Annotated in this window: 57 protein-coding genes, 1 tRNA gene and 1 other RNA gene (2 of these 59 only partly in view); 41 read left to right on the top strand and 18 right to left on the bottom strand. The window is 44.1% G+C overall.

The features are described 5' to 3' along the window. From nhaC to ribB, 10 genes are all read left to right on the top strand, one after another. On the top strand, positions 1–1196 hold the 3' portion of the coding sequence (gene nhaC, locus VC82_RS14585) for a Na+/H+ antiporter NhaC (RefSeq protein WP_045803017.1). Its footprint begins 286 nt before the window's first position; 1196 of the gene's 1482 nt are visible here — the last part of the coding sequence; its start codon lies beyond the left edge, outside the window; its stop codon occupies positions 1194–1196. A gap of 148 nt (positions 1197–1344) precedes the next feature. Next, on the top strand, positions 1345–1989 hold the full coding sequence (locus VC82_RS14590; protein WP_045803018.1) for a peroxiredoxin: 645 nt from the start codon (positions 1345–1347) through the stop codon (positions 1987–1989). Positions 1990–2000: 11 nt separating this feature from the next. Then, positions 2001–2315, top strand: coding sequence for a thioredoxin family protein (locus VC82_RS14595; protein WP_045803019.1), 315 nt, complete (start codon positions 2001–2003; stop codon positions 2313–2315). Further along, a complete protein-coding gene (locus tag VC82_RS14600; RefSeq protein WP_045803020.1) occupies positions 2296–2553 on the top strand; it encodes a DUF6952 family protein in 258 nt (85 codons plus the stop codon). Before VC82_RS14595 ends, VC82_RS14600 begins: the two co-directional genes overlap by 20 nt. 98 nt (positions 2554–2651) lie before the next feature. Continuing rightward, complete coding sequence (gene tpx / locus VC82_RS14605) at positions 2652–3158, top strand: thiol peroxidase (RefSeq protein ID WP_045803021.1); 507 nt, start codon at positions 2652–2654, stop codon at positions 3156–3158. Then, positions 3151–3516: a diacylglycerol kinase gene (locus tag VC82_RS14610; RefSeq protein ID WP_045803022.1), complete on the top strand. Its 366-nt coding sequence runs from the start codon at positions 3151–3153 to the stop codon at positions 3514–3516. Before tpx ends, VC82_RS14610 begins: the two co-directional genes overlap by 8 nt. A gap of 63 nt (positions 3517–3579) precedes the next feature. Beyond that, positions 3580–5952 carry an FtsK/SpoIIIE family DNA translocase gene (locus VC82_RS14615; protein ID WP_045803023.1) on the top strand — a complete coding sequence of 791 codons (2373 nt, stop codon included), beginning with the start codon at positions 3580–3582 and terminating at the stop codon, positions 5950–5952. 2 nt (positions 5953–5954) lie between these two features. Next, entirely contained in the window at positions 5955–6602 is a 648-nt protein-coding gene (lolA1, locus tag VC82_RS14620) for an outer membrane lipoprotein periplasmic chaperone LolA1 (RefSeq protein ID WP_045803024.1), read from the top strand. Between the two features lie 31 nt (positions 6603–6633). Then, positions 6634–8103, top strand: coding sequence for an LptF/LptG family permease (locus VC82_RS14625; RefSeq protein ID WP_262491920.1), 1470 nt, complete (start codon positions 6634–6636; stop codon positions 8101–8103). Next, positions 8100–9242, top strand: a complete 1143-nt coding sequence (ribB, locus tag VC82_RS14630) for a 3,4-dihydroxy-2-butanone-4-phosphate synthase (protein WP_045803026.1) — start codon at positions 8100–8102, stop codon at positions 9240–9242. The genes VC82_RS14625 and ribB overlap by 4 nt, the downstream gene beginning before the upstream one ends. Before the next feature lie 356 nt (positions 9243–9598). Here ribB and VC82_RS14635 read toward each other — a convergent pair whose 3' ends face one another. Further along, entirely contained in the window at positions 9599–10789 is a 1191-nt protein-coding gene (locus VC82_RS14635) for a DegT/DnrJ/EryC1/StrS family aminotransferase (RefSeq protein WP_045803027.1), read from the bottom strand. A gap of 43 nt (positions 10790–10832) precedes the next feature. Next, the gene (locus VC82_RS14640) at positions 10833–11585 is read right to left on the bottom strand and encodes a sulfite exporter TauE/SafE family protein (RefSeq protein WP_045803028.1); all 753 of its coding nucleotides are present in this window, start codon (positions 11583–11585) and stop codon (positions 10833–10835) included. 171 nt (positions 11586–11756) lie between these two features. Between VC82_RS14640 and VC82_RS14645 the strand changes: the two genes are divergently transcribed. After that, positions 11757–11841, top strand: a tRNA-Ser gene (locus tag VC82_RS14645). A 112-nt stretch (positions 11842–11953) separates the two neighbouring features. On the opposite strand, the gene VC82_RS14650 is transcribed toward VC82_RS14645, so the two are convergent. After that, positions 11954–12937 carry a carbohydrate kinase family protein gene (locus tag VC82_RS14650; protein WP_045803029.1) on the bottom strand — a complete coding sequence of 328 codons (984 nt, stop codon included), beginning with the start codon at positions 12935–12937 and terminating at the stop codon, positions 11954–11956. A gap of 67 nt (positions 12938–13004) precedes the next feature. Then, the gene (locus tag VC82_RS14655; protein WP_045803494.1) at positions 13005–14114 is read right to left on the bottom strand and encodes a LytR/AlgR family response regulator transcription factor; all 1110 of its coding nucleotides are present in this window, start codon (positions 14112–14114) and stop codon (positions 13005–13007) included. A 280-nt stretch (positions 14115–14394) separates the two neighbouring features. Here VC82_RS14655 and VC82_RS14660 point away from each other — a divergent pair, with 280 nt between their 5' ends. The 11 genes from VC82_RS14660 (at position 14395) to VC82_RS14710 (ending at position 23147) form a co-directional block, all read left to right on the top strand. Continuing rightward, the gene (locus VC82_RS14660) at positions 14395–14760 is read left to right on the top strand and encodes a hypothetical protein (protein WP_045803030.1); all 366 of its coding nucleotides are present in this window, start codon (positions 14395–14397) and stop codon (positions 14758–14760) included. Positions 14761–14786: 26 nt separating this feature from the next. Further along, entirely contained in the window at positions 14787–15359 is a 573-nt protein-coding gene (locus VC82_RS14665) for a YceI family protein (protein ID WP_245615920.1), read from the top strand. Then, on the top strand, positions 15356–15748 hold the full coding sequence (locus VC82_RS14670; RefSeq protein ID WP_045803031.1) for a hypothetical protein: 393 nt from the start codon (positions 15356–15358) through the stop codon (positions 15746–15748). The genes VC82_RS14665 and VC82_RS14670 overlap by 4 nt, the downstream gene beginning before the upstream one ends. Before the next feature lie 22 nt (positions 15749–15770). After that, positions 15771–16619, top strand: a complete 849-nt coding sequence (locus tag VC82_RS14675; protein WP_045803032.1) for a DUF5777 family beta-barrel protein — start codon at positions 15771–15773, stop codon at positions 16617–16619. Between the two features lie 12 nt (positions 16620–16631). After that, a complete protein-coding gene (locus VC82_RS14680) occupies positions 16632–16985 on the top strand; it encodes a hypothetical protein (RefSeq protein ID WP_045803033.1) in 354 nt (117 codons plus the stop codon). A 142-nt stretch (positions 16986–17127) separates the two neighbouring features. After that, a complete protein-coding gene (locus VC82_RS14685) occupies positions 17128–18324 on the top strand; it encodes a hypothetical protein (protein WP_179944599.1) in 1197 nt (398 codons plus the stop codon). A 156-nt stretch (positions 18325–18480) separates the two neighbouring features. Next, positions 18481–18864, top strand: a complete 384-nt coding sequence (locus VC82_RS14690) for an OB-fold protein (RefSeq protein WP_045803034.1) — start codon at positions 18481–18483, stop codon at positions 18862–18864. Positions 18865–18955: 91 nt separating this feature from the next. Continuing rightward, positions 18956–19414 carry a YceI family protein gene (locus VC82_RS14695; RefSeq protein WP_245615922.1) on the top strand — a complete coding sequence of 153 codons (459 nt, stop codon included), beginning with the start codon at positions 18956–18958 and terminating at the stop codon, positions 19412–19414. After that, positions 19404–20318, top strand: coding sequence for a DUF5777 family beta-barrel protein (locus VC82_RS14700; protein WP_045803035.1), 915 nt, complete (start codon positions 19404–19406; stop codon positions 20316–20318). The genes VC82_RS14695 and VC82_RS14700 overlap by 11 nt, the downstream gene beginning before the upstream one ends. Before the next feature lie 270 nt (positions 20319–20588). After that, positions 20589–21788, top strand: a complete 1200-nt coding sequence (locus tag VC82_RS14705; protein ID WP_045803036.1) for a TolB-like translocation protein — start codon at positions 20589–20591, stop codon at positions 21786–21788. A gap of 714 nt (positions 21789–22502) precedes the next feature. Further along, on the top strand, positions 22503–23147 hold the full coding sequence (locus VC82_RS14710) for a response regulator transcription factor (RefSeq protein ID WP_045803037.1): 645 nt from the start codon (positions 22503–22505) through the stop codon (positions 23145–23147). Positions 23148–23218: 71 nt separating this feature from the next. On the opposite strand, the gene dnaK is transcribed toward VC82_RS14710, so the two are convergent. After that, positions 23219–25138 (bottom strand): molecular chaperone DnaK, encoded by a 1920-nt coding sequence (gene dnaK, locus VC82_RS14715; RefSeq protein ID WP_045803038.1) that lies wholly within the window; start codon positions 25136–25138, stop codon positions 23219–23221. A 223-nt stretch (positions 25139–25361) separates the two neighbouring features. Here dnaK and VC82_RS14720 point away from each other — a divergent pair, with 223 nt between their 5' ends. The 5 genes from VC82_RS14720 (at position 25362) to VC82_RS14740 (ending at position 30503) form a co-directional block, all read left to right on the top strand. After that, the gene (locus tag VC82_RS14720) at positions 25362–26786 is read left to right on the top strand and encodes an L-serine ammonia-lyase (RefSeq protein ID WP_045803039.1); all 1425 of its coding nucleotides are present in this window, start codon (positions 25362–25364) and stop codon (positions 26784–26786) included. A gap of 51 nt (positions 26787–26837) precedes the next feature. Then, the gene (locus VC82_RS14725; protein ID WP_045803040.1) at positions 26838–27398 is read left to right on the top strand and encodes a TlpA family protein disulfide reductase; all 561 of its coding nucleotides are present in this window, start codon (positions 26838–26840) and stop codon (positions 27396–27398) included. A gap of 412 nt (positions 27399–27810) precedes the next feature. Beyond that, complete coding sequence (locus tag VC82_RS14730) at positions 27811–28515, top strand: hypothetical protein (protein WP_045803041.1); 705 nt, start codon at positions 27811–27813, stop codon at positions 28513–28515. A gap of 235 nt (positions 28516–28750) precedes the next feature. Next, a complete protein-coding gene (locus VC82_RS14735; protein WP_157518154.1) occupies positions 28751–29737 on the top strand; it encodes a hypothetical protein in 987 nt (328 codons plus the stop codon). Between the two features lie 148 nt (positions 29738–29885). Continuing rightward, positions 29886–30503, top strand: coding sequence for a TlpA family protein disulfide reductase (locus tag VC82_RS14740; RefSeq protein WP_052699070.1), 618 nt, complete (start codon positions 29886–29888; stop codon positions 30501–30503). Between the two features lie 17 nt (positions 30504–30520). On the opposite strand, the gene VC82_RS14745 is transcribed toward VC82_RS14740, so the two are convergent. Next, entirely contained in the window at positions 30521–31717 is a 1197-nt protein-coding gene (locus VC82_RS14745) for an IS256 family transposase (RefSeq protein WP_045803043.1), read from the bottom strand. Positions 31718–32028: 311 nt separating this feature from the next. Between VC82_RS14745 and VC82_RS14750 the strand changes: the two genes are divergently transcribed. Beyond that, positions 32029–32529 carry a hypothetical protein gene (locus tag VC82_RS14750; RefSeq protein WP_245615924.1) on the top strand — a complete coding sequence of 167 codons (501 nt, stop codon included), beginning with the start codon at positions 32029–32031 and terminating at the stop codon, positions 32527–32529. A gap of 74 nt (positions 32530–32603) precedes the next feature. Here VC82_RS14750 and VC82_RS14755 read toward each other — a convergent pair whose 3' ends face one another. After that, positions 32604–33083 (bottom strand): nuclear transport factor 2 family protein, encoded by a 480-nt coding sequence (locus VC82_RS14755; protein ID WP_157518157.1) that lies wholly within the window; start codon positions 33081–33083, stop codon positions 32604–32606. Positions 33084–33186: 103 nt separating this feature from the next. Between VC82_RS14755 and panB the strand changes: the two genes are divergently transcribed. From panB to VC82_RS14770, 3 genes are all read left to right on the top strand, one after another. Next, a complete protein-coding gene (panB, locus tag VC82_RS14760; protein ID WP_045803500.1) occupies positions 33187–34005 on the top strand; it encodes a 3-methyl-2-oxobutanoate hydroxymethyltransferase in 819 nt (272 codons plus the stop codon). Positions 34006–34097: 92 nt separating this feature from the next. Further along, on the top strand, positions 34098–34790 hold the full coding sequence (locus VC82_RS14765; RefSeq protein WP_045803044.1) for an RluA family pseudouridine synthase: 693 nt from the start codon (positions 34098–34100) through the stop codon (positions 34788–34790). Positions 34791–34821: 31 nt separating this feature from the next. Further along, positions 34822–35349 (top strand): DUF4252 domain-containing protein, encoded by a 528-nt coding sequence (locus tag VC82_RS14770; protein WP_045803045.1) that lies wholly within the window; start codon positions 34822–34824, stop codon positions 35347–35349. Positions 35350–35424: 75 nt separating this feature from the next. Here VC82_RS14770 and VC82_RS14775 read toward each other — a convergent pair whose 3' ends face one another. Next, entirely contained in the window at positions 35425–36969 is a 1545-nt protein-coding gene (locus VC82_RS14775; RefSeq protein ID WP_045803046.1) for a hypothetical protein, read from the bottom strand. Between the two features lie 146 nt (positions 36970–37115). Between VC82_RS14775 and VC82_RS14780 the strand changes: the two genes are divergently transcribed. Then, positions 37116–38288, top strand: a complete 1173-nt coding sequence (locus VC82_RS14780) for a 2-isopropylmalate synthase (RefSeq protein WP_084598282.1) — start codon at positions 37116–37118, stop codon at positions 38286–38288. Between the two features lie 16 nt (positions 38289–38304). Here VC82_RS14780 and VC82_RS14785 read toward each other — a convergent pair whose 3' ends face one another. After that, positions 38305–39537: a peroxiredoxin family protein gene (locus tag VC82_RS14785; RefSeq protein WP_045803047.1), complete on the bottom strand. Its 1233-nt coding sequence runs from the start codon at positions 39535–39537 to the stop codon at positions 38305–38307. A 124-nt stretch (positions 39538–39661) separates the two neighbouring features. On the opposite strand from VC82_RS14785, the gene pheT reads away from it, so the two are divergent. Then, positions 39662–42079, top strand: coding sequence for a phenylalanine--tRNA ligase subunit beta (gene pheT, locus VC82_RS14790; protein ID WP_045803048.1), 2418 nt, complete (start codon positions 39662–39664; stop codon positions 42077–42079). On the opposite strand, the gene VC82_RS14795 is transcribed toward pheT, so the two are convergent. Next, positions 42076–42642 carry a fasciclin domain-containing protein gene (locus VC82_RS14795; RefSeq protein WP_052699072.1) on the bottom strand — a complete coding sequence of 189 codons (567 nt, stop codon included), beginning with the start codon at positions 42640–42642 and terminating at the stop codon, positions 42076–42078. The two genes, pheT and VC82_RS14795, sit on opposite strands and share 4 nt — an antisense overlap. A gap of 239 nt (positions 42643–42881) precedes the next feature. On the opposite strand from VC82_RS14795, the gene VC82_RS14800 reads away from it, so the two are divergent. Then, positions 42882–43601, top strand: coding sequence for a hypothetical protein (locus VC82_RS14800; protein WP_045803049.1), 720 nt, complete (start codon positions 42882–42884; stop codon positions 43599–43601). On the opposite strand, the gene VC82_RS14805 is transcribed toward VC82_RS14800, so the two are convergent. Then, positions 43602–45230, bottom strand: a complete 1629-nt coding sequence (locus VC82_RS14805) for an ABC-F family ATP-binding cassette domain-containing protein (protein ID WP_045803050.1) — start codon at positions 45228–45230, stop codon at positions 43602–43604. A 168-nt stretch (positions 45231–45398) separates the two neighbouring features. On the opposite strand from VC82_RS14805, the gene VC82_RS14810 reads away from it, so the two are divergent. Continuing rightward, positions 45399–46781, top strand: a complete 1383-nt coding sequence (locus tag VC82_RS14810; RefSeq protein WP_045803051.1) for a TlpA family protein disulfide reductase — start codon at positions 45399–45401, stop codon at positions 46779–46781. Between the two features lie 58 nt (positions 46782–46839). On the opposite strand, the gene fsa is transcribed toward VC82_RS14810, so the two are convergent. The 7 genes from fsa to ffs form a co-directional block, all read right to left on the bottom strand. Beyond that, on the bottom strand, positions 46840–47496 hold the full coding sequence (fsa, locus tag VC82_RS14815) for a fructose-6-phosphate aldolase (protein WP_045803052.1): 657 nt from the start codon (positions 47494–47496) through the stop codon (positions 46840–46842). A gap of 66 nt (positions 47497–47562) precedes the next feature. Further along, complete coding sequence (locus VC82_RS14820; protein WP_045803053.1) at positions 47563–48372, bottom strand: SDR family oxidoreductase; 810 nt, start codon at positions 48370–48372, stop codon at positions 47563–47565. A 1216-nt stretch (positions 48373–49588) separates the two neighbouring features. After that, complete coding sequence (locus tag VC82_RS14830) at positions 49589–50173, bottom strand: hypothetical protein (protein WP_045803055.1); 585 nt, start codon at positions 50171–50173, stop codon at positions 49589–49591. A 242-nt stretch (positions 50174–50415) separates the two neighbouring features. Next, a complete protein-coding gene (locus tag VC82_RS14835; protein WP_045803056.1) occupies positions 50416–50625 on the bottom strand; it encodes a hypothetical protein in 210 nt (69 codons plus the stop codon). A 62-nt stretch (positions 50626–50687) separates the two neighbouring features. Beyond that, positions 50688–51260 carry a hypothetical protein gene (locus VC82_RS14840; protein WP_170218330.1) on the bottom strand — a complete coding sequence of 191 codons (573 nt, stop codon included), beginning with the start codon at positions 51258–51260 and terminating at the stop codon, positions 50688–50690. Further along, complete coding sequence (locus VC82_RS15715; RefSeq protein WP_179944600.1) at positions 51223–52743, bottom strand: hypothetical protein; 1521 nt, start codon at positions 52741–52743, stop codon at positions 51223–51225. The genes VC82_RS14840 and VC82_RS15715 overlap by 38 nt, the downstream gene beginning before the upstream one ends. A gap of 326 nt (positions 52744–53069) precedes the next feature. Then, positions 53070–53168, bottom strand: an RNA gene (gene ffs / locus VC82_RS15495) — signal recognition particle sRNA small type. Between the two features lie 98 nt (positions 53169–53266). Between ffs and VC82_RS14850 the strand changes: the two genes are divergently transcribed. From VC82_RS14850 to VC82_RS14870, 6 genes are all read left to right on the top strand, one after another. Then, positions 53267–54310, top strand: a complete 1044-nt coding sequence (locus tag VC82_RS14850) for a glutaminyl-peptide cyclotransferase (protein ID WP_045803503.1) — start codon at positions 53267–53269, stop codon at positions 54308–54310. A gap of 1 nt (position 54311) precedes the next feature. Next, positions 54312–54701 (top strand): acyl-CoA thioesterase, encoded by a 390-nt coding sequence (locus VC82_RS14855; protein ID WP_045803059.1) that lies wholly within the window; start codon positions 54312–54314, stop codon positions 54699–54701. 11 nt (positions 54702–54712) lie between these two features. Next, positions 54713–56254, top strand: a complete 1542-nt coding sequence (locus VC82_RS14860; protein ID WP_045803060.1) for a choice-of-anchor Q domain-containing protein — start codon at positions 54713–54715, stop codon at positions 56252–56254. A gap of 167 nt (positions 56255–56421) precedes the next feature. After that, positions 56422–57153, top strand: a complete 732-nt coding sequence (locus tag VC82_RS14865; protein ID WP_045803061.1) for a LytR/AlgR family response regulator transcription factor — start codon at positions 56422–56424, stop codon at positions 57151–57153. A 147-nt stretch (positions 57154–57300) separates the two neighbouring features. Further along, positions 57301–57471, top strand: a complete 171-nt coding sequence (locus tag VC82_RS15620; RefSeq protein ID WP_157518163.1) for a hypothetical protein — start codon at positions 57301–57303, stop codon at positions 57469–57471. A gap of 86 nt (positions 57472–57557) precedes the next feature. Further along, positions 57558–57671 carry the 5' end (the start) of a tetratricopeptide repeat-containing sensor histidine kinase gene (locus VC82_RS14870; RefSeq protein ID WP_045803062.1) on the top strand. Its footprint extends 1998 nt past the window's final position, so only the first 114 of its 2112 coding nucleotides appear in the window; its start codon is at positions 57558–57560; its stop codon lies off the right edge, out of view.

A 57671-nucleotide genomic window follows, 5' to 3' on the forward strand; every position in this document is an offset into this window, starting at 1 on the left:
TTCTTCTTATGGTGGGGGCACTTGCGGGAACTTGGATGGTCAGTGGTATCATTCCCGCCATGATCTATTACGGACTGCAGATTTTGAATCCCACTATTTTCTTGGCGGCCTGTGTTATTATCTGTGCCATTATTTCCATCGCCACAGGAAGCAGTTGGACCACTGCCGCCACTGTTGGCATTGCACTGATCGGTATTGGTGAGGCCTTGGGCATATCACTGGGCATGACAGCCGGCGCCGTGCTCTCGGGTGCCTATTTTGGTGATAAGATGTCCCCGTTGAGCGATACCACAAATTTGGCCCCCGCCATGGCAGGCGGTGAACTGTTCTCGCACATCCGTTATATGGCCCTTACTACAATACCCACTATTTCGATAACATTGCTGGTGTTCATAATAATCGGTTTTACAGTAGACACATCAGGTGTTGCCGATACGGAGGCCATTTTGAACACCATTGGAAATACTTTCAATATAAATGGATGGTTGTTCATTGTGCCCTTGGCAGTTATTTTTCTAATTGTGAAAAAGACACCACCCTTGGTTGCTCTGCTGCTCGGAACCCTACTTGGCGGGATTTTTGCTTTGATTTTTCAACCAGATATTGTCGCCGGATTGACCGGTTCTAAAAATTTGACATTTGAATCTGGCTACAAAGGTATTTTGAACGCAATAACGGTCAAGACCTCCATAGCAACAGACAACCCACAACTTAATGAGCTCTTTTCCGCAAAAGGCATGGAAGGCATGCTCGGCACCATTTGGCTAATCGTCTGTGCGATGGTTTTTGGTGGTATTATGGATGGTATCGGTGCATTGGCACGTATTACCAAATCGCTGTTGAACATGGCGAAAACCACTTTCGGACTCTTTGCCAGTACCGTAGGAAGCTGTTTAGCACTGAATGTCACAGCCTCCGATCAATATTTGGCCATTGTGGTGCCCGGAAAAATGTTCTCAAAGGCGTTCGAAGAGCGTGACCTCGCTCCTGAAAACCTAAGCCGTACCTTAGAGGATTCTGGTACCGTAACCTCAGTTTTGGTGCCTTGGAATACGTGTGGAGCGTACCATAGTGGCGTATTGGGTGTGACCGTGGGCGACTATTTTTTCTACGCCATCTTCAACTGGCTGAGCCCGTTAATGACCCTGTTCTTTGCAGCTTTCAAAATAAAGATCAAGCAGTTGGCCAAGGCTTAGTGCCCCTATTTGGTTTATCGTCAACCCCTTGAACCCATTGCATAGGCAAATATGATTTTCCTATAAAAAAATCCGATTTCGGATTTCTTGAACAAGCTCCCGATTCGTTTTATTTTTGCACCCTAAAATCAAAAAAATAGAACGAGATATGACTTTCGTAGGTAAAAAATTCCCAAGTTTAGAAGTGAACGCCATCGATGAAATGGGCGACACTTTCAAAATCAACGTGTTCAAAAAAGCGGTTGAAGAAAAGAAAAAAGTATTGCTTTTCTGGTATCCGAAAGATTTCACTTTCGTGTGCCCTACCGAGCTTCATGCGTTTCAGAAAGCGTTGGGTGAGTTCGAAAAACGAAACACTTTGGTCATCGGTGCTTCTTGCGACACAGCTGAAGTACACTTTGCCTGGTTGAACACCACCAAAGACAATGGAGGTATCGAAGGGGTAACCTACCCATTGATCGCCGATAGTAACAGAAATCTATCGAACATTTTGGGCATACTTGACATTACCGACGAAACCTATAATGAAGAGCACGATACGGTACTATTGGAAGGTGACAACGTTACCTATCGCGCCACGTATCTAATCGACGAAGAGGGCACGGTATTCCATGAGAGCATCAACCATATGCCCGTAGGCCGTAACATCAACGAGTTCTTGCGCTTGATCGATGCCTATACCCATGTACAGGAAAAAGGCGAGGTTTGCCCCGCCAACTGGGAAGAAGGCAAAGAAGCCATGAATGCCAATAGGGAAAGCGTTTCTGAGTTCTTGTCAAGCCACATCAACTAAAAATCTTTGGTATGTTGGTTGAACTGGAAAAAGATAATCTTCAAGAGATTATTGACCAAAACGAAAAAGTGGTCGTACAATATTCTGCCTCATGGTGTGGAAACTGTCGTATCATGAAACCCAAGTTCAAGAAAGAGGCACGTGAAAACGAGCGACTGACCTTTGTCTTGGTAGATGTGGAAAAGTTTCCAGAATCCAGAAAATTGGCAAATGTTGACAACCTGCCCACCTTTGCGGCCTTCGCAAACGGTTCTCTAAAAAAGCAGGTGCAGACCAATAAGTACGAAGTGCTTAAAGAGTTGATCAATGAGGTTGCCGTTAATTAAACACTTGGTCAATTTTATTGAGGAACATGACGAGGATTTCGTTATGGAGGCCGCTGAAACATTGGAGCATCTTTCAGAGGCGCCCTCAATCAAAGATGAAGAGTTGGACGTAATCGGTGAGCTCATTTCAAATCTCTATGGGGCTTTGGAGGTTCAAAAGGAAATCCGTTCTGGTACTCCAAAGAAAGAGGCCTTGAATTCTTTTATGAACCGTGTAATGGGTTCCATAGATTTGTAACCACTTTAAAATGTTGAAACCGAAAACCCTTTTGTGTAAAAAAGCAAAAGGGTTTTCTTTTTAATGGTTTTCCAATTACATTTGAAAAAAACAATCAAATGGCTACGGTAACACTTAAAGGAAACGAAATACATACCTTGGGAAACCTACCCGAAAAAGGCTCACAAGCTCCTGATTTTACATTGGTGACCAACGACCTATCGACGGTATCACTCGCTGACTACAAGGGCCATAAATTGGTGCTGAACATTTTTCCGAGCATTGATACGGGTACCTGTGCCCAATCGGTGCGCCAGTTCAATGAAGAAGCCGCAGAACTTGAAAATACCATCGTGCTCTGCATCTCAAAAGACCTGCCTTTTGCCCAGTCCCGTTTTTGTGGGGCCGAGGGCATCGACAATGTCGAGACCCTTTCTGACTACAGGGATGGTAATTTTGGGAAAAGCTATAAGGTGGAATTTACAGACGGCCCGCTGAAAGGCTTGTTGTCGCGATCGGTAGTGGTCATTGACGAACAGGGAACGGTACTGTACACCGAACAGGTCTCTGAAACCGTCGACGAACCCAACTATAAGGCGGCACTTGAAGCATTGATGGATGCCTAAGGAATCATTTCTCAAAAACCGCCTGAAGAGTATTGGTTTTGCCTTAAATGGGATGCTGCTGTTGCTAAAGACCGAAGCAAGTATCAAGGTGCAGTTTTTCTTGGCCCTGTTGATGACGGCGGCAGGTTTTTATTTTGACATTTCATCGGTCGAATGGTGCCTGCAGCTTTTGGCCATCGGACTGGTAATGGGCATAGAAGGAGTTAACACGGCCATTGAAGCACTGTCAGATTATGTGCAACCAGATTTTGACCCTAGAATTGGCAAGATCAAAGATATATCTGCAGGGGCGGTCATGGTGGTATCGGTTATGGCGGTCATTATCGGCATGATCATTTATCTGCCAAAAATATTTTAGGCGGCCCCAACAGCTTCAGCTCTCTCTAAATTTGTAATTTTAGCCCCCAGAACAGACGGATGTATGGCAAAAAAGCGAAGAAAGTCTAAACCTACTTCAGCTAAAAAGCGTTTTTCACTTCGACTATCAAAACAGAACAAGGTCATCTTGGGCAGTTTGTTGATTGTGCTCAGTATTGCCCTCTTCTTTTCGTTTATATCGTTCTATTTTACATGGCAGGCAGACCAGAGCGCCCTTTCCCAGTTTACTGATAGAAATGCCGAGGCCAAGAACCTATTAAAAAAGTTCGGGGCCGCGGTAAGCCATTTTTTTATGTATAAAGGCTTTGGCCTTGCCGCTTTTGCCTTTCCGGTGCTATTGGCCGTTACCGGTCTCTACCTTTTTTTGGGGCTCCAAACAAAAAGGCTCATAGGCAAATGGATATGGGGATTGATGGGAGTCATATGGATTTCCATTGCCTTGGGATTTTTCGCGGTCGATTACCCACTGCTAGGGGGCCTTGTTGGCTATGAAATGAATGATTTTCTTCAAGATTTTGTTGGGCGTATCGGAATTTTTCTATTGCTGGTCTTCGTATTGGTCGTCATCATGGTACGGCTCTTCAACTTTTCGCCAGAAGCCATTGGCAACTACTTCAAAGAAAAGGGAGGACTGTTTCAAAGGGGAACATCCCCAGAAAGCAATCTTGTAAAAGAAATGGTTGAAGAAGGTACCATAGAATTGGACATGGCCGAAGAAGAGCCCGAACAGAAGATCGACACCTACACCCACAAAAAAGATATTCCGCCCCTCAACCAAGAAGCGGGTCTTGATGTAAACCTGCCCCAAGAAGAAGAGGTTGATATTGACTTGGATGTACAAAAGGTCAATGAAGAAAAGGAAGAGAGCGACCTAAAGGCCGAAAAATTGGTCAAGGATTTTGGGGAATTCGACCCTAAATTGGAATTGGGCAACTATAAGTTTCCGCCACTCGACCTATTGGACCACCATGGAGGCGGCGGGGGCATTAACATCAACCAAGAAGAGCTTGAAGAAAACAAGAATCGAATCGTAAGCACGCTAAAAAATTACAAAATCGGCATTGCTCAGATCAAGGCTACGATCGGCCCAACGGTAACGCTTTACGAAATAGTGCCCGAGGCAGGAATCAGAATCTCAAAGATCAAAAACCTTGAAGACGACATTGCCCTCTCATTGGCGGCTTTGGGCATACGGATCATCGCCCCCATACCCGGCAAGGGAACCATCGGTATCGAGGTGCCGAACAAAAAAGCGACCATTGTATCGATGCGCTCGGTGATTGCCTCCAAGAAGTTCCAAAATGCGGAGATGCAATTGCCCATTGCCTTCGGCAAGACCATCAGCAACGAAACCTTTGTGGTCGATTTGGCAAAGATGCCCCACCTCTTGATGGCCGGTGCCACCGGGCAAGGTAAATCCGTTGGTTTGAATGCGGTGATCACCTCCCTCCTATACAAAAAACATCCTGCAGAGGTCAAATTTGTGCTGGTAGACCCCAAAAAGGTAGAATTGACGCTCTACAACAAAATCGAGCGGCACTTTTTGGCAAAACTCCCTGATTCTGAAGAAGCCATCATTACCGACAACACCAAGGTGATACATACCCTGAACTCGCTCTGTATTGAAATGGACAATCGCTATGAGCTGTTGAAACTGGCAATGGTTCGCAATATCAAGGAATACAATGCCAAGTTCAAGTCAAGAAAATTGAATCCGAACGACGGACATAAGTTTTTGCCCTATATCGTTTTGGTAATCGACGAGTTTGCCGATCTGATCATGACGGCTGGCAAAGAGGTCGAGACCCCTATTGCAAGATTGGCACAGCTGGCCAGGGCCACCGGCATCCACTTGATCATTGCCACACAACGACCCTCGGTGAATGTTATCACGGGAATCATAAAAGCCAACTTTCCGGCGCGAATCGCGTTTCGGGTAACCTCAAAAATCGATTCAAGAACCATTCTCGACACCCAGGGGGCCGACCAGTTGATAGGACGGGGCGATATGCTCTTTACCCAAGGCAATGATGTGACCCGGCTGCAATGTGCCTTTGTCGATACACCAGAAGTGGCCAAGATAACTGAGTATATCGGTTCGCAGCGTGCATATCCCGATGCCCATTTGCTTCCCGAATATGTAGGGGAAGATTCTGGCACGGGTATTGATTATGATATTTCCGACAGGGATTCGATGTTCCGAGAGGCTGCGGAGGTCATTGTAACGGCCCAGCAGGGTTCGGCATCCCTCATCCAAAGAAAATTGAAATTGGGCTATAACAGGGCTGGCCGTATTATCGACCAATTGGAGGCTGCAGGAATCGTGGGGCCCTTTGAGGGAAGTAAGGCCCGACAGGTTTTGGTGCCAGACATACACTCGTTAGACCAGTTATTACAAAACGAAACAAAACAATAATAATGAAGCGTTATAACATAATTACCATTCTTTTCCTCGCATTGGCCTCGACTGCCTTTGCACAAGATTCACAAAAGGCCAAGGCCCTTTTGGACGAGGTGTACAACACCGTAAAAAGCTATGACAACGTATATGTGGATTTCAAGTACGTGCTTGAAAACAACGAGGCCAATATACGGCAAGAGACCCGGGGCGACGTGACCCTGCAGGGCGAAAAGTACGTGTTCAACTATTTGGGATCCACCCAGTTGTACGACGGTAACAAGGTATACACCATTGTACCGGAAAACGAGGAGGTGACCATAGAAGACCGTACCGAGGACAACAACGCGGTGACCCCATCGAAGATGTTGACCTTTTATAGAAATGGCCACAAGTACCAATGGGATATTTTACAGAATGTACAAGGCCGAAAAATTCAATATGTAAAGCTAGTGCCGATTGACACCAACAGTGAGGTCAAGTATCGTTTGTTGGGCATTGATGCCGAGACAAAACATATTTACCGGTTGATCGAAGTGGGCAATAATGGCACCAAAACAACCATAACCGTTAATTCTTTCAAAACCAACCAGCCCTTGTCAAAAAGCTTGTTTACTTTTGATGAGGCCAAGTACAAGAATGATGGCTATTACATCATAAGAAATTGAATATCATATCTTGAAAATACTCGACCGTTATATATTATCGCGGTTTCTTTATAATTTCTTCAGTTCGTTTGCAATATTGATGTTCATCTTCATATTTCAAACGATCTGGCTTTTTATAGACGACCTCGCCGGCAAAGACCTTGATCTGGTGATCATTGGCAAGTTTCTTTTTTATTACATGCCCACTTTGATCGATAAGGTGTTGCCCCTAACGGTTTTACTGTCTTCTATTTTGACCTTTGGCACCTTTGCCGAAAACTACGAGTTTGCAGCCATGAAGGCTTCGGGTATCTCACTGCAACGGGCCATGCTGAGCATCATCGTTTTTGTGGTGCTTTTGGGCGGTTTTACCTTCTTTTTGGCCAACAATGTGATTCCGGCCTCAGAACAAAAAATCTATAACATGCGGCGCAATATCGCCAAACTAAAACCAGCTGCCGTCATTGTCGAAGGGGTGTTCAGCGATATTGAGGGGTCAGATATGAACATTAAGGTCGAAGAAAAATATGGCGAAAAAGACCGTTTTTTGAAAGATGTCATCATTCACCAAAAATCGAGCAACGGCATCAACCGTACGGTCATTCGTGCCAAAACGGGCGAATTGATCAGTGACGAGGCTTCTGACATTATACAACTGGTGCTCAACAATGGCCATTATTATGAGGAGGTCAACTCAAAATCAAAAGAGGAGAAAAAAAAGCACCCCTTTGCCAAGGCCGAATTTGAAACATATATCAAGAATATAGATATTTCGGCCCTTAACGACCTTGATGTTGAAAAAGAATCGGATATCACCACCGATAAGATGAAAAATGTTTTTCGCCTGCAAAAAGATATCGACTCGCTCGGCCAAAACAATGTCAGACAGGTACGGGCATTCTCAAAGAACATTATTGCCCGTATGGGGGCGTTCCCTATAGCACAGCCCAACGATACCATAGTAGAAGAGCCCAGAATATTATTGAAGGCCGTTGAAATAAAAAAGTCTAAAGACAGTATCGCTACCACCGAACAATTGCTCGAACTGTTTCCCGAGTGGCAGCGGCTTCAATTGCTCACCAACGCCAAAAACCAGGTCTCAAGCCTACTGACAACAGTCCGGGCCAAAAAGGAAGAACTTCGCAACCGTTTTAAGATCTACAATATGCACATCTTGTCGTTGCACAAAAAGTTTGCGCTGGCATTTTCATGTGTCATTTTATTTTTTGTGGGTGCTCCATTGGGGGCGATCATACGAAAGGGCGGCCTAGGGTTGCCCATGGTAATCGCGATACTTTTGTTCTTGACATATTACTTTATCGGCGTATTTGCCAACAACTACGCCAAAGAAGGCAATATACACCCCATATTGGGAGCATGGTTGTCGGTATTGATCATGTTGCCTTTAAGTATTATCTTGACCATGCGTGCCACCGCAGATCGTGGACTTATGGGCGATGGCAATCTAATTCAACGAATCACCGATCTGTTCAAAAAGCGTAAAAAGCATATCACGGAATGATGAAAGTTATGGAGGATAAAATCCAGTTAAACACCATAGAAGAGGCCATTGAAGACATTAGAAAAGGGAAGGTCATTATCGTGGTCGACGATGAAAACCGTGAAAACGAGGGCGACTTTATCGCCGCGGCTGAAATGGTGACCCCTGAGATCATCAACTTTATGGCCACCCATGGCCGCGGACTTATTTGTGCCCCCTTGACGGAAGATCGCTGCAACGAGCTAGGCCTTTCGATGATGGTCGAGAACAACACCGTATTGCACCATACCCAATTCACCGTTTCGGTAGACCTTATCGGCCATGGGTGCACTACCGGCATCTCTGCACATGACCGCGCAAAAACAGTGAAGGCGCTGGTCGATGACAACACAAGACCCAACGATTTGGGCAGACCCGGCCATATTTTTCCCCTGCGGGCAAAAGAGGGCGGTGTGCTGCGTAGAACCGGGCATACCGAGGCAGCCATTGACTTTGCACGTTTGGCAGGATTACAGCCTGCAGGCCTCCTCGTTGAAATATTGAACGAAGACGGTACCATGGCCCGATTGCCCCAATTGGTAAAGGTGGCCCAAAAGTTCGACCTGAAAATCGTGTCGATCGAAGACCTGATTGCCTATCGGATGGAGCATGACAGCCTTATCGAGAAAAAGGAAGATTTTATGGTACAGACACGTTTTGGCGAGTTTCGCTTGCGCGCCTATGCCCAGACCACCAATGATCAGGTGCATATTGCCCTTACAAAAGGAAATTGGAACAAGGGCGACCATGTGTTGACCCGAATAAACTCCACTCTGGTCAACAACGATATTTTAGGCACCCTTACCAATAATCCCGACCAGAAACTGCAAGACATGTTCACCGCCATCAATAAAGAAGAAACCGGTGCCTTTGTCTTTATTAACCAAGAAGCCAAATCGATGAACCTTATCGGTCGCTTACAGCAATTGAAGGTATTGCAGGCCGAAGGTGAGTTGAAGGCCCCACCCATTGAAATGGATGCCAAAGATTTTGGTATTGGGGCACAGATTTTACACGACCTCGACATTTCGAAAATACGACTGCTCACCAATTCAAAACAGGCCAAAAGGGTCGGTATGGTCGGCTACGGATTGGAGATTGTGGAATATGTGGGGTATTGAACGTTTATAGGTTTATTTATTTAGGAGATGGTGCAGCATTCGCCTGCGGCGAACAAAATTGCTACGTGCGCCTACGGCACACTCCCGCCCTTTTGCAAGGCTGCCCCATCGAAAGGGCTACGCCAAATTGCAAAAACCGTAGGATGAGGGACCTAGCCGCCAAAATCGCCGCAACGGCAGAAAAAAACGCTGACACATCACCGGCCAAACGCAATTTGGCACGGCCACAATTGTCTTTTCGCTTTTTACGTACCTTCGGTACGACAAACAAAAATCCAGGGCCGCACTGCGCGTAGCCCTTTCGATAGTACTTGTAGACTTTTTACCCGACGATTCCAGGACAACAACCTTTAAACTCATAGACTTTTAAGCACTTCAACCATTTTTTGGGCACGTAGTTGCACCTCATCCTCAGACCACCCCAATTTAATCAAACACGATATATTTCGCCCCACCCAATGGTCCGATTGAGAGAAATCGGTTTTGGTGAAATTTTGTAATCCGTTAAGCACTTCTTCTGGCAGTTTGCCCAAAAACTTGTGTTCGGTCAAGTGCTTCCATTTGCGATAGTAATGCCAATTATTATCGTACCAATAAAAGCAGCCGTCAACCCCAGCATTGGATAGTGCCTTTTGGGCTTTTCGTGCCATCTCTTCGGTTGGCAGAAAAAAGTTGAGAAACGAATAGTTCTCCTCACCGCCCTCGGGCACCCTTCTAAAGGTAACGTCTTCAACCGGTGAAAGGGCTTCCCGAAGTATGGAGTAGTTTTTCTTTTGGATAGAAATAAATTCGTCTAGGCGTTTTATCTGTGCGCAGCCCACCGCGGCATTCAGTTCAGAAATGCGGAAGTTGTACCCTAAAAACGGATGTTCCTCAGCTCCCCTATCATTCCCGATATGGTCATGCCCGTGATCAGAATATTTATGGCCGTTCTCGTAATACTCATTGTTGTTTGTAATCAGGGCGCCGCCCTCGCCACAAGTGATGGTTTTGACATAGTCGAACGAAAAACAGCCCAGATCACCAATGCTTCCCAATGGTTTGCCCTTGTAGCTTCCGCCAATGGCCTGGCAAGCATCTTCCAACAATAATAGTCTGTGTTTTCTGCAGATATGTTGCAAGGCATCCAAATCGGCCATGGAACCGCACATATGTACGGGCATGACCACTTTGGTCTTGGTCGTGACGGCGTTTTCAACGGCCTGGGGATCTAGGGTCAAGGTGTCATCGACATCGACCAAAACAGGAACTGCCCCTAGCGCCAAAATCGACTCAAAACTCGCCACAAAGGTGAACGTGGGCATTATCACCTCGTCGCCCGCACCCACCCCGGCACTGGCAAGGGCCACGGTCAACGCGGCCGTGCCACTACTGACCACATGGGCATACCCAATATGCATGCGCTGGCAGAGGGCCTCTTCAAGTTCTTTGGTTTTCCAGTGGCCCTGACGCATGGCATCGAACCCGTAGCGCATCAACACACCACTGTTCATTACATCTTGTATATGTTTCTTTTCCGTTTCTCCAAATAGTTCAAATCCGGGCATATAGTGCATTTAGGGTTTGGGAAAATACAAACTTCTATCGGCTTTAAAAAAACCATAGTTTAATGGCCATGGCAATGACCATAATGACCAAAAAGGTTTTGATGAAACCATCTCCCCTCTTGACCGACACACGGCTTGAAAACCACGCCCCGAGGCCATTGCCGGCAGCAAGAATGAAACCAATCTTCCAATCGACCTTATCATTTAATATGAAAACGGTCAAAGCAGCCAAGGTATAGATAAACACCAAAGACACCTTTGTAGCATTGACCTTGACCAGGTTCATACGGTTTACATAGTGTAGAAATAGAATGATGACAAATCCGATGCCCGCATTAATAAAACCCCCATAGATACCAATAAAAAAGAAGGCCAGCATACTCAGCCATCGATATTTTCCGGTGGTGCGCTCAGCCAGTTCATCAATTTTGATACGGGGCTTGAATACTATTAGGCAGACCACCACAATCATGATAATGGCCAAAATACGGTTAAAAGTCTCTCCCTTAATGTCAACTGCGATTTGGGCACCAATAATGGCGCCCAACAATGCGGTAAACCCCAAATACAGGTTGAAAGGAAAATTGGAAACCCCCTTGCTTTTAAAACCGGCAGTGGCCATTGCCGTCTGCACCACTATTGCCAACCGGTTGGTACCATTGGCCACTGCAGGCGGCAGGCCCAAAAAGATGAGGGTCGGCAATGAAATCAAAGAGGCCCCACCAGCTACGGTGTTGATGAAGCCCACCACAAAACCAACTACCACCAATAAAGGGTAATGCCACCATTCTGTCATGGGCGCAAAGATAGTGCGTTGGCAAATATTGTTCCTTCGGACAAAAAATTAATTCAACAAGATTTACAATTTTCAAAAACCTGTGTATATTTGCACCCGCCTTTGCAAACATTAAATTTAGCAAAGGCGGGCAGGCCCGCACAATTTACATTATGTTGGTTCTTGTTTTTAGGAGGAATGGCAGAGTGGTCGAATGCGGCAGTCTTGAAAACTGTTGAGGGTCACACCTCCGGGGGTTCGAATCCCTCTTCCTCCGCAAAAGAAAAGCTTCACAGGTGTGAAGCTTTTTTGATTTCCGGAAGAGGCAATGTCTAAAAGAATGTGCAGGTCAAGACTGAGTTGCCATTCATCCCTTTCGGCACCTATTTTCAAACTTCCCCGTAGTTTTCGACAATCAGTCGATCCGTTTCCTTTTTAGATTTAAAAACCTCGAAAGTTCTTCCTTGGGTTCGCAGGGCCCCCAGGGCATTGGCATATTTTGCGGCGCGAATGTAGTTGTTGGGTTCTTCGAGGAGTCCGAAACCAAGTCCGCCCGCAAAAGAGTCCCCGCAACCTGTGGTGTCTATCACATGTTCTACTTTGACCGATTTCACCATTTCGTGGCGAATGTTGCCATCTTCCTTAAAGAATACGGCCCCGCCTTCCGCATCCAACGTAACAATAAGTGATTCCACTCCCTTATTGAGTACGTGTTCTGCCAGTTTTGGCAGGTGATCGGTCGTATGGGTTTCAAATTCTCCCAAGTCCTCCACATCATATTCCTTTTCAAACCAACAGCACATTGATTCTTCGAGGTTCATTTTTAGCACATCAATATATGGAAGCCATTGGTCCCTATCAACCCAAAACCGAATTAGGCGATCACCGGTAATGGTCAGGGTGTTAGTGGGGCCATGGGCATCAAAAATTATCTTGCCATTGCTGTTTTCCTTAATATATTTCAAGGTTTCAAGGGGTACTTCGTAGTCGGTAATGGGCACACAAACAAATACATCGCAATGCATGAGTTCTTTTATATCTTCAGGAACAATCGGGTTCATAAACCCGGTTTGCTTCTCTAACCGTTTGTTCTGGTCAACGAACCGCAGTTTTATAACATCGCCTTGATCGGCATCGGAAGTGATATGATCTACGTTTATATTCGAATATGGAGCCAACAATTGCTTTACGGCATCTTCGTCTTTCTTGCGAACATGTGAAACCAGATATACGGTACCCTCATTGCCCAAGAGTTTTGAAATACCTATTGCGGTGTGCGTGGCACAGCCATATTTTTCAATAACTTCTCCGTGGTGGGTAGTTATATGGTCCCTAGGTATCGGGCCCAGTACGGCTACATTATATTTTGGCATTTGAATTTGGTTTCTGTTGAATTTAAAAGATAATAAAAATCGGTAATGCCGACAAGGTTCAAAACAACTATAAATTTAGCCATTGTTTAAATTCGGCCGCCCGGTTTTTGCTTATAATGATATCTACCTCTGAATTGGGGTTCACCAGTATCTTTAATTGATTGTTGCCATATCTTACAATTTTGTCAATCGCCGAAATGGCTATGATGAATTGCCTGTTTGCCCTAAAAAAATAACTGCTGTCGAGGTTTGAAAACAATTCATCAAGACTAAGGTTGGTGGTCGAGCGCCTTTCATTGAAGCAAACGACATAGGTTATGGTGTTTTCGGTGTAAATATGGGCTATCTCTTCAATAGGAACGGGAAGCAGTTCGTTGCGGACATAGGTCAATATCCTCTTTTTGGTGGCAGCGCTCTTGGTTGTTGAGGCAGGCTTCTTTTCAATGACCTTTTGCTGATAGGCGCCTACCGCCCTGTTCAGTTTTGAAAGGTTGATGACCTCATCTTCCAATTTTTGGTTTTTGAGCTCGAGTCTTTTCTCATAGGCACTGCCAATCAATCTAACGGTTATTGCATAAGAGAGTATCACAACCAGCCCCATGACCAAAAAAATAGTGTAGAAACGTTTTCTGATTTCACTCAACTGCAACGATATATTGCCAATGTTTACGTGCGCGGCCACGATCCAGTCAGAGTTTTGTACCGGGTACAGGTGTATCACTTCAGAAACTTGTTCAATGCCTTCGGAAACGTTGTTCTCCAGTTTCTTTTGTCTTTCAACCAACAAATCGTAAAACGTTTCAGGACTCAGATCATCGGTCACAGAAGTAACAAATGATGCATTGTTGCTTGCCTGTTGGCCAACTTTATTTATATCAGGATGGCAGACCACCCTGCCCGACCAGTCATACATGCTCAAAAAGCCCATTTCAAAATCGGTTCCTTTCAAACTTCTCTGTATATGTGTTACCGCAGAGTCCTTGGCTATGCCGCTTGCCAACTGGTGGCTTACCAGGGTACCAAAGGTTTTGGCCTCTTTTTTGCTGAACTGTAAATGTGCCTCGAGCAACTCGTGCGCACTGGCCCTGATCAAATAGTGAAGAGCAACACTGGCAATAACGGTGTAAATGACCGCTATTGACAAAAAAGTGAGAAAATAGAGTTTGTCTTTCCTCATTGGTTGGGTGCAATTTTTTTCAATATACAAATTGAATTGCATCAAAAAGCTTTGTAGGTGGTTCTAAAAGACACCTTTTGCAGCTCCAACAAATCGATATTCCGTTCAACGGCCATATTTCCCCGTAAAGGCCGATTCTTCCCTTTCGCAAAGGTTTTGTGTTCAAAAACCGATGATTAGTGGTTGTTTTAGAATGGCATAAGTGATTTCAGAAAACTTCCGGTAAAGTATTCGAGTTCGGGCCATAGTATAACCCATTGTGTAACCAATAAGAAAAATCATGAAAAAAAACTCAATACCCATCCTGTTGTTATTGGCCTTGATTGCCATGGGCTGCTCAAGTGACAGTGAAAGCGACTTAGAGGAAATGGAAGAACCAAATGGCCCCATCACCTCTAATGCCAATATCAGGGCCATCATCAATGGTAACTGTTTGGGTTGCCATTCTGATCCCCCGAGAAACAATGCTCCTTTTCCGCTGACCACTTTTGAACAGGTCAAGACCCGGGCAGACAATGGCTCATTGCTCAGGGCCTTGAGAAAGCAAACAGGCGAAGCAGGGGCAATGCCTCCCAGTGGCAGACTGCCGCAGAGCACTATCGATTTGTTCGAGCAGTGGATAGAAGACGGAACATTGGAGGAATAACACACCAGTTTCCATTATTTCGTTGTATGATGATGAAAAAAGCGCCGAGAGCATTGTTCACAGCATTGTTTGTACTGTCAGGCCTTTGCATATACAATACCCATGCACAAGACAGGTATATCGATAAGAACGGAACGGTAATCTTTGAAGCATCCGAAAAGTTTTTTGAAGAGGTGAAGGCCAAAAACGAATCGGTAACAGCAATTTTTGATGAAACGACCAACGACATTGCCTCTTTGGCCCTGATCAAAGGTTTTCGATTCAAGAATTCGCTGATGCAAGAACATTTCAACGAGAACTATGTAGATTCTGACACCTATCCGAAGGCAACGTTCAAAGGTAAATTGATCAACACAAATCCTGACGGGCTCAGTGAAAAAATTACTGATGTGACCGTTGAGGGCATTCTTGAACTGAACGGCAAGCAAAAGGAGATGACGGCTAATTTAAAAGGACAGAAAGTGGGAAACACCATCTCTTTGACCGGTAGTTTTATCGTATCCCCCGAGGATTTCAATATTACCATCCCCAAGATTGTTCGCAACAAAATTGCCAAACAAGTAACAGTTAGGGTCGATTTCAAACTTGTTAAAAAATGACGCGTAAAAAACAATATTTGGTCGTGGCAGTAATCGCAATAGTAGCGGTCTTGGCCGATACCCTGTACAACTATGTCTACAGAGACCATCGAAACATCGCCACTGAAAAAGTCGATTTTGAATTCTCTGCCCATGAATTGCAATTGGCCTTGGCCGATGAAAACGAGGCATCAAAATATGTTGATAAAGTGGTAATGACCTATGGAACGGTGACTGCTATCGAGCAACAATCCATCGTAATCGACGACCGCGTCCAGGTCAGTTTCATTGAAGGCATTTCAGCAGATTTGGCAATTGACAACAAAATTTCAATCAAAGGAAGATGTGTAGGCTACGACGACCTACTTGAACTGGTCAAAATCGATCAGGCCACATTATTGGCCAAATGACTTTCAACATAAACACTTTAAAATGAAAAAATTAAGTATGCTGTTCTTTTTGCTGCCGTTTTTGGTTCTGGCCCAAGAAGACCTATTGGCCGAAATTGATACCGACACCACAATCAACGACTATGAAAGAGCCGCCTTTAAGGGGTTGAAAATCGTAAACTTTGAATCCACTAAGATGGTGTCGAAAAGACAACTATATTTTGTGGTATCGCACCGTTTCGGCTCTATAAAAACAGGTATCGATGATTTCTTCGGATTGGATCAAGCGGTCACAAGGCTTAACTTTATATATGGAATTTCTGATGGGATCAATATAGGGGTTTCGCGCAGTTCTTTTCAAAAGATCTATGAGGCCTCGTTAAAATTGCGGCTGATACAACAGAAAGAAGGTGGCTCCCCCTTTACGGTCGTCTTGTTCAACAGTATATTGATCAACACGGCCCTTGAAAAAGAAAACCTTCCCGGACTAACGTTTGAGAACAGGTTGGGCTATTCGACACAGGCCCTGGTCTCAAAAAAATTGAACAAAAACCTGTCGCTCCAGGTGGCCCCTACCTATTTTCACGACAATCTTGTGCAACTCGATGAGCAAGAGAACTCCCAATTTGCCATCGGCATCGGTGGGCGGCACAAGCTGACCAAACGATGGTCGCTGAACATCGATTACGGGCTACACTTGAACCGTGCCTCCGATTCACCTTTCAAGAATCCGCTTTCAATAGGTTTTGATTTGGAAACCGGCGGCCATGTTTTTCAATTGCACTTTACCAATGCCCAGCCTATGAATGTCAACACCTTTTTGGGCCAAGCCACCGGCGATTGGGGAGATGGCGATGTTTTCTTCGGATTCAACCTATCACGTGTATTCTAAAAACTAAGAACCATGAAAACAAGTCTCGCCAGAATCGAAGCGCAAAACGCGTTTTGCCCGAAATGCTCGAACAAAATCAAAAGAGCGCTGCAAAAGATCAAAGACATCAGCAATGTTTGTGCCTATTCGTCAGATTCGCTGATCACCTTCAATTTTATAAGGGCCAACGAGCTTTCGGTGGCATTGAATACCCTAGCTGAGTTGGAATATCCCCCAAAAGGCGATAAGATTGAAAGGGGAAATTATGTGCATCAGTTGTGTGCATGCATAAAGAATAGGCATAATGGCTCCACCATTGACAAAAACCTTTTGGGCTATGACCATCAAAAAAGGAAGCTGAACGATGCTTTGAAAAAGGCCTCGTGAGATGTATTCAAAGAATGGGTGCACAGGTTTTTGCCACGGCTTATTCCCTTTTGGCATCCAATCCACGTTCTTTCGAATATTTGGCGCGTAAAGGCTTGAGAGAAAATCGCATTGGTATAACATTAACTTAAAAAAGATTACAATGAAAAAGTTCTTTTTAGTATCCATGACATTTTTGGCCCTGCTCGGTTGTAGCGGAGATGACAGCAACCCGACAGATGTTGGCCCAATCGATGATGACTCGCCACCTTTGGCTGAAAATGGCGTTAGGTTGGGCAATGATGCCACATTGGGCAGTATCTTGACCGATTCAGATGGTTTTTCGCTCTATTTCTTCTCGTTGGACAGCAAGGGCGATTCAAATTGTACCAATGGCTGCCTGACCAACTGGCCCGTCTTCTATGTGGACGACCTTACCCTTGACAGCGGGCTTGATGCCGCTGATTTCGGCACCATAACCCGAAGCGATGGAGAGATGCAGACCACCTACAAGGGCTGGCCGCTCTACCTCTTTGCCAATGATGCCGCTGCCGGTAACACCAACGGCGACGGTGTGGGCGATGTCTGGTACATTGCAAAGCCCGACTACACGGTGATGATGGTCCAAGCGCAATTGGTCGGTAGGGACTCGAACGGCAATGAGACCAACTTGACAAGCACCTACGAACCAGGCGACGAACAGACTTTTTACATGACCGATGCCGAGGGCAACACACTCTATCGGTTTGTCAACGACACCAACGGGGTGAACAATTTTACCGCAGACGACTTCTCGAACAACGGCGTATGGCCTATTTTTGAGGAAGCACTTCAAAACGTGCCCAGTGTTCTCGATAAAGCTGATTTTGACAGTATCGATGTCTTCGGCAGGCAACAGCTTACTTACAAAGGCTGGCCCCTTTATTATTTCGGTCAAGATGCCCAGCGGGGCGACAATTTCGGCGTCGGCTTCCCTGTTGCCGGGGTATGGCCCATAGTCAACCCTAATACAGAAGTCGCACCCGATGCGGGAGGGGGCGCCAAAACCTACAATGTCACCAATCAGGCCGCTACTGCCTATATATTCAATGGCGAGGGCTTGACAGATGCCGCGAATCCAGATTTGACCTTAAAAAGAGGCGAGACCTATGAATTTGTCGTTGACACTCCGGGCCATCCGTTCATCATCAAATCAGTTCAGAGTGTAGGTGCAGAAAATGCCTATGATGATGGGGTTACCAATAATGGGGCATCAACCGGGACCATCACGTTCGCCGTTCCGAACGATGCGCCTGACACCTTGTTCTACAACTGCGAGTTCCATAGTCCCATGACCGGAACCCTTACGATAACAGATTGAAAAAGAAGATTATGTTTTGTTAGTTTTGAATCTGGGCCCATTTGTTGGGCCCGGGTTTTAAACGATTGTCAGCAGATGGCTCTGTTGGCAGTTGTACAGTAACCAATTGATTCAGTGTTGAAAAAATCAGCTAAATTTACGATAGTATTGGCTCCTATGGCTTTGGCGATTGGCTCTTTTTTGCTGTGGAACAACTACTATCCAAGGCAGATAAATATTTTGGAGGCCGAACCAGAACTATATCTGGATGCTGAGACGCTTATTGCACACGTCAAAAATGAAAATGAGCATTTTCTCGAAGCAGAGAAAATAGTCGAGATAGAGGGTGTGATTAAAGAAATCAACAGCTTGAACAACCGCATCACCATTTTTTTGGAGGGCGGTGCAGAAGAATCTGCCTGTGTAATTTGTGATATGCAGGCCGACCAAACAGATGACCTCAAAGACTACCGGCCGAAAGACACCATAAGGCTAAAAGGAGTGTTCAAAGGTTTTTTGAAAGATGCCATTTTTTTGAATTGCGTCATTTCCCAAAGATGAACCAATGAATAAACTGATACCGATCATCTTTCTGTTCCTTTTTTACGGACAGCCACCAATGCAATAAAAAATAATCGCCCGACAAGGGCGGGTGGCTTTTTTCTCGTACACTGCCGTTGAGAACATTAAAGCCGAGAACAATCAGGTTTTGAGCATCATCGATCTGTCGACCCATGAGATTGCAGTAAGCATGTTGATGAATGCATTTGTATTCGAAAAGGCCCTAATGCGCGAGCATTTCAATGAAAGCTATGTGGAGTCCGACATATATCCCAAAGCTACCTTTGAAGGCAAGATCATCGACTTTGACCCCACCATAGAGGGCGACCAGACTAGAATGGTCAGGGGCACTTTTTCTATGCACGGGGTTACAAAAGAACTGGAGATAAAAACCAAAATAGAGAACTTAGGGGGCAAGTACACACTGTCAGGTACCTTTGAGGCCTATGTCAAAGATTACAATATCAAGATTCCACCACTTTTGGCGGGAAACATTGCAAAAAACATTTCTGTGGATTTTCGATTTGAATATGAACCCTATGAAGGCTAGAGCAACAATATTACTTTTGGTATTGACCGGTATGTCGCATACGGTGGTCTCACAAAATCTTTTGGACATTCTTGAAGACGAACAGCAAGATATTCCACAGTATACCCAAGCTACGTTCAAATTCAGTAGAATTGCCTTTGGCCATTCCATTGAGACCCGAAAAAAAGGATTGCTCGATATTTTTGTGGCCAATCGTTTCTGGAACACTCCGGAGGAAAGAACCCAAAGCTTTGCCGCCGATCGGCTAAGTACCCGTATTGCGCTCGAATATGGCATCAGCGATAAATTTTTGGTCGGCGTGGGCGGTACCACTTTCGATGGCCTTTTCGATGGTTTTGTCAAATATAAGTTGGTTCAACAGCGCAGTGACCAAAAGGGGTCGCCGATAAGTATCACGCTGCTGCAAAGCACGAGCTATTTTAGCGAAACGTTGGCATCACCCAACATTGAAGACGATTTTTCCCATAGGCTCTCGTTCACGTCACAAATGCTCATTGGCAAAAAGATCACCCCTAATTTCTCACTGCAAATGGTGCCTACATTCGTCCATAGAGGGCTCGTGCTTTCAAATGAAGACCCCCAGAACCATTTTGCCATAGGCTTCGGGGGACGGTATAAACTGGGCAACCATGTATCGGTGGTATCAGAATATTATTATACTGCCAACCCCATAAAATCTTTTGATACCTACGGACCTTTTGCCTTGGGGGTCAATTGGGAAATTGGCGATGTCATGTTACAATTCATGCTCACCAATGCAGTGCGAATGGTAGAAGATGCTTATATCACCAGAACAAGGCATAACTTTAACTTCAGAAATCCAAATCTGAACTTCGGTTTTAACATGACCTACGTCATCCATTTTAAACGAAAGTTGAAAAATGTGACTGACGGCAAACACTAAAAGCAGACCTTTTGATGTTAAAAAGTAGCCTCACCATTTTTTGTCCCCTCCTTTTTTTATCCCTCCTTAAATAAATACATCTATCATCATCGCAAGAATCTTCCTTAAAACAACAAAGTGGGAAGCCTAATTCCAACGATTTTATTGGGAGTTTAATCGACAAAATGCATTATTTATCGATAAAAGTGAAAAACCTATGAAAAATTCATAAGTATGGCAGCAAGATGGTTGGGGATATTTGTAATCTATTAACGCCCTAAATCTTAAGTTATGATACGTTCGATTACCTACAAACTGACTTTTTTTATTGTATTGCTGGTCTGTACCCATGGTATAAGTGCCCAAGACCAAAATGATTATACCACCAACCTTGAGACCGATAAAAGGGTCGGTGATTATCTTGACCTATTGCAGCAAGGTTATTCTGAAGAAGAAATCTTTCAAGACCTGGGCAATGCCAACCTCTTGGCCGAAAACTACGAAGCAGCGGCCTTTTGGTACGAGAAATTACTGCAACTTAACAACCACAAAAGCTTTAACGACAACTATCGCGAACGCTATAGCTACGCTTTGGCAAAGTTGCAGGGAAATAGCCCAAAGCAAGGGGGCGATAAAAATTGGACCGCCTACATAAAAGCCGATTATATGCCAGGGCAAGGTAGGTTTGACAAAGAATTGGCTGCCCCAAAAGTGCTGCCACAAACAACCTTGGCCACCACCCAACCAAGGCAATCGAGTTTGTTGCCAACTAACGAGGGCTATGCCCCTGCCATGGCCATTACCAAAGATGGACGCATTGCTTATTTCAGCAAGGCGGTCTATAAAAAACCTTTGACCGGTATCTTCTCTAAAAAGCAGTTGATCCATGAGATCTACCGTGCCGAAAATATCGGTGGAAAGTGGAAGAACATACAAAAGGTTACGGTGTGCCCTGAATATTTTTCTGCAAAACACCCTACCATATCTGAAGATGGAAAACGGTTGTTCTTTGCCTCTGATATGCCCGGAAGCTACGGAGAATTTGATATCTACGTGGCAGACATCAAACCAGACGGAAGCTTTGGAATTGCCAAAAACTTGGGGCCAAAGGTCAACACAAAGAAAGATGAGCTCTACCCCACCCTTTTCAACGGCACCCTCTTGTTCTTTGCCTCTGAAGGTCGAGAAGGCTATGGCGGGCTTGATCTATATGCCTCTCAGGTAACCCTTAACAGTCTAACCACTTCGGTCAACTTGGGTAGCCACATCAACAGTAGCCGTGACGATTTTGCCATAGCGCTACAACCTGAGAAAGGCTTGGGGTATGTGGTATCGAACCGTGGTAACGACAATCGGGTGGCACAGCATAGCATATCATATGGTGATCGCACCGACAATACCTTAATGGCAAACCGTGATGCGAAGTTGATACAGATGTTAAACGATGAATCCAGTATAGAATATTCAAATACTGTTTTTGAAAACGAATAATTATAGTTGACGCTCGTATTGTGACAGAATAAATCGGTCAGATCCTAGGGGTTAAATCTGGTTTTAAACATTTGCCACAGTTTTCATAAGTCGTTGGCCAAAAGCCAAAATACTGGCAACAATGTTTTTAGGGAAACGGGTTGTATTATTCAATCTGGCCGATTTTGAATACAGGAAAGGACGCTTTTTTTAGCGTCCTTTCCTTGTTTATCATATGTTACAGCAGCATCCATATTCTCTTATGTTCTTATTTTTCTTGACAAACTATCAGAAAAACCATCTTAACAAAATGTGCATTTGAACGAAAATGACTACAAAAAATATGTTATTTTTTAAAAACCATTTATATTGACCCTTGAATAATACAACCCTAATTCAAAAAAAGTCCTAAATCTTACGCTTATGAAAACGTATTTCTACACCAAAACAGCTACTTGGCCACAATTGTCAACCAATCCCATACGCTTTAATGGGTTTAAACCCGGTACAGTTCAGTAACCGCGGTTTTTCATTTTTATCGGCTTTTGTAACCTAAGGGCAACGTAAATCGGACAGTTTGTCCTTTTTCCTGCCTAGGCGGTGCAATCCCTTTGTGCTACAAATAGAAGCCCCTAGCCCCCTACAATACTCTGGGCCCACCATTGGTTAAAATTCCTTTGGTGTCGCCGACACTGTATTGATGCTATATACCAGATAACCCAAATCATTAACGACATGAGAACGACCATGACCAAGGTCATCATCATTGACAGAGACCTACAACTACACCAACTTTACGGATCATACTTTGAAAATGCCCCTGAGTACGAATTGATCGGTATTTACGACAAGGTAAGCGCCGTTTTGTACGACATGGGGAGATCCATGCCCGACATCATCATCTCAGAAGTTTCGCTCAGCGGAATTTCAGGCTTGGAGGGAATCGAACACCTAAGAAAAAGGGATGCCTCTATCAAAATATTGATCATGAGCCAACAAAGTGATTTTGAAATCATCAAAAAAGCGTTCAAAAAAGGGGCCAATGGCTATTTGACCAAACCGGTTACCCGTAACCGCTTGTTCCATGCCCTAGATTCCATCCAACAATATGGTGCTGCCCTAGGGCACGATGTTGCCAAGATGATCATCAGTTCCTTTCAGCGAAAACCGCTAAAGACATTCTCAAAAAGGGAAAACCAAATCATCGAGTATCTTGGTCAGGGGTTCACATACAAGGATATCGCAGAAAAGCTCTTCGTTACACCGAGTACCGTGAATTTTCACATTCAGAACATTTATTTGAAACTGAATGTAAACTCAAAATCGGAGGCACTCGAGAAGTTGCGACAACTCGAAGCTTTTCAATTGGACCATAGCTAATATTTTATATTTGAAATAAAAAAACCCGCAATTTAAAATTGCGGGTTTTAATTTAATTTAGCCTATTAAGGTTACTTGACTTCTTCGAAGTCTACGTCTTCTACATTGTCGCCTTCAGCGGCACCACTTGAGGCACTGTCGCCCCCGGCATCGGCAGATGCCCCGCCACCATTGGCCTGGGCAGCTTCAGCCTGCGCTTTGTACATTTCCTCCGAAGCAACTTTCCAAGCTTCATTGATCTTTGTCAAAGCGGGTTCTATAACCGCCACATCTTTGCTCTCGTAGGCCTTCTTCAATTCTTCCAGAGCTTCCTCGATTGGCTTTTTCTTGTCATCAGACAATTTATCGCCAAACTCTTTCAGTTGCTTTTCGGTCTGGAAGATCATGGCATCGGCCTCGTTCAGCTTGTCTGCCTTTTCTTTGGCCTTCTTATCGGCCTCGGCATTCGCTTCGGCTTCCGCCTTCATTTTTTCTATTTCCTCTTCCGTCAACCCTGATGAGGCCTCGATTCTGATATCCTGTGACTTGCCCGTGGCCTTATCGGTAGCTGACACCTTGATGATACCATTGGCATCGATGTCAAAGGTTACCTCGATCTGGGGCACACCCCTTGGCGCTGGTGGAATACCGTCTAGGTGGAACCTACCTATGGTCTTGTTGTCTGCGGCCATGGGACGCTCACCTTGTAGCACATGTATCTCGACCGAAGGTTGGTTATCTGCTGCGGTAGAGAAAATCTGTGACTTTTTGGTAGGTATGGTCGTGTTCGCCTCGATCAATTTGGTGAACACACCGCCCATGGTCTCAATACCCAGTGAAAGTGGGGTAACATCCAACAGCAATACATCTTTGACGTCCCCTGTCAAAACACCACCTTGAATGGCCGCTCCAATGGCTACCACTTCATCGGGGTTCACCCCTTTTGATGGCTTCTTGCCAAAGAATTTTTCAACCGCTTCTTGTACGGCTGGTATTCGGGTAGAACCACCTACCAAGATGATCTCATCGATATCGCTCTTTGAAAGTCCGGCTGCCTTTAGGGCAGACTCGCAGGGCTCAATGGTCCGTTTTACCAAATCGTCGATCATCTGCTCGAACTTGGGTCGAGATAACGTTTTGACCAAGTGCTTGGGGCCTGAACCCGTAGCAGTAATATAGGGTAGGTTGATCTCGGTCTGGGTCGAAGATGATAGTTCGATCTTTGCTTTTTCGGCAGCTTCTTTCAAACGCTGCAAAGCAATCGAATCTTCACGCAGATCGATACCTTCTTCTTTCTTAAACTCTTCTGCCAACCAATCAATAATTTTCTGGTCAACATCGTCACCTCCTAAGTGGGTATCACCATCCGTGGCCAACACTTCGAATACGCCGTCACCCAACTCTAAGATAGATACGTCGTGGGTACCGCCTCCGAAGTCAAAAACAACCACTTTTTGATCTTTGTCCTTTTTGTCCAATCCGTAGGCCAATGATGCTGCAGTGGGCTCATTGATGATACGCTCTACGGTCAGGCCTGCGATTTCACCCGCCTCTTTGGTCGCCTGACGCTGGGCATCGTTGAAGTAGGCCGGTACGGTAATCACCGCGCGGGTCACATCTTGGCCCAGATAATCTTCTGCGGTCTTCTTCATTTTTTGAAGAATCATGGCCGATAGTTCTTGCGGTGTGTACAACCTGCCATCGATATCGACACGGGGCGTATCGTTATCGCCTTTGACCACTTTATAGGCTACCCGTTTTGCTTCATCCTTAACTTCAGAAAACTTGGTGCCCATAAATCGTTTAATGGAATATATGGTCTTTTCAGGGTTGGTTACCGCTTGCCGTTTGGCCGGGTCGCCAACCTTTATTTCACCTCCCTCGACAAAGGCAATAACCGAAGGGGTGGTTCTTTTTCCTTCCGCATTGGGTATTACTACAGGCTCGTTACCTTCCATTACCGAAACGCACGAGTTGGTAGTACCCAAGTCTATACCAATAATTTTACTCATATTTTTAAAGTTCTAGTGTTGAAATTCGTTTTTCGCTCGCCCAAAGACTGTCAATGATCGTGCCATCGGCAGAAATATGACAAGGTGGCAGTTTTATAGAACAACATAATTGTTTTTACCTACAAAATGGCGTATAACCAATCTAAAATTATTTTGATTTCAATTTGATCAAATGCTATTTCATTGACAACCCATATGTATCTTTGATCAAACGACCAGACCAATGGAATGCATCAGCATTTTTGATATGCTCAAAATAGGTGTGGGCCCTTCGAGCTCGCATACGTTGGGCCCTTGGCGGGCCGCCGAGCGGTGGATTTCCGAACTGATCGAGGAGGGGATCTTCTATGATGTTAAAAAGGTGCAGGTACACCTTTTCGGGTCGCTCTCACTTACAGGAAAGGGTCACGCCACCGATTTGGCAGTCGTATTGGGCCTTTCAGGTACAGATCCCGAAACCATACCGGTAGCCGATATAGAAGGTATCGTGGCGCAGGTCAAAGAAAGCGGCGAACTTATCTTCAACGGACTTTCAACCATTCCCTTTGTCATTGAAGAGGATATTGTTTTCGAAAAAGACTTTTTGCCCTTTCATGCCAACGGTATACGCTTTACGGCCATACTTGGATCAGGTGAAGCCGTCAGTGAGACCTACTACTCCATCGGCGGTGGGTTTGTGGTGAAAGAAGAACGCATCAACTCAAAAAGAAACCGGGAGACCTTCAAAACCTTTCCTTTCCCTATCCAAACAGGGAAAGAGTTGTTGCAGCATTGCAAAACCGGGCAAAAAAGCATTTCAGAGATTGTATTGCAGAACGAATTGTCGCTAAGAACCGAAGAAGAAATAGACGAAAAATTACGGCAAATTTGGGATGCCATGCTCGAGTGTATGTACTTGGGCTGCCATACCGAGGGTAAATTGCCCGGTGGCCTCAATGTAAAACGTCGGGCCTATGAGATGCACCAAAAGCTGAAGGGCGATCTGCCCTACTCCAATCCCCAAGAATGGTTGGAGGCCATTCGGCTTACAGAGGTTAAATTTCGCTCCATACTAAAATGGGTAAGCTGTTTCGCCTTGGCCGTCAACGAGGTAAACGCCTCATTGGGCCGGGTGGTCACGGCGCCCACCAATGGCAGTGCTGGAGTCATTCCGGCCGTATTGATGTATTATATGGTCATTGAAAACCACGAGGCCGATTTCAAGCATCTAAAGAAGTTTTTGCTGGTGGCCGGCGAAATTGGCAGCATCTTTAAAAAGGGGGCCACCATTTCAGCGGCCATGGGCGGTTGCCAAGCAGAAATCGGGGTATCATCGGCCATGGCCGCCGGTGCATTGACCGAATTGATGGGCGGTACGCCCGAACAGGTGTTGATGGCCGCCGAAATCGCCATGGAACACCATTTGGGGCTCACCTGTGATCCCATTGCCGGTCTGGTACAGGTACCGTGTATCGAACGCAACAGCATGGGGGCCATAAAGGCCATCAATGCCGCCGAACTTGCTTTGGATAGCGACCCTGAAGAGGCCAAAGTGCCTTTTGACAAGGTGGTCAACACCATGTGGGAGACCGCCAAGGACATGAACAGCAAATACAAGGAAACCTCTGAAGGCGGCCTTGCGGTCGGTGTTAACCTCAGTGATTGCTGAGCGTATTTAGGGGCTTGCAGTGCAAAAGTTTACAAAAGGCAAATACAAACCATGAAAAAGAAACTCCTTATTGTTTTGGCGATGGTTCTTGTGGTGGCCGCGGCAGTGGGCCGCTTCCATTATTCAAAAATCATCAATGCAAAGGGCAGCGCAGGCATCCTCTATCTAGAACCAGAAGACAAGTTTGAAACGTTTGCCGACATTATTTCACATCCCGCCCTTCAAAACAAGGTGGTCTATGTCGATTTTTGGTTTACGGGCTGCCCCTATTGTCGTAGGGAATTCAAAGCCATGCCAATGGTGAAGGCCCACTTTAAGGACAACGAAGATTTGGTGTTTCTCTATTTGGGAAAAGACAGGCGCATACCGGGTGAAAAATTTCGGTGGAAAAAAATAATCGCGGACAAAAACCTGACCGGGGCACACTACTTTATGGGTATCGACCAATACCAAAATATCTGGAAAGAGACCGTTAAAGACACCTCGGTGACCCAAGGCTTTCCACACTTTTTGATCGTTGACCGCAAGGGCACTATCGTCGATGACGATGCCCCATGGCCAAGTGAGCCCGCGCTTATCGCCGCGTTGGAAGAGGTGTTGGCAAACCCTTAAACCATATCCGATAACAAAAACTTAAGCGTTTGGAAACATTTGTAAACACTTGGAAATGTTTAAATCGCGCTTTGAGCACTAGAATTGTACCTTTTTATCAAATTATCCCTTTTTTTGCCATATTGCATATAACCAAGATGGTCGATGATGCCTCCGGCCCATAAAAAACGGGCGGTATCATACCGCCCTCCCTTTTTTACTATCATCTACCATCGGCCAGGCAGTACGACTGCATATTCGCTATATTTAACAATGAAACCATAATCGGGCCATTCGCTCCTGACCCAAGACACTGTGGACATCAGGGAGCCATAGCGAATATGCGTCTAATGGCGACCCCTAGCTAATGCAAGCTACGCTTGCAACGCTACTCGCCATAGCCGCCTGGCCGTTAGGCATAACTTAAAGTAATATGGAAAACAGAATCAAATCACTTGAAAGGAAATCAAAGGTTCAAACAGTTATAATGTTAGCATTAGCCATAGGTTTAATTTGGCTGTATATTGATCCATTCAACAAAACTAATGATGATGTTTTGCAGACTAAAGGAATTATTGTTCAAGACGATACTGGGAATCCGAGAATTGCAATAGGATTTCCTATTGACAATAAATACAGGAAAAGGAAAGATACTTTAAATGGACTCGTTTTCATGGACAAAAATGGTATGGATAGAATTCATTTAGGACAGCATGGAAAGTTGTTTTTAGGAGGCAAATATCAGGAAAGATTAAATGATGGTTGGTCTTTGTTTTTTAATGATAACAAAGGAGAAGAACGCTCAGGTTATGGATTCAGCGATGATGATAATAGTATAGGTCTAGGAATGGACTATGGAGGAGAGTTTGGTGGAGAAGCCATATATTTATATGCTGCACCAAATATCGCTTTTATGACTATTAATGCCGACCTTCAAAAAAATAAAGGAATTAGAGATAGAATAGTATTGTGGCATGAAACAGATAAAGATTTGAGTATTGCGAAAATAAGTGACTCCAAGAAAGACGGAAGAATTATTTTTAAAGCAGAAAAAGGCAGAAATCCTAAAATAGAATTAATCGATAGTTTAAATACTAAAAAAACAATGCCTAACAAGGTGTCCTATGAAAAGCACTAAGGGAGTCTCCCAAAGACAGCGATTATGTTGTTTTTGTCTTAAACCACCCTTTTTCTTTTAATATAACTTGCTCCGCATCCTATGTGTGATGGTTCTAAATACAAAACACTAAGAATATAACGATCACATGACTATTGATTTTCTTATATTTCCGTAAAATTCGCAGCCGTTGCCCAACTCGCCCACTGCTATCGCAGATGGCGTACATAGCGCGGCGTTGGCAACAATTAATAGAATGAAAAAAACACTGATAATACTTTTATCGATTTCTATACTTTCCTGCACAGAAGAAAAGAAAGGTTTTCCGGATTATTTAAAAAGCCTTTACGATTTAGAGCTTCCGTTGAGTTTTGACCTTAACTCTAGAATGGATGCATCTAAAAACTATGATTCAACTCTATTTGAGACATATAAACATGTTTGGACATATGCACCTTATGGGATTGCATTCAAAAATGATAAGGTAGTTGGTGTTATTGAATATTCAATAACCGATAATGGATTAGCTCCATTTTTAATAACCCTGGACAATCAAGGAAATAAGATTGACTCACTTAATATTTTAGGAAACACACGCTTCGGGAAACAGGGGCAAACGCTAGAAAGTGCAGTTTTATATGCTGATTTAAAATTAGTAGTTACAGACTCTTCAAGATCATGGTTAATTGACTATGATTACAACAAAATCCCTAACACAACCGAATTAAGAGTAACGACTACGACCTACCAAATTCTAGAAAACGGGAAAATTGAGCAGATTGATAAAAGTGAACCAATAATTACCAAGCCAGACACGAAATCAGAAGCAGAATTATTGGGCGTTTACGAATATGTCCATGAGTACAATACTGAAGATTTAATAGAAAATCATTATTTAGAATTTAAAGAAGGCCAATCATTCTATTATGGGACAAGTGACGACTTTGACGAAGCAAGGGAAGGTTATTATCCAGGTTTTTTCAAGGCACAAATAGATAACCTAGAATTCAATGGAGAGAATTTAACATTTGATATTACCGTGAGTGATTCTATTTTTTACAAAAAACCTGTTACTCCTCTTTATCAAACAATTGGAAACGAGCCATGGGATATTGGTATCAGATATAACACTAGAAACTATCAGGGTATAGTTAACGGTGATACGATAACAATTCTCACTAAAGAATTTGATCCAAGAAAATTTATTAAGAAAAAAGTCGCTGACACGGCATATGGCAAATAGGGAGTTCGGTGGTTTGGGAAAGCTCAGTTCCCTCGCCATGGTTGAAGCGATTTTGCTATATTTCCCTAAAATTCGCCACCAGTGACCCAACTCGCCCACTGCTGTCGCAGATGGCGTATATAGCGTGGCGTTAGCTAACATTTGAAAAATGATAACACATAGAATAGTTTTAATAATAATCATAGTTTTTACTTCTAACACAGTTTTAGGACAAACCCCTGATTCGTTGAAAAAAGCTATGTTAGAAAAGATAAAATCTAGAGAACTATTTAAAGAAACTATCTATGAATTTAAAGGAAAGGAATTGCCGAAATTTGAACTAAATCTTTTAAGCGGAAAAAAACTCAATTCGGAATCCCTGAAAGGCAAACCAACAGTTATAAATTTTTGGTTTAGTAATTGTGCACCTTGCATTGAAGAAATGCCACTTTTAAACGAAATTAAGTCTGAATTTGGAGATGAAGTGAATTTTATATCAATGACCTTCCAGAATCCGAATGCTGTTAATGAATTTCTAAAAACACACGATTTCGATTTTACTCACATCGTTAATTCAAAGGAATATATAAAAACTTTTGGAACGTTTGGTTATCCAAAGACACTAATTTTGGATAAAGATTTAATAATCGTTGAAATTGAAAAAATGATTCCAAAAGACATTGAAAACGAAGAAAAAAACAAAGCGGAATTCAAAGCACGGTTATCAAAACAACTGACTGAGCTAAAAAAACGACACTATCCCAATAAGTGTGTAAGTTTAAATTAGCAGGGGTTTGACTTTATTTAAAGTCTGACCCTTTTTTCATAGATCGTAAGGAACTGGTTCAGGATTATGCCCCAGTTCCTGATGGGCATAGACCATTTTTTGGTGGCCTCCCTTACGGCCAAATATACGGATTTCATCACGGCGTCGTCGGTCGGGAAGGACAGCTTGTTCTTGGTGTACTTGCGTATCTTCCCGTTCAGGTTCTCGATAAGGTTGGTGGTATAGATAATCTTGCGTATCTCCACAGGGAACTCGTAGAACACGGTCAGTTCGTCCCAGTTGTCCCTCCAGCTCCTTATGGCATAGGAGTACTTGCCCTCCCATTTCTGCGCGAAGTCCTCCAGGGCGGCCTTGGCGGCCTTCTCGTTGGGGGCGTTGTAGATGCCCTTCATGTCCGAGGTAAAGGCCTTTTTGTCCTTCCAGACCACGTAGCGGCATGCGTTGCGGATCTGGTGCACCACGCATATCTGGGTCTTGGATTCGGGGAAGACGTTCTTGGTGGTATCGGTAAAGCCGTTCAGGTTGTCGGTGGCCGTGATCAGGATGTCCTCGGTGCCACGGGCCTTCATGTCGGTAAGGACGGACATCCAGAAAGCGGCGGACTCGTTCTTGCCCAGCCACAGGCCGAGTACCTCCTTTTTCCCGTCCCTTCGCAAGCCTACGGCCACGTACACGGTCTTGTTGACGACCTTGGAGGATTCCCTGACCTTGAAGACGATGCCGTCCATCCATACGATCAGATAGACCGGTTCCAGGGGACGGTTCTGCCATGCCGTGATGTCGGCGGCCACCTTTTCGGTGATACGCGATATGGTGGAGGTGGAGACATCGAACCCGTAGGCCTCCCGTATCTGCTCCTCTATGTCACTGACCGACATGCCCTTGGCATAGAGCGATACAATTATATTTTCAAGCCCGTCGATCATGTTGCCCCGCTTGGGGACTATCATCGGGTTGAAACTGGCATCCCTATCCCTGGGAACGGCTATCTCGGATTCCCCGAAGGAAGTCCTTACCTTCTTCTTGGAATGCCCGTTGCGCTTGTTGGCATTGGACGAACGCTGGTGCCTTTGATAGTCCAGGTGGCCGTCGAGCTCGCCCTCGAGCATCTTCTCGATGCCGCGTTTTTGGAGTTCCTTCAGAAAACCGTTGAGCTCGTCCCCGGTCTTGAACTGTTTCAGAAAATCGTCGTTGAACAATTCTTCTTTCTTCATGATGTGCAAAATATTTAAAATTAGACAAAAAATTAGCGGGGGCATGCCCCCGCTAATTTTCTATTTACACACTTTATGAGATAGTCCTAAAAAAACGTTAGCTAACAATGTATCCTATGAAAAGCCATAGTCCAGTCTCCCAAAGATAGCTATTATGTTGTTTATGTCTTAAACCACTTTTTTATTTTTAATACAACTCACTCGGCATCCTATATGTGATCGGTTCAAAACACAAAACACCAAGAGCAATAACCATCACATCGCTGATGGTTTTCTAATAATTTGGTAAAATTCGCCGCCAGTGCCGTAACTTGCCCACTGCTATCGCAGATGGCGCACATAGCGCGGCGTTGGCACACATTTGGAAAGACCTTATGAAAAAAAGAAAAATTATTTCATTGTCACTTTTGCTCGTTGGTGTTGTTTTAAGCGTTGCCTTTTTATTGAGGATTGAATTTCCTCAAGGATTTGATGCCTATTTTAAAAGGGAATACTACAACCAATTTGGTCCTATGGCCATAAGTGTTGAACTTGTAATAGCAGGTTACTACTTTTTTATAGGGCATAGAAAAACGAATTTCGCCTTAGCCCTTTTTGGATTTACTGCTTTGCTAGATCCGCTCTTTGATCAAATAGGTCTTTTCGACAGCATCGTACCTTTATACGGAACGATAATTTTATCAATTTGTGGGCTGTTATGTCTATGGCTAGCATTGGCAAACCCATTTGAATTAAAACGTTTATCTCGTTTGATAGCCATATTAAGTCTTGTTCTTGGTATTTTTGTTGAGCTGTTCTTCAACTATTTCTGATAAAAACATTTGCCAACAATGGCTTCAACAAAAAACCCAAGTCCCGTATCTGACCAGTGGTACATGCCGCCCAATTATTCCTCCTCCAAACACCCTGCCCTGCCCCGGGTATCGATAAGGTAGATGATTTTCCATTCCCCATCAAAATTGATGAGCTGAAATGAGTTGATGCCGCAATGGCTAAAGTTACCGTTCAGCCAAAACTCATAGCCCACCCAGGCGTTCGCCATGGTTCTATCGACCTGTATCGACCATGAGGTGAGTTTTTCCTCAAAGGCCACACTATCGGGAATGCTGACGATCGATCTCAAGAATGCCCCAAAATCCTGTGTGCGAAAAATGGTTTTGCCCTCTTGGTTGCGTGCGGTGGTCTGCAAAACAATGTCGTCGGCCACCAGGTTTCTAAGTGTAACCGAGTCTTGTGCATGAAAAGCCTCAAAAAAAGTTTCGATGGTCTTCTTGACGGCCATTTTGTCTTTTTCAAAGGGTTGCGCCTCTTGGCCCATGGCAAAGGCAAAAAAGAAAAACAAGGCCACCGTAAAATAGCGTTTCATAATGGTTTTATAAAATTTTCGGATCCACAAGATAACGAAAATGGATTCCCGCCTTCGCGCAAATGACAAAAAACTGTTTACTTTAGCGGCAAAACGAAACCAAATGTCCACAGCCAAAAAAGAGTACAAGCGGATTACCGTCAAGTCGCTTTACGAGATGAAGCAGAACGGCGAGAAAATTTCAATGTTGACAGCCTATGACTATTCCATGGCAAAAATCATAGATTCGGCAAAGGTAGATGTGATCTTGGTGGGCGATTCGGCCAGTAACGTAATGGCGGGCCACGAGACCACCCTGCCCATTACCCTTGACCAAATGATCTACCATGCCTCTTCGGTGATCAGGGCGGTAAACCGGGCCCTAGTGGTGGTGGATATTCCCTTTGGAAGTTACCAGAGCGACCCCAAAGAAGCCCTGCGCTCGGCCATACGCATCATGAAAGAAAGTGGTGCCCACGCCATCAAAATTGAAGGGGGCATCGAAATCAAAGAGTCTGCCAAACGCATTCTGAACGCTGGCATACCCGTAATGGGGCACTTGGGCCTTACCCCGCAGTCGATTTACAAGTTCGGTACCTATACCGTTCGGGCCAAAGAAGAGCAAGAAGCCGAAAAACTGATGGAAGATGCCAAATTGTTGGAGAAAATAGGATGTTTTGCCATCGTGCTTGAGAAGATACCGGCCAAGCTTGCCGAAAAAGTGGCCAAGAGCGTGCGAATACCCATCATCGGAATCGGCGCCGGTGGCGGGGTCGACGGACAGGTTTTGGTGGTTCACGACCTGCTCGGAATGACCCACGAGTTCAACCCCAGGTTTTTACGGCGCTATATGAACCTTTACGAAGAGATGGGCAGCGCCATTTCACGCTATGTGAACGATGTTAAGAGCCTCGATTTCCCCAGTGAGGACGAACAATATTGAGTTCGATGATTGGGGTCCATTATCAAGATGGTTCCAAAATTCAAATCAACCTTAAAGTAACTGCTTTGGACTTCCAACAATCCAACAATCGAATGGTCCAACGATCCAATTCGGAAAACCTTCAAGTTCTTTATGAAGACAACCATTTGATTGTGGTCAACAAACGCCCGGGCGATATCGTTCAGGGCGACAAAACCAGGGATACCTCCCTTTCAGAAATCACAAAAGAGTATCTGAAAACCAAATACCAGAAACCGGGAAATGTCTTTCTGGGAGTGGCACACCGACTGGATAGGCCCACATCTGGGGCAGTTGTATTTGCCAGAACCTCTAAAGCATTGACCCGCCTCAACAAACTGTTCGCCGAAGGCGAGACGAAAAAAACCTACTGGGCCGTGGTGCAAAAGGCCCCTGAAAAAGAAAGCGGCACCCTTGTACACTGGCTGGTTCGCAACCCTAAGCAAAACAAATCGTATGCCCATGAAAAAGAGGTGCCCAATAGTAAAAAGGCAGTGTTGCACTATACCTTGCTCAAGCGCTTAGACAATTATTTTCTGTTGAAAATATCATTGGAAACTGGTCGCCACCATCAGATACGGGCGCAACTGTCTGCCGTTGGCTGTACCATCAAGGGCGACCTCAAGTACGGCGCAGCTAGAAGCAACAAAGATGGCAGCATTCACCTGCACGCACGAGAACTGTCTTTCGTGCATCCTGTGAGAAAAGAAACGGTGAGTTTTACCGCCGCCCCGCCTGATGACCCGGTGTGGAATGCCTGTTTATGATTTTTTCCTACTTTTAGTGAAACACTTCACCATGCACAAGTACCCGATCTGCCTATTTGCGTTGTTTCTCTTCTCTTGCGGAAGCTATACCTCCATCGACAACTTTTACGAAAAACACAAGAACGACCCACAGGTCACGGCCATTCGCGTACCGCAATTTATGTTTTCGGTGATAAGCGAGATATCGCCCGAAATGGAATCGTTGGTGGGCAACACCAAAGACCTTCGCTATATGCAGTTTCCCAGCAGAACAGAGGCGCAGTCATCGTTTCTGAACAACCAGATGAACAGTTTTACTTCAAATCCCTCTTTTATTGAGGTGTTTCGTAAAAACGATGAGTTGAAAAGAAATGTCGTAGCGGTTCGCGAGAAAAAAGACGTGGTCAAAGAGATATTGGTCTATAACAATGACAACCTGACCGGTTCGTTTTTAAACTTTCGGGGCAATTTTGACCCGGTAAAAGTGCATGAACTGGCCAAAAGCAATGTGTTTCAAAAATTCTCCGATGGCCTTGTGCCACAGTTCAATTTGCAGACCCCCGGCATTTCAAATGACTAAAATTCTGTCCATGATGGCAGTTCGACTGCGCGCAGCGTCAAATACCTTTTTGCAGGTAGTTTTGGCCATGGATTGCTAACGGGTTACGGCCAATGCCTTTTCGCGGATAATTTCGGCCACTGGCCTGTTCTGTAAATGGCTTTCTAGCCATGATAGAATATCCAAGTACAAAAAGGATCGCTTTTCGTACGGGTGGTTCTCATATTTCTTTAGCTCGTTGTACAGCTTCTGAAACTCGTTTTGCAACTCGTTGGGGTAGATATCGCCAAGCCTTCGCATGAATTTTATAATTTCTTTCTGAACCGCGTGTAAGTCGTTCATTTTCAATAGAAATTTATAGGTGCTCTTAAGCTGTACTTCAAGATGGTAATCCATGCCTGCCTCATAATGGGCCACCAAGCTCAGAATGCGTGCAAAGCACATGAGGTCTTCGCGCATTTTCAATTTTTTATTGGTGATGATCCGCTTTAGGTAAGCAATACAATTCTTATTGTCACCGTTGCCAAAGTACAAACAGGCAATCTTGTAATACAACAGCATAACATGGTGTTGATCGATTCGATCGCGGTGTTTTTTGATGCCATATTCGATGATGTTGACCAGGTAGAGCCCTTTTTCAAAAGTGCCCTCTAAAAAATGGAGGTTCAACTTGTTCGAATTAATATAAAGAAACGCTAAGGAAGCAATGTTATCGTTCTTTGGAAATGCCTCACTGTTGACCATGGCCTCCAGTTTATCAAGGGTTTCCCTAAACTGAGAGGCATATTTTACGAAGAAGAGCGATTCGAGCAGATAATGGTTTCCCTTCAAATAGAAGACCGGGTTCAGGTAGATCATTTCCTTGTTTTCATAAAACAGGTCTACCCATTTGCTGGAATATTTATAGGACGATAAAAAATCTTGTGAGAGCAAGCTGTACCATAAATGGGCCTTGTAGAGCCAAAGTTTTTCGCGAAAACCCAACTCATCGATGGCTACTTTTGGCAGATGGCCTTCAAAATACGTTTGAACACGCCTTAGGTCATCGTCGTTTCTCGCATATCCCACCTTGAGCATCATGCCATACAGTTGCAACGAAAGGTTCGATAGTTTGCTGGTAACCACATTCTGTTCGGCGAGTTCTTCGGCCTGTCGGGCCAACTCGTCGGCCCTATCGGGAATACTTCTCGTAATATACTGGGTCTCAATAATTTTCTCCAATTCAACAATCTCATAGGCCACATTTTTCTCCTCATGTGAAATAGCGACTTGCTTGGCCTTGTCCAATATTTTCAAACTCTGTTTGTACAGCCCTTTTTGGTAGAGAATGGTGGCAAAGTCAAGCTGCTCCCGTATCTGTATTCGAATATTTTGATTTACCGGGTTCAACCGTAAACTGACCAGTATCTGCTTGTACAGGTGCGCCTTAAGGTTTGACAACTGTGATTTTTTTACAATGCCGCTTTTCAAAATGACCGTCTCGTCGTACTCCTTCATTTTGTCCAACAGGTTAAAAAGAGCCAAAAATTTTGCATCGGTATTGACCCCCAGTCGCCCCACATACAGTTTAAACTGCCTTTTTTCAGATTTTGAGAGCGATTTCACCAAAACAAAAAGTGTATCTTTTTGGGTATTTGTCATCGTAAAAAATATTGGTTAAATTGCTGTTTTACAGTAAGTTGTAATAAGCTCAAAACAGTTTAACATTGTAATGGACATTGCTTTTCGGTTTCTTCGGAAAAAAGCAGGGCTATCTTCGTACATTCCATAGAAAATCTTCGAAAATCATGAGTAAAGATAAGGTACAAATTTTTGACACCACCCTTAGGGACGGTGAGCAGGTTCCAGGATGCAAATTGGACACCAAACAAAAACTTGTCATTGCTGAAAGACTTGATGAACTTGGGGTCGATGTCATCGAGGCGGGGTTCCCCATTTCAAGTCCCGGTGATTTTCAATCGGTGCACGAAATTGCCAAACTGGTCAAAAATGCAACGGTTTGTGGCCTTACGCGCTCTGTAAAGAAAGATATAGAAGTGGCCGCCGAAGCTATCAAGGTGGCCAAGAAACCCCGCATACACACGGGTATCGGCACCTCTGATTCACACATAAAATTCAAGTTCAACTCGAACCGTGAGGATATTCTGGAGCGGGCAGTTGCCGCGGTCAAGTATGCCAAGTCATTTGTGGAAGATGTTGAATTCTATGCGGAGGATGCCGGCCGTACCGACAACGATTACCTTGCAAGGGTCTGTGAAGCCGTCATCAAGGCGGGGGCCACTGTGCTCAATATTCCCGATACAACAGGGTATTGTCTGCCCGAGGAATATGGTGCTAAAATGAAGTATTTGAAAGAAAACGTCAAAGGTATTGACAAGGCCATACTTTCGTGCCATTGCCACAACGATCTAGGGCTGGCCACCGCCAACTCCATCTCAGGGGTCATAAATGGTGCGCGACAAATTGAATGCACCATCAACGGCATCGGTGAAAGGGCCGGTAACACCTCGTTGGAAGAAGTGGTGATGATCTTAAAGCAACATCCTTACTTGAATTTAGACACGAACATCAATACGCGCTTGTTGTACGATACCAGTAGAATGGTCTCTGAAAAAATGGGCATGCCCGTTCAGCCGAACAAGGCCATTGTGGGCACAAATGCCTTTGCCCACAGTTCGGGTATCCACCAAGATGGGGTCATAAAAAAAAGGGAAACCTACGAAATCATCGACCCAAAAGATGTGGGCGTAAGCGAATCATCCATTGTACTAACCGCCAGAAGCGGTAGGGCCGCCTTGGCATATCGTGCCAAAAAGGTGGGCTACGAACTCACCAAGCTACAACTTGATGCGGTCTATGAGAACTTCTTGCGTTTCGCCGACCGCAAAAAGGAAATTGTCGATGAAGACATTCACGAAATTTTGGAAACCAGTAAGATCGATATAAAAAGCCTTGCTTGATTCGGTAGCCCTCTTGTTACTCGCTTTGTGAAAGCAGTCGATTTACTGTTTCTTTGAACCCTCTTTTGAACTCTTCGTACTTTTCGCCCGTGGCCGGCCCGTTGAACCCTGTGTGAATCTTCTGTACCTTGCCCTCTTTATCAATGTAAATGGTGGTGGGGTAAGACAGCACGTGGTTGAGCATGGGCAATTTTTCGTTCGCCTTGGTCTTACTTGAGGTACCGTACTGGGCCAATAATACCGGATACGTTACCCCTACCCTTTCTTTTAAGCGCTCAATGGCCTTTATGGCCTTTTCTTCAGTCTTGGCATATTCAAAGGCAAGGGCAATTACTTTTAAGTCTTCATGAGGGTTGTTTTTAAGATAATCCACATAGAATCGGGTTTCATCCAAACAATTTGGGCACCACGTTCCCATTATCTGAACCAACACTACCTTGTTCTTGAACTGCTCATCACTTAGGCTGACCATATTTCCATTGGTGTCGGGGAACGAAAAATCGAAACGATCGTAGCCCTCTTTCAAATAGGTCAAGCTGTCGGCATGGGGCAGTTCGTAAGCCTCGTTGCGTATGGCTTTGAACTTTTCTACCGAATGGTTGCCCGAGTAGAACAGTCCGTTCAGGGTACTGTCACTTACCTTGGCCGCGAACAGAAAGGCATGGGCCCCATCAAAGGTCGAAAGGTATAGGCTATCACCATCTACCACTCCCTCTAGGTATCGATAGTCACCGGTCGTGGTGCGAAAGGTTCCCGTAACTTTTTCTTCGTTCTGTACAAAAATGCCCTTTGCGTCGTAGGGGGTATCGGTATCATAGTCAAAAATGGCTTCCCATACGCCAGAAATATTTGTGATTGGTGCCTTACGTACTTCAAAACGTGGCCTGTCGCCATGCGTGGCCGCAAAAGGTACTATTCGGTCCAGGCTTTCTTTGATGAAGCTTCCTTCAATACGGTCTTCTGTAAAAGTGCCCGCTACGTATCCTTCAAATACGGGCATTTGTATATGGACGGAATCTCCCTTGAGGACTATTTCATCAACCATGATGCGCTCATCGGCATTTCTGATTTCAAACAGGTATCCGTTGTCATCCCCTTTTATCACTTCAAAGGTAAACGGAAGCTGCTCGCTGTCAGAGACCTGCAATTTTCCCCACCACGAACCGGTTTTGAGCCCCTTCTCATCTTCACCCGCACATGAGTACAGTACCGTTGCGATTGCCGCAAGAAAAAATATCGTCTTTTTCATAGGCTACAATTTATCAATTAATATACAAACGAAGGCCCCTTTTTAAAACTATGCCTCGAACAGGGCCAAGAACATTGAATGTGTAGGGGCAATGTTATATCTTTGCAGACTTTAAATCGACCAAATGAAGATTTCGTACAACTGGCTGAAACAGTTCTTGAAACTGGACTGGGATGCAGACAGAACGGCAGAATTGCTGACCAACCTAGGACTTGAAGTTGAGGGAATCACCGATTTTGAATCCATTGCAGGGGGTTTGAAGGGAGTGGTCGTGGGCCAAGTGTTGGAATGCAAAAAACACCCCAACGCCGATCGTTTGAAATTGACCAAGGTTGATATCGGCCAGAAAGAGCCTGTTCAGATAGTTTGCGGGGCTCCCAACGTGGCCACCGGGCAGAAAGTGCCCGTAGCAACTGTTGGCACTACCCTTTTCTCTGCCGAAGGCGAGCCTTGGCAGATCAAAAAGGGTAAAATTCGTGGAGAGGAAAGCCATGGTATGATCTGTGCCGAAGACGAATTGGGCCTTGGCGATAAGCACGACGGCATCATGGTGTTGAGCGACGACTTAAAACCAGGTACCCCATGTAGCAAAGTTTTCGAGGTCGAACATGACAAGATATTCGAGATAGGCCTCACCCCCAACCGGTCAGATGCCATGAGCCATTATGGTGTGGCCCGCGACCTAAGGGCCGGACTGGAACGCTTAGAGATAAAAAAGGAGCTCATTACCCCGTCAACCAGCAATTTCGCTGTTGACAATAGATCTCTCAAAATCGATGTCGAGGTGGTTGACAGCCAATTGGCGCCCCGTTATTGTGGGGTTACCATCAGTAATATTTTGGTGCAAGAATCGCCCAACTGGCTAAAAAATAGGCTAAAGTCCATTGGGATTACACCCAAGAACAATGTCGTCGATATCACCAATTACGTGCTGCACGAATTGGGGCAGCCCTTGCACGCTTTTGATGCAGCGAAGATAAAGGGCAATAAGATAGAGGTGAAAACCCTGCCCTCAGGCACCAAGTTTGTAACATTGGATGAAGTAGAACGCGAATTGCACCCAGAAGACCTGATGATCTGTGATGCAGAAAAGCCGATGTGCATCGCGGGGGTCTTTGGGGGCATACATTCTGGCGTTACCAATGACACCACGGCCATTTTCTTGGAAAGTGCCTATTTTGATCCTGTGTCGATTCGAAAAACGGCCAAACGACATGGTCTGAGTACCGATGCATCCTTTCGGTTTGAAAGGGGCATCGATATAAATCTTACCGAATATGCACTTAAAAGGGCCGCATTGCTCATTAAAGAAATTGCCGGGGGCGAAATCAGTTCAGACCTTATTGACCTTTATCCCAAGAAGACCGAGGACAACCAGGTATTTTTAAGATTCGAGAAAATCGACAACCTCATTGGTGAAGAAATTCCCAGAGACACCATTAAATCAATTTTGGCCTCATTGGAAATAAAGGTCAACAATGTTACTGAATCAGGTCTTGGCCTTACCATACCGTCTTACCGAACCGATGTCGAGCGTGAAGTTGATGTAATCGAGGAAATTTTAAGGGTTTATGGATATAACAACATCGGTATAAAAGAAAAACTCACCTCTTCGATCATCAAAAGTTCAAAATATGACAACCACCGTTTGCAGAAGATCATCGGTGATGTTTTGACCAATATGGGGTTCTATGAGATCATGACCAATAGCCTCGTGGCTGCTGGGACCGTGGATTACATACAAGCCGGCCAGCCGGTTGAAATGCTCAATCCCCTGAGTGCCGACCTGTCGGTATTACGGCCCACCATGATCTATTCGGGCCTACAGGCCATCGAATACAACAGCAACCGCCAACAACACAATCTACGATTTTTCGAATTCGGAAAAACCTATCACAAAACTGCGAAAGGCCAAACAGAACAACAACATTTGGCCCTTTATTTGACAGGCAACCGGTATGGAAGTACGTGGACACAAACAGAGGCTAAAAGCGATTTCTTTTTCTTGAAGGGAATCGTGGAGGCCATTCTCGAACGATTGGGATTTCAGCAGTTGCAGGCAGTGCCCCCTACCACAGAAAACCTTTCTGAGGGCCTTACCTTTAAAGCCGACAATGTTGCATTGGTAACCTTTGGCACGCTCAAAGACGCAATACTGGAGCACTTTGATTTAAAGCAAGAGGTGTTGTTTGCCGATTTTGATTGGGACACTATCTTACAAAAACTGCCGAAAAAGCAGATCACGTTTAAGGGCATCCCCAAATTTCCTGCCGTGAAAAGGGATATGGCCTTGTTGCTGGACGAAGGTATTGCATTTGATAAAATTTATCAGTTGGCCCTTAAGACAGAAAAAAAGTTGCTTAAGGAAGTAGCGCTTTTTGATGTGTACAAAGGAAAAAATATTCCAGCTGGCAAAAAATCGTATGCCGTTAGCTTCACCCTTTTGGATGAGAAAAAGACCCTGACCGATAAACATATCGACAAAATCATGGGAAATCTGCAAGAGGTGTTCAAAAAGGAACTGGGGGCCGAGATACGTTAGATTTTTGTGGGCACCACGACATTGTCTATTACGTGAATGATGCCGTTTTGCTGTTTAGAATCGGCTTTGGTAATGGTGGCACGGTTGCCAAAGGCATCGATCAAAACAATATCGGACCCTTTAATGGTGGCAAATAGCTTTTTGCCCTGTACAGTGGTAAAGGTAGCTCTTCCCTCCCCGCGGCAGAGTGCCAACAAAATTTTGGAAGCGGATATCTCACCGGCAACAATATGGTAGGTCAATAATGCTTTCAAGGCCTTTTTATTCTCGGGCCGAAGCAATTCGTCAATTTTTTCTTCCGACAATTTTGAAAAGGCCTTATCAGACGGAGCAAAAATCGTGAAGGGCCCTTGCCCATCGAGCACGCAGTCGAGGTCTGCTGCCTTCAAGGCCGCTGTCAAAATTCTATGCTCTTTCGAGGACGAGGCGCTCTCAAGCAATGTTTTTTCAGAGGTCGGATAAACGTGTGCAGGTATGGCCGAAAGCACCGGCTTTTGGGCAGTAACACATAAGGTAAGTAGGCAAAATACAGTCAAAAAGACCGTAAGATGTGGGCTTCTCATGGGGGACGAGGGGCTATAATGTTCTTAAAATACTATGTTGATTTTGAGAGCATTCCATCTATTGTATCGATGAAATACACAAAACTTCGTCAAGATAACATTTTCGCTCAATTTTATACTTTGCGGCCCTTACCTTTTATAGAAATTAACAAAATGTTAACATTTTGTTGGGTCTTTCTCCCCTTCCATCCGAGACATCATTTTATTATTTTTGATAACCGCTATGAAAAAGAAACAATATGCTTTTGAAAAGAACGAATATCGAAGAAAGGCTTAGGCAGCTTTCTTTGAAACAAGTCAATCAGAATTCCCTGCTTGACGAGGTCTATCAACTATTGCACGAAGAAGACCTGAAAGACCAACGAATTGAAAAGAATATATCCACTGCTTCAGAGCAAAAGGCCAACAAGTTTGATTTCGATTTGTTGCAAACAGAAAATATTTATCATATCGAGCAGATAAAAAACATCTGTATCGATTACCGCCTCCGTTTTTTGGATGCCAAATACTTCAAGGGCGTTATTCCGCAGAGCGCCGTCTCAAAGATCAAGCAGTTGGAAAAAGACCACGGAATAGAAATAAAGGGGTTCAAAATAATGGCGCCCTCACGTCTTTTCAAATTGCAGGACAAAGACGACCCCCTATTGTTTGCGCCCTTGGGCAACGGCTATTTCTATTTGATACACAAGTGGGGGAATGACCTACATCCACTACGAAAATTGTTGGTATGGCCGTTTAAGAGCATTGGCAACCTAATTTTACTGGTGCTTTTGGTGAGCTATGTCACAACCTTGATGATACCCAGCGGACTGTTCTCAAAAACGGCAGCGTCATCTGAGTTCTGGATCATCTTCTTTTTTATGTTCAAGTGCATCGCCTCTGTCGTGATTTTCTATGGCTTTGCACTGGGAAAGAATTTCAATCCCGCCATCTGGAACAGCAAATATTTCAACGCCTGATTAGGCGGTAACCGCATACATTTTTTCGCGCTGTTCGCGGATGGATTTGTCTGACATATACTCGTCGAACGTCAAATAACGGTCAATCGCCCCTTTCGGCGTAAGCTCGATTATTCTGTTGGCCACGGTCTGTACAAACTCGTGGTCGTGCGTGGTAAGCAACACCGTGCCCTTGAACTTTTTCAACGAGTTGTTGAAGGCGGTAATGCTCTCAAGGTCTAAATGGTTGGTAGGCTCATCGAGCATCAGCACATTTGCCCTGAGCATCATCATTCGGCTCAACATGCACCGAACCTTTTCACCACCCGAAAGAACCGTACATTTTTTTAGGGCCTCTTCACCACTAAAGAGCATTTTGCCCAAGAAGCCACGAATGTAGACCTCTTCCCGTTCTTCTTCGGTCTTTGCCCATTGGCGCAACCAGTCGACCAGATTGATGTCTTGCTTGAAAAATTCGGAATTGTCTGCCGGAAGGTATGATTGGGTAGTGGTGACACCCCACCGGAACGTACCGGCATCCGGTTTCATGTTTCCGTTCAATATTTCGTAGAAAGCCGTGGTTGCACGCGAATCTTTTGAAATGATGGCCACTTTATCGCCCTTGGCCAAATTGATGTCGACATTCTCAAACAGTAATTCCCCGTCTTCAGAGCTGGCCGACAATTTTTCGACGTTCAAGATTTGATCGCCCGCTTCACGCTCCCTTTCAAAAATAATCGCTGGGTACCTGCGGCTCGACGGCTTTATATCTTCCACTTTAAGCTTTTCAAGCATCTTTTTTCTTGAAGTGGCCTGCTTGCTCTTTGCCACATTGGCACTAAAGCGCTGTATGAACTCTTGTAATTCTTTGGCTTTTTCTTCGGCCTTACGGTTCTGCTGGGCCCGTTGCCTGGCCGCCAATTGACTGCTTTCGTACCAAAAGGTGTAATTGCCCGAGTACAGGTTGATCTTTCCAAAGTCAATATCGGCAATGTGTGTACAAACGGCATCCAAAAAGTGCCGGTCGTGTGAAACCACTATAACGGTATTGTCATAATTGGCCAAAAAGTTCTCTAACCAATTGATGGTGTCGTAATCAAGGTCGTTCGTCGGCTCATCCATGATCAGCACATCGGGATTTCCGAAAAGGGCCTGTGCCAGCAATACCCGAACCTTCAGCTTGGGGTCAATATCGGCCATGGTGCTGTAATGCATGGTCTCGGGTATACCCAAATTTGATAATAGGGCCGCAGCGGCGCTATCGGCATTCCAGCCATCCATTTCCTCGAACTGCACTTGCAACTCACCAATCTTTTCGGCATTCTCGTCTGTGTAATCAGCGTACAGGGCATCAATCTGCTTTTTCAATGAATAAAGAGGCTTGTTGCCCATTACCACGGTTTCAAGCACCTGATACCCGTCGTAGGCATTATGGTCCTGTTCCAGTATGGACATCCGTTTGCCGGGTTCTAAGTGAACATGGCCCGAAGTGGGCTCGATCTGCTTGGCCAATATCTTTAGAAATGTAGACTTGCCAGCTCCATTGGCCCCAATAATGCCATAACAATTGCCCTGCGTAAAGGTTACGTTCACTTCATCGAACAACACCCTTTTGCCAAACTGTACTGATAAATTTGATACCGATAACATCGCCTAGAAAAAATTTTTGCAAAAATAGCCAAATTTATGGCTTAGCCATAATTTAAATCGTCACATCAAAACAACTAAAAAACAGTGTTTTACAACATTTAACCAACCATTAACAGCCATCATTTCTTTGGATTGTTAGCTTTGTTTGTTGAAAGTATGACTAATTATATGATAAGAGTATTACTCGGCATCTCTTTATTGGCGGTGTTTTCTTGCTCTGAAAAGGGCCCTGGGAGTACCACAGTTTATTTCGCCGGGGAAATCGTGAATCCTACCAGCGATTATGTTGTTCTCTTTAGAAATGAAAACGTTTTAGATTCTGCAAAGCTTGACGAGAACAACCGGTTTTCCTTTACATTGGACAAAATTCAAGAGGGCATGCACCATTTCGAGCATTCGCCCGAATGGCAATATATCTATTTTGAAGAGGGAGACAGCATCCGTATCCGTTTGAATACGGTTGAGTTCGATGAATCGTTGGTGTTCTCGGGAAACGGAAGCGAAATCAACAATTTTCTTGTGGAACTCTTTCTTGCCCATGAAGATGATGAGCGCTTGATCTATTCTTTTTACGAACTGGAGCCGGAAGCCTTCAAGAATAAGATGGACTCGCTTCGGCAAACAAAATTGGATTTGCTTCAACAAGTGCAAGAAGAGTCCCTTATCAGTGAAAAAGCGAGCCAAATGGCAAGGGCGGCCATCGATTATAACAACTTCATTTATCGAGAAGAGTATCCGTTCTACCACAGAAAAAAGGCAAGGGAAATTGAGGTGCATGAATTGGACAAAGACTTTTATGGGTATCGCAACGCCGTGAACCTCAACGATAAGGAACTTGCCTATTTCAAGCCCTATTACCACTATGTGAAGAACTACTTGGGCAACCTTACCTATATGGCTTGCTCGAAAAACTGTGGTATGGAAAAGCTTAAATCAAAAGACCACCTGCATTACAACAAACACAAGCTTTATCTGGTCGATAGCCTGATTACCGAAGAGGAACTGCGCAATAACCTTTTTCGTAATGTGGCGATGGATTATCTTCTGAAAGAACACAAGTCAAATGAAGACTGTGACAAGTTTATCCAAAAATTTACCAAGCTTTCGACCAACGACGAACATATTGCCGAAATAAACGATCTCTACCAAGGCATTCAGCGATTGCAGCCCTTTAGCAGTGTACCAAACGTCACTGTTGCCAATACAACAGGAGAGCAAATAGCCCTAAAAGACATTTCAAAAGGCCAAAAAACGGCTTTCTATTTTTGGACCGGCACCCAAAAGGGGCATTTGAGAAATGTCAACAGGCAAATTGCCAAATTGAAACAACAGCATCCTGAATATAGGTTTGTGGGCATCAACATAAAGACTTCCCATGACCAGTGGTTACAATTGATGAGTGAGCATAAGCTCGATACCCTGAACCAATATAGGAGCGATGATTTTGAGGCGATTCAAAAAGGGTTGATTCTAGACAACCTCAATAAATGTGTCATAACACATGATACGGTCATCGTGGATGCCTTCGCCAACGTTTTCTATTCATTCTAAAAAGAAAACCCGTGATGTCAAAAACAACACGGGTTTCAAATCTTGATAGGTAAATCCGCTACGAATTTCCTTTTCTATAGTCTTCCAAGAATTTTTCAAGACCGATGTCGGTCAATGGGTGTTTTAGCAGTCCCAAAATGGCCGAAAGCGGTCCGGTCATAACATCGGCGCCAATTTTTGCACAATCGATTACATGCATGGTATGGCGTATGGAAGCTGCCAAAATTTGGGTCTCAAAACCATAATTGTCATAGATGTGCCTGATTTCCGATATCAGGTTCAAACCGTCGGTAGAAATATCATCAAGACGACCAATAAAGGGCGATACGTAGGTGGCCCCTGCTTTGGCGGCCAAAATGGCCTGACCTGCCGAGAAGACCAACGTACAATTCGTTCGAATGCCTTTGTCAGAGAAATATTTTAATGCCTTTACCCCGTCTTTGATCATGGGCACCTTTACCACTATCTGCTCGTGAAGCTCGGCCAATTCTTCCCCTTCTTTCACAATACCCTCAAAATCGGTGGCCACCACCTCGGCAGATACGTCGCCATCGACTATGTTGCAGATGTCAACATAGTGTTTCATAATATTGTTTTTACCGGTGATGCCCTCTTTTGCCATCAGCGACGGGTTGGTGGTTACACCATCGAGCACGCCCAATTGCTGTGCTTCCCTTATTTGGTCTAGATTGGCGGTATCAATAAAAAATTTCATCTGTTTTCTTATTAAGATTTGTTGATTTCTTGCTGTTTATCAATTGCAAAACTACAATTTATAAAGCTACAACCTGTAATGATTGCACATCAGTTTCTCAAACCATTTCTGCGGCAATAATCTTTTAAGGGCCACCGACAGTTTTTGCATACGCTTTCCCACCAAAACCTGGGGGCGCGGGTTACTGCGCTCAACAATATTGTATACGGCCTTGGCCACCTCTATGGGATCCTCGCCCGAATCAACATCTTTGTCTATGTCTTCCAATATTCGCGAATAGGTCTCCTCGTACGGCGAACCTTCAACCACTGGGGCATGGTAGCGCCCTGCCGCAATGTTGGTGGCAAAATCACCTGGTGCCAGACAAACTATTTTTATGTTGAAATCCTTGGCCTCCATTCGCATCGCCTCCGACACCAAGGTAAGGGCCCCTTTGGTTGCCGAATAGATTCCCCTGAAGGGCAGCCCCATATATCCGGCAATCGAGGTTATGTTGATGATTACCCCTCCCCCCTGCGCGCGCATGTGGGGCATTACCTGCTTCATTACACGGATCGGTCCGTTGAAATTGGTGTTGAATGCCTTCGCTATTTCATCATCAGGGGTTTCCTCGATGGCCCCCGTAATGCCCACCCCGGCATTGTTGACCAAAATATCCAATCGACCCTCTTTGCCAATCACTTGTTCTGTGGCATTCTTGATGCTGGCCGTATCGGTCACGTTCAATTCAATCAACTCAAAATCACTAAAATCGGGGTGTTTGGAAATGTTTCGGGTAGTGCCGTACACCACAAAGCCTTTGGCCGTTAAAAAACGGCCTATGGCTTTACCGATTCCTGATGAACCACCGGTAATCAAAACAACCTTTTTTTCCATAGAATTCAGAAGCTTTCAGTACAAAGAAAAGCATAAATTGATAACTATTTAAGGTACAATGGCTCTGGTTTCAGGGTATAAAACAACATTGAACGCCACAATTTGATCAGTAGGACTGCTCCATTGGTCATGACCGTAGATATGATTTTTGAAGTTCTGAATACCAAATATTTTTTAGTTAGATTGTGCAAAATTGGTATTAACTTACTGAAAGCATTCGGGAGGTATTTATTTTCCACTTTCCTTCAACTTTCTCAAAAAAATACACGCCCCATTGTGAATCCAACCCATGTCCATGTAGTACCGAAGCAAATAAGAGCCTTGTTCTTCTGTTCATTGAAAACAATATTGGAATAAAAAACTATACCAAGAACCCCATGTTCATCCTTGATTTTTTTCAAATCCTACCCTGAGAAATCTTTTGGTGCCAATGGGACTGCTTTACCTGTGGCATCCTTCAAATTTAATTTTGTTATCAGACATCACCTTCATTATTATTAAATTTTTTGACCAAATTTTCCTATCCTTTGGGAATATGGTCAAAGTGCAAGTTGCTTAAGTCTTCAAAAACACAATTTTTCTCAATTGCATATTTAATGCTATCTATTTGGTCTCGATTTATGACTATAGGCTTTACATCGCCGCTTTTCATTTCCTCAATTGACGGTGGTGGAATTTCGGAAGATTCATAATTGTAAAGTAAAAGTAAGTTTAATATCACTTTGTCCTCAATCAATTTTTCTTTGGAACCCTCATTATTTGCACAACTCACAACAAAAATCGACAGAGTTATTACAAAATCTTAGCTTTCATATAATTTATTGACATTTCTTTGAATTTGACTCTAAAATTGTGCGAAGATGTGCTAAGCTAGAATCATAATGGACGGAGGAACCTGATGGAACCCGTGCCCTCAGTATATCCCGTGCAAAATCTTTATAATGCTCTAGTGGTTAACGATTATCCAATTTTCTTAAAGTTTTGGCCATTGGACTAAAATAAAATTGTGTCATGTAAATGTGGTATATTTTATTTTCAGGGCCGCTTGGATTGGGATGCGTGAAAACATCACAGTATGTCTCAGCGTAATGTTTGTATTGTTCGAAAACAGCTTTTTTTCAGGGGTTTTACCTTTTTTAGATTGTCTTGAAGTCAAAGATAATTACGAAGTCCTAAAATATTCCCAACACAAGACTAAAATTTGATTTATTAAAAGTTACCATTCTGATGTTGGAATTACATGTTCTATATTCCAATTACCCTCAACTTTCTTCAAACAAAAAATTGAAGCATTTCCTGCTAGTCTACTTCTGCTTACTCCTACTTCAAAAATTGCTTTTGTGTAATTTTCGTCAAATCTAATTCGTGAAAAATTATAGAGCAAATCAAAATTTTTAAACTCCATGGATTTTTTCAACTGCTGGGTATCGGCCAACATTATGGTATGGCCTTTTTTGCTTTCTAAACCCTTTACATTTTCTAAATGCAAAATCTCCATTTCTGGCTTTAATAAGTCTTGATATTCATTAGGAATTTTATCAATTGAGGATTTCTCCATTTCATTTCCCATTATTGGATAGATTGCAACTTTTAATTTCATCCGACCAATAGAATCAACCATTGTATCGCTTATTCCGTATATCGCATCATTGGTGTTTGGAGGAGGTGGTGGCTGAACATATGAAAGTTTATCGATTATTTTAACAACAATCTCCTTTTCATCCTTTTTTAGATGATTTTCAATTTGTGCCTGACATCCATTTATGACAATGGGTATGAGTAAAAGGACAAAATATTTCATTGTCACTGTTTTAATTACAAATTTCGTTGAAACTATTCTCTACGATGGCTCTTAAGTTTTGATTCTCAGCATTCGCGGTGGGCGTATTGGAATAATCCACTTGGCCCGAAGAATACCCCTCTGGATTGGTACTTGCATAGTTGTACGAGCTATCGGGATAGCCTTGGCCACTATAACCGCTACCACCGCTGCTGACCCATACCCATTCAGAGGAGCTGCCATGGTACTCTGTGTGGCTGTACTCAGAATAACTGCCCCCTGTTGTTGTACCAGTCAGTGTAGTCTTGGGTGGTCACCATGCGAAAGCCACCGCCCGAACCGCCCGGGCCTCCACCGCCGCCACAACTGCCGCCTATGCCGTTTCCGTTAGGGCCACCGTTGAGCGCACATTCAAGTGCGCTATTGCACCTTTCGGTGCTGGCCTTCTCATGGCACTCGCCACGAGCAATCAAACCAAGTGCATCGGTCTGGGCAATGTTTGTTTTTATTTGTAAGAGGCATTAATTATAAGCAGCTACTCAATTATGTTCCAATGGTAAAAAGTATAGATTACCTCCCATTGTTGTTTAGCTTTTTGTAAAATGAATATCGGTGATTTTTGCGCCCCTATTTCTCTGTAAACAGCAATATCGCCAATAATTATTGGTGCAGAAATCTTTATAACCCCTCTTTTCAAATCGACAGGCTTGTCGTAGGATTTTGTCAAAATAATTTTAGGGTTAAATCTGTTTTTTTCAAGCGAATATGGCTTTAGGTGCAAAATTTCATGCCAAATTTGCTTTATGACATTTGGTTTTAAAATTTCTAAAAGTTCTCCATCAGTAATTTTTGTTGGAAAGCCTACTTTTTGAGTGATAAGCGATAAGTCATCTTTCTCGAAATATATACTCCATCCCTTATCGAAATCTGTAGTGTTGTATATGAAAACCTTGTTATGCTGAGGTGCAAAAACCTGATTCAAAACCTCTTGTTGAATATCTGTAAGCCTATTTTCCCTTAAATTCTGACCAGTAATTGAGTTGTTTGCTAAGCAAACAAAAACAAGCACTTTAATCACATTTTTCGCCCAATGCGCTTGAATAGCCATATCTTTCTGATTTAATGTTTTTTTGAATTTCATTCTTGTTTTCCAATTTTTTATAGGCTTCTGAAGTTTCAAGTCCGCCCCAAGTAATGTTTTTATAGTACTCCATGGGTAGTTTGTGGGAGTCCCATACTGATAGCGAGTAAGCCATTGCGTCAACGAGTTGTGTCATAAATTCATGTTGGCTTAAATTATCTGCGGCAATACCACTGTGGCCCTCATTCCTGAATTTGTTGAATAGGGCAACTATATCTTGTACTAAATCAGATTTTCTTTGTGTTTTGAGAACATAATAAATATAGGCATGAACTGATTCATGAATCATTGTTTTTGCAACGGAAAGACTGGTTCCATTCTTCGCCAAATCTTTATCGATAGTTATTTGCCATCCACCTGCAACCGATACAGTTTCACCGTTAATCTCATTTCCATTTGGGCCATACCCCAATTGGTCAACGCGAATGTGGATATCATAATTGGCACTGTTTTCGAAAATCCCCAAAATTGCCGAAGATAGGTGTCTGCCCATTTCTAGATTTCCCAAATCATTGATTCTTAAGTTTTTAAAATCCCCTTTTGACAATTCTTTGATGATATCTGCCACACAGGGGTACTCCAACATATCATTAAGGTTCAAAATCAACTTATTGGGTTCTTCCTCCGCATTCGCTGGTGGCGTAATGGAATAATCCACTTGGCCCGAAGAATACCCCTCTGGGCTGGTACTTGCATAGTTGTACGAGCTATCGGAATAGCCTTGGCCACTATAACCGCTACTGCCGCCTACCCATACCCATTCCGAGGTACTGCCGTTGTACTCGGTGTGGCTGTACTCAGAATAACTGCCCCGGTCATTGTACCAGTCGGTGTAATGGTGAGTGGTAACCATGCGAAAACCACCTCCCGAGCCGCCCGGGCCTCCGCCCCCACCACAACCATTGCCTCCCGTACCGTTGCCGTTAGGGCCACCGTTGAGCGCACATTCAAGTGCGCTATTGCACCTTGCGGTGCTGGCCTTCTCATGGCACTCGCCCCGGGCAATCAGCCCAAGAGTTTCCGTTTCGGAGATATCGGTCTTTATGCTTTCGACACTCCGCATCAATTTGCCCTTCTCAAAGTGGAACAGGTGTTCCACCTCTCCCTCAAGGTTGTACAGATACGCCATGCCGTGGTAATATTTTTCCTTGATGTTGAAATAAGTAAATCCCTCACCATCACTATAAGATAGCATTTTGTTGACAAAGAATTTGAACCCTTCGTCGGTCTTGTGGGCAAGAAGCGTGAAATATTGCCCTTGAATGCGCCCCTCTCCTGAATAGGCCACGGGTCTTTCTTCGATGACCTGAAACTCATACCATTCTTTGTCATCGAATTTCTCGGTTTTGTAATTTGCCCAATCGACCTTGATGTTCTCGACAATGTGACCCGATGGGTCATCGAATTCGGTCAAATCGAAATGCAACTGGAATTCTTTGACAAGTGTCAATTGTTCGGCCCCGCCGAGGCTTTCACCGTATGGCTCAATCTCGCAACCAAAAAAAACATTCAGTGAAATTACCAGAAAAATTTAAGTGCTGAATTGGCTTTCATGTATGTGGGATGTATTGGTTTTCACTCAATGTAGGAAAATCCCCCCCCCGATACAAATCAGATTTCAGCATTTTGGATGAAAAGCACGGTTTTTAGGCTGAACCGACCGGTTTTTCGATGAAATGTATATTACGAATACTTTTTGGTGCTGCCATTTTGAGGTTTTGGCCATTCGTTTTCAATGTTCCCCAGAGTTATCGTTGTTACTGAAGAGAGCACAAAAAAAGGCAAGCTACCTACATCGCACCGCTACGACCACATACCCTTGCTGCGTTCCCGCCCTGGGGGATTCTGCAGGAGCTGGTCGTGTAGGACTTGCCCGTGCAAATATACGATCTTTTAAATTTGTGGCAATCGGTTTACATTCTTAATTTCGGATGCAAATCGTTGAAATCATTCATGCTTTTATGGGAAATCAAATGTTCAAGATCCTTCACTTTTCAATCATATTTTTGTTCTTTTTGGCCTGTGGCGGCGAAAAAGACCCCGCCAAACTATTTTCCATTCAGTTAGAGGGAGGCAACAAGTTTCAGCAGGGCCAATCGGTGGCGGTTACATTGAAAAACAAAAAAGATCTTGCCATTGACAGGGTTGAATACAGTATTGATGGCAAGGTACTTCCAGTAAAGGATGGCAAGATCACCCTTGATGTGAAAAAGTTGGGAAACAAAGAACTGGTGGCCACGGTTGCCTATGGTCAAGAATCGGTCAGCCTATTCAAGAAAATAAAGGTGCTCGCAAAAGACACTCCTGAAATTTATACCTACGAAATCATGAATACCTATCCCCATGACCCGGCCGCCTATACCCAGGGCCTTGAATTCAGGGGAGACACCCTTTATGAGAGTACCGGAAAAAGGGGAAGGTCCACCCTTAGAAAACTGGACTATAAAACCGGGGAGATTTTACAGAAAGTCGACATGGATAAATCGGTGTTTGGTGAGGGCATCACCATTCTGGGCGATAAGGTTTATCAATTGACCTGGCAAAGTGGCATCGGGTATGTATACGATGCCCGATCATTGGAAAAAATAGACACCTTCAACTATGGGCAAAGCAAAGAAGGCTGGGGACTCTGTAACGACGGCGCCCGATTGTACAAGAGCGATGGCACTGAAAAAATTTGGCTTTTGAATCCTGAGACATTGGTCGAAGAGGATTTTATCGAGATCGTCACCAACAAATCGATTTTCAACAAGGCCAATGAACTGGAGTATGTAGATGGCAAAATATATTCAAACGTGTACCAAAAAGAGAGTATGATGATCATTGATGCCGAATCTGGCGCCATTGAGGGGGTCATCAATTTTGGAGGATTAAAAAGTAAGGTGGCCCGTGGCGCGGAATGGGACGATCTCAATTCGGTCTTGAACGGAGTGGCCTACCATAAAGAACGGGGCACTTTTTTTGTGACCGGCAAAAACTGGAACAAACTGTTCGAGGTGAAAATCTTAAAAAAGTAAGATGCAGGTTTACAGCGAGTCCCGAAGGGTACGCTCGGCAGATCTCGATGAAATGCTGCATGTGAACAACATCCGTTACATTGTTTGGATCCAAGAAATTTCCAAGGCGCATTGGTTGTCAAGGGCCGATGCCAAACTTCAAGCACTGGGGGTTTGGGTGGTACGCGAACACAAGATCACCTATTATAAATCGGCCAAGTTGAACGACGATTTGCTGTTGACCACATGGGTTCTCGAAATGAAAGGCCCCATATCGACCCGTATTGTAGAAATAAAAAACAATAAAACCGGTGATTTATTGGTTAAAGCAGTAACCGACTGGTGTTTTTTGGATCCCGACACCCTACGGCCCAAACGAATACCTGAAAAGGTTGAAAAACGCTTCCAATAAACTTGGAAACCATGCGACGACTCCTACTTTTGATCATTCCCCTACTGCTGCTGATAGTATCCGTATCATGCAGAAAAGACTTTGATTATGCCCTGGGCAGAGGCAATCTGAGATTTTCAAAAGATACCGTATTTCTTGACACCGTTTTTACCAACATAGGTAGTGCCACCTACACCTTAAAGGTCTACAATACATCGAACAAAGACATTGCAATACCCTTTGTCGGGTTGGCCAAGGGAGAACAAAGTGCCTATCGGCTCAATGTAGACGGACGGGCGGGCAAAACATTTGCGAACATACCGCTACTTGCCAAAGACAGCCTTTATGTGTTTATCGAGACCACTTTTGATATTTCCAACCTATCACAGAACGAGTTTTTATACACTGATTCCCTAATCTTTGGGGCCGATGGCAAAGAACAAACAGTTCAATTGGTCACCTTGGTCAAAGATGCTGTTTTTTTATACCCTTCTAGATTGACGGATGGCACCAAGGAAACCATACCACTGGGATTTGATGAAGAAGGAAATGAAATTCGGGTAGAAGGGTTTTATTTGAAGGATGAACAACTCAGGTTCAAGCAAGAAAAACCCTACGTAATTTATGGCTACGCCACAGTCGCAGAGGGAAAAACACTTACTATTGATGCGGGTGCCCGTATCCATTTTCATAAAGATTCAGGAATCTTGGTGCAAGAAGGCGGCTCGATGCAGGTAAATGGTTTGCCCAGCGAAAACGAAGAAATAAAGGAAAATGAGGTCATTTTTGAAGGAGACCGCCTCGAACCAGTATATGCCGATATTGCCGGCCTGTGGGGTGCCATCTGGCTGGCCGAGGGCAGCATAGACAACCGTATTGAACATACCACTATAAAGAACGGCACCGTAGGTATTTTGGTCGAGGGCAACACCAATGATCCTGAACCGAAGCTGCGACTCAGAAATGTGCAGGTTCTAAACAGTTCAAGTGTCAATCTTTGGGCCGTGAACACTGCTGTGCAGGCTGAAAACCTAGTGTTGGGCAATGCGGGTTTCAGCTCGCTCTATTGCCAGTTGGGGGGTACATATGATTTCAAGCACGCTACCATCGCAAATTATTGGGATGATGGCTTTCGGGGCGGTCCGGCCGTATTGATCGACAATTTCATAGAAACGCCCTCCAACGCAACAGGTACTGATTTGGTAGCGGCCACTTTTACAAACTGTATTATTGACGGAAACAAGAATATTGAATTATTGCTGAAAAAGAATGATTTGTACGAATTTCGGTACGCCTTTACCAATTGCCTTATTACCTTCAACGACGTCAATGGGCAGTATTTGGCGAACAGTTTGTTCGACTTTCAAGACATTGAACATTATCAAAATATATTGCTCAATGCCAATGCCGAATTTATGGCACCGGCCCAAAACAACTTTTTGATCGGCGAAGGTTCGGAAGCCATTGATGCCGGAGATGTGGATACGGCTCTTTCGGTACCCTTTGACATTCGGGGCGTTGACAGAACCCAGAGCCCAGATGTGGGGGCCTATGAATATGTTCTTGAAAATTAACTGGTTAACTTCAAACCAAAACATCCTAAAAGTGTGGTGTGCTTGCCCGCAAAGTCTTCAACAAGTTGAAAATCATTGATTTTTTGTGGAAAAACCCCATTTTTTTTAAGGTAAAAATGCAGTCTACATTTAGTGGTACTCGCTAACTTGCAACAAGTTATCGTACCATGGATTATACCTATGCCATAATTGATTCTGATGCGGCGACCAATCTACAACTGCAAATGCAAATGCAAGAGTATGGTGACTTTACCTGTGCCGCGAACACCACAAACTTGACCGATGGCCATAATGCCATTTTAAAGTTTTCACCCGATGTGGTTATGATCAATTTGGGCGGAGAAGGCCCCGATTGTTTCCATATGGTCAGTGAACTGAACCGTTACCTGTCTAAAATACCCCTATTGATAGGTTTTGCACGAGACAAACAATACGCCTACAATGCCATCAAAAATGGGTTCTTCGATTATTGGTTGTTGCCCCATGACGAATTTGAAATACGAAAGACCATTCTTCGCATTAGAAAGCACATGCCGGTCGAAAACGTACCCACCAACATATGTTTAAAGTCGTACCGTGATTACCACTACCTGAATACTGACGACATTCTATATTTAAAGGCCGATAACAACACCACCGATTTTGTCATGAAAGACGGCAACGTAATAAGTGCCTACAAAACACTCAAAACATTCGAAAAAAAACTGCCCGAAAGTTTTATTCGCATCCACCAAAGCTACATATTGAACTCAAAATATGTGGCACGCATCAATTTTGGGAAATCAATATGTACCCTGAAGAATGTTGAAGGCCAGTTGCCCTTCTCAAAATCATACCTTGATCGGGTTGATGAACTAAAGAACATCCTGTCCAAAAACAGCATCAAGGCCTCTGATTGATAAAATTCTAACAGATTTACCCCGTTTACTCGCAGACTCGGGGCATTTACTTTCGTTTTTTTTAGACACTACACCTCGTCTAGGGTAATTTCTACCTTGTAAGAAATTACTTAATAACCTAATTATTAACCAAAACGAGACACTAAAATGAAAAAGACACTTAGCATTATGGCCCTATTGGTATTTGGACTAGGAATGATTGCCTGCGAAGCTGAAACCAATCTAGAAGACACAGAAGCCCTATTTGAAAATGTGGATGAAATGTCCTGCGATGGATGTGGACAAAGTTCTGGTGACCGGGATGAAGGTGGAAATTAAATAACATATATATCCATATAAAAAGCCCCAAGCTGCTTTCAGTGTTGGGGCTTTTTTATATCTTGTAGGTAGTGTTAGCGAATTTTATGACAGAATTTACTACAAGAACCAACTACCTCTTCTTTGTTCTGCTGGTTGTTTTCCAATGGGGTTGCCAACAAAAAAAAACAGACCCCCAGGCGAAAAGTGGCCTTCAGGAC

It is taken from the genome of Flagellimonas lutaonensis (assembly GCF_000963865.1).
Taxonomy (GTDB): domain Bacteria; phylum Bacteroidota; class Bacteroidia; order Flavobacteriales; family Flavobacteriaceae; genus Flagellimonas_A; species Flagellimonas_A lutaonensis.

Coding starts and splice junctions, on each gene's coding strand:
- VC82_RS14775 (WP_045803046.1), bottom strand. CDS start 36,969: ATGACAAATACCCAAAAAGATACACTTTTTGTTTTGGTGAAATCGCTC.
- VC82_RS14710 (WP_045803037.1), top strand. CDS start 22,503: ATGAGAACGACCATGACCAAGGTCATCATCATTGACAGAGACCTACAA.
- VC82_RS14755 (WP_157518157.1), bottom strand. CDS start 33,083: ATGAAACGCTATTTTACGGTGGCCTTGTTTTTCTTTTTTGCCTTTGCC.
- VC82_RS14725 (WP_045803040.1), top strand. CDS start 26,838: ATGAAAAAGAAACTCCTTATTGTTTTGGCGATGGTTCTTGTGGTGGCC.
- VC82_RS14610 (WP_045803022.1), top strand. CDS start 3,151: ATGCCTAAGGAATCATTTCTCAAAAACCGCCTGAAGAGTATTGGTTTT.
- VC82_RS14855 (WP_045803059.1), top strand. CDS start 54,312: ATGCAGGTTTACAGCGAGTCCCGAAGGGTACGCTCGGCAGATCTCGAT.
- tpx (WP_045803021.1), top strand. CDS start 2,652: ATGGCTACGGTAACACTTAAAGGAAACGAAATACATACCTTGGGAAAC.
- VC82_RS14655 (WP_045803494.1), bottom strand. CDS start 14,114: ATGAGGAAAGACAAACTCTATTTTCTCACTTTTTTGTCAATAGCGGTC.
- VC82_RS14720 (WP_045803039.1), top strand. CDS start 25,362: ATGGAATGCATCAGCATTTTTGATATGCTCAAAATAGGTGTGGGCCCT.
- panB (WP_045803500.1), top strand. CDS start 33,187: ATGTCCACAGCCAAAAAAGAGTACAAGCGGATTACCGTCAAGTCGCTT.
- VC82_RS14785 (WP_045803047.1), bottom strand. CDS start 39,537: ATGAAAAAGACGATATTTTTTCTTGCGGCAATCGCAACGGTACTGTAC.
- VC82_RS14820 (WP_045803053.1), bottom strand. CDS start 48,372: ATGGAAAAAAAGGTTGTTTTGATTACCGGTGGTTCATCAGGAATCGGT.
- VC82_RS14595 (WP_045803019.1), top strand. CDS start 2,001: ATGTTGGTTGAACTGGAAAAAGATAATCTTCAAGAGATTATTGACCAA.
- VC82_RS14660 (WP_045803030.1), top strand. CDS start 14,395: ATGAAAAAAAACTCAATACCCATCCTGTTGTTATTGGCCTTGATTGCC.
- VC82_RS14730 (WP_045803041.1), top strand. CDS start 27,811: ATGGAAAACAGAATCAAATCACTTGAAAGGAAATCAAAGGTTCAAACA.
- VC82_RS14735 (WP_157518154.1), top strand. CDS start 28,751: ATGAAAAAAACACTGATAATACTTTTATCGATTTCTATACTTTCCTGC.
- VC82_RS14670 (WP_045803031.1), top strand. CDS start 15,356: ATGACGCGTAAAAAACAATATTTGGTCGTGGCAGTAATCGCAATAGTA.
- VC82_RS14740 (WP_052699070.1), top strand. CDS start 29,886: ATGATAACACATAGAATAGTTTTAATAATAATCATAGTTTTTACTTCT.
- VC82_RS14810 (WP_045803051.1), top strand. CDS start 45,399: ATGATAAGAGTATTACTCGGCATCTCTTTATTGGCGGTGTTTTCTTGC.
- VC82_RS14745 (WP_045803043.1), bottom strand. CDS start 31,717: ATGAAGAAAGAAGAATTGTTCAACGACGATTTTCTGAAACAGTTCAAG.
- VC82_RS14850 (WP_045803503.1), top strand. CDS start 53,267: ATGTTCAAGATCCTTCACTTTTCAATCATATTTTTGTTCTTTTTGGCC.
- lolA1 (WP_045803024.1), top strand. CDS start 5,955: ATGAAGCGTTATAACATAATTACCATTCTTTTCCTCGCATTGGCCTCG.
- VC82_RS14860 (WP_045803060.1), top strand. CDS start 54,713: ATGCGACGACTCCTACTTTTGATCATTCCCCTACTGCTGCTGATAGTA.
- VC82_RS14705 (WP_045803036.1), top strand. CDS start 20,589: ATGATACGTTCGATTACCTACAAACTGACTTTTTTTATTGTATTGCTG.
- VC82_RS14635 (WP_045803027.1), bottom strand. CDS start 10,789: ATGCCCGGATTTGAACTATTTGGAGAAACGGAAAAGAAACATATACAA.
- fsa (WP_045803052.1), bottom strand. CDS start 47,496: ATGAAATTTTTTATTGATACCGCCAATCTAGACCAAATAAGGGAAGCA.
- VC82_RS14840 (WP_170218330.1), bottom strand. CDS start 51,260: ATGGCTATTCAAGCGCATTGGGCGAAAAATGTGATTAAAGTGCTTGTT.
- VC82_RS14615 (WP_045803023.1), top strand. CDS start 3,580: ATGGCAAAAAAGCGAAGAAAGTCTAAACCTACTTCAGCTAAAAAGCGT.
- VC82_RS14805 (WP_045803050.1), bottom strand. CDS start 45,230: ATGTTATCGGTATCAAATTTATCAGTACAGTTTGGCAAAAGGGTGTTG.
- VC82_RS14830 (WP_045803055.1), bottom strand. CDS start 50,173: ATGAAATATTTTGTCCTTTTACTCATACCCATTGTCATAAATGGATGT.
- VC82_RS14590 (WP_045803018.1), top strand. CDS start 1,345: ATGACTTTCGTAGGTAAAAAATTCCCAAGTTTAGAAGTGAACGCCATC.
- dnaK (WP_045803038.1), bottom strand. CDS start 25,138: ATGAGTAAAATTATTGGTATAGACTTGGGTACTACCAACTCGTGCGTT.
- VC82_RS14865 (WP_045803061.1), top strand. CDS start 56,422: ATGGATTATACCTATGCCATAATTGATTCTGATGCGGCGACCAATCTA.
- VC82_RS14690 (WP_045803034.1), top strand. CDS start 18,481: ATGGCTTTGGCGATTGGCTCTTTTTTGCTGTGGAACAACTACTATCCA.
- VC82_RS14800 (WP_045803049.1), top strand. CDS start 42,882: ATGCTTTTGAAAAGAACGAATATCGAAGAAAGGCTTAGGCAGCTTTCT.
- VC82_RS14600 (WP_045803020.1), top strand. CDS start 2,296: ATGAGGTTGCCGTTAATTAAACACTTGGTCAATTTTATTGAGGAACAT.
- VC82_RS14685 (WP_179944599.1), top strand. CDS start 17,128: ATGAAAAAGTTCTTTTTAGTATCCATGACATTTTTGGCCCTGCTCGGT.
- VC82_RS14700 (WP_045803035.1), top strand. CDS start 19,404: ATGAAGGCTAGAGCAACAATATTACTTTTGGTATTGACCGGTATGTCG.
- VC82_RS14765 (WP_045803044.1), top strand. CDS start 34,098: ATGGTCCAACGATCCAATTCGGAAAACCTTCAAGTTCTTTATGAAGAC.
- VC82_RS14650 (WP_045803029.1), bottom strand. CDS start 12,937: ATGCCAAAATATAATGTAGCCGTACTGGGCCCGATACCTAGGGACCAT.
- VC82_RS15620 (WP_157518163.1), top strand. CDS start 57,301: ATGAAAAAGACACTTAGCATTATGGCCCTATTGGTATTTGGACTAGGA.
- VC82_RS14665 (WP_245615920.1), top strand. CDS start 14,787: ATGATGATGAAAAAAGCGCCGAGAGCATTGTTCACAGCATTGTTTGTA.
- pheT (WP_045803048.1), top strand. CDS start 39,662: ATGAAGATTTCGTACAACTGGCTGAAACAGTTCTTGAAACTGGACTGG.
- VC82_RS14795 (WP_052699072.1), bottom strand. CDS start 42,642: ATGAGAAGCCCACATCTTACGGTCTTTTTGACTGTATTTTGCCTACTT.
- ribB (WP_045803026.1), top strand. CDS start 8,100: ATGATGAAAGTTATGGAGGATAAAATCCAGTTAAACACCATAGAAGAG.
- VC82_RS14770 (WP_045803045.1), top strand. CDS start 34,822: ATGCACAAGTACCCGATCTGCCTATTTGCGTTGTTTCTCTTCTCTTGC.
- VC82_RS14675 (WP_045803032.1), top strand. CDS start 15,771: ATGAAAAAATTAAGTATGCTGTTCTTTTTGCTGCCGTTTTTGGTTCTG.
- VC82_RS14640 (WP_045803028.1), bottom strand. CDS start 11,585: ATGACAGAATGGTGGCATTACCCTTTATTGGTGGTAGTTGGTTTTGTG.
- VC82_RS14780 (WP_084598282.1), top strand. CDS start 37,116: ATGAGTAAAGATAAGGTACAAATTTTTGACACCACCCTTAGGGACGGT.
- VC82_RS14680 (WP_045803033.1), top strand. CDS start 16,632: ATGAAAACAAGTCTCGCCAGAATCGAAGCGCAAAACGCGTTTTGCCCG.